This is a genomic window from Janthinobacterium lividum (genome assembly GCF_034424625.1).
Lineage (GTDB): Bacteria > Pseudomonadota > Gammaproteobacteria > Burkholderiales > Burkholderiaceae_D > Janthinobacterium > Janthinobacterium lividum.
The window spans coordinates 5889654-5946700 of record NZ_CP139976.1 but is presented as its reverse complement, the minus strand read 5'-3'; the positions used below and the strand labels follow the sequence as shown (position 1 = coordinate 5946700).

Sequence of the window (57047 nt, the reverse complement as noted above, 5' to 3'; positions counted from 1 at the left end):
TTCCTTCAGCTCGTCGATGCGCACCAGCGACAGGTGCGTGCGCACGCGGGCGCGCACGATGGCGGGACTGAGCGGCTTGGTGATGTAATCGACGGCGCCCGCTTCAAAACCACTGAGTTCGTCGCGCATGTCGTTCAGGGCCGTGACGAAAATGACGGGAATGGCGGCCGTCAGTGGCGCGGCTTTCAGCTGGCGGCAGGCGTCGTGGCCGCTCATTCCCGGCATCATCACGTCGAGCAGGATCAGGGCCGGGCGTTCCTGCTGCGCCAGTTCCAGTGCCCGCGCGCCATCCTTGGCGAACAGCAGCGCGTAGTCGTTCTGCAATATCTGGCGCAGCAATTGCAAATTGGCCGCCTCATCGTCGACGACGAGAATCACGGGCCTGGCTGGTGCATTCATGGGGACTCCGGTGCGAAGGTGTGCAGCAAGTCGTGCAAGAGCGACTGCGCGAGGGGGAAATCGAAATCGTCGATGGCATGCCGCAGCGGCGCCAGCGCGTCCGCTTGCGCGCCCATGGCGTGCTGCAACTGTGTTTGCGCCGCGTCATCGAGTTCGCCGCGCCGCAAGGCGTGCAGCAGGGAACTGGCCGCTTGCTGGGCGGCGGGCGCGTCGAAGGCAGCCGCCGTTGCCGCCGGCAATGCAGTCGGCGCCAGCCGGGCGATGGCGGCCACGGCCGCCGGCCATTGGGTCAGCAGGGCGCCCAAGGTCTCGTCGAGCTGCCTCGCCGTGGCGGAGCCGGGGCTGGCGCAGCACTGCTCCAGCGCCGCCAGGCTGGCGGCCAGCTGTTCCAGGCCGAGGTTCGCCGCCACGCCGCGCAGCTGGTGACTCTGCGGCAAGAGCGCCGCGTGATCGCGCGCCTCGATGGCGGCCAGCAGGGCAGGCGGCAAGCGGGGGTGCTCGCGTGCGAAACGGGCCAGCGCCGCGTGGTAGGCACTGTCGTTGCCGGCCCAGCGCTGCAGGGCGCCCGCATGGTGCAGCACCCGTCCGCCAGCGGGCGCCGCCGGTTCGCCGCCATCGTCGCCCGCTTCTGCCGCCAGGCCCAGCACGCGGGCGATTTCCTGCGACAGCGCCTGCCAATCGACAGGCTTGGTGGCGAAACCGTCCATGCCGGCCGCCCGCGCCGCCTTGCGGTGCGCATCGAGCACGCTGGCCGTCATGGCGATCACGGGCACGCGCGGGCGGCCATCGCGCAGGGCGGCGGCACGGATGGCTTGCGTGGCGGCCAGGCCATCCATGCGCGGCATCTGCAAGTCCAGCAGCAGAATGTCGAAGTCGTCCTGCTGCGCCAGCTGCAAGGCTTGCGCGCCATCGCCGGCCGTCACCACCGTATGGCCGCGCTTGCCCAATAGTAAGCTCAGCAGTTCCAGGTTTTGCGGCACGTCGTCGGCGGCCAGCACGCGCAGGGGCGGCAGGCGCACGCTGCGGCGTTCGCTGGCGGGCAGTGCCGCCTGGCGTGCCGGCAGCAAGGGCAGCATGACGTGGAACACGCTGCCGTGCGGCAAGGCGGCATCGGCCCAGATGCGCCCCTGCATCAGGGTCACCAGTTGCCGGCTGATGGTGGTGCCCAGGCCCGTGCCGCCAAAGCGCCGCGTGGTCGAGGCGTCCGCTTGCACGAACGGTTCAAAGATGGCGTCGCGCCGTTCCGCGGGGATGCCGATGCCGCTGTCCTGCACCAGCAGGTGCAGCTGGCCATCCTCGAAGCGGGCCGCCAGGCTGACGGCGCCGCCGGGCGTGAACTTGATGGCGTTGTCGAGCAGGTTGCCCAGCACTTGCCGCATGCGTAATTCGTCGCCATGCAGCACGGCCGGCAGTTGCGGGTCGTACTGCACCTCCATGCGCAAGCCCTTGGCGCGTGCATGGATGCCATACGTGGATGCCAGTTCATCGACCAGCGCCAGCAGGCTGTAGTCGCGCAATTCCAGCGCCATGGCACCCTTGTCCAGCTTGGCCGTATCGAGCACTTCGTTGAGCAGGCGCAATAGTGAGCGGCCGGACTGGCGCACGGTATCGAGGTGGCGCCGCTGCTCGGGCGCCAGTGGCGAGTCCAGCAGCACATCCGTGAAACCGAGGATGGAATTCATCGGCGTGCGGATTTCATGGCTCATGTTGGCGACAAAGCTGGCCCGCGTGGCGGCCGCCAGCTCCGCTTTTTCCTTGGCCATGCGCAAGTCTTCCTCCATTTGCCGCCGTTCGCTGATGTCGAGGATGACGCCGTCGACCCAGCGCACGGCGCCTGCCGCATCGTGCACCACGGTGCCCCGCTCCCACAGCCAGCGCGCCGTGCCGTCGGCATGCAGCAGCCGGTATTCAAGCAGGTAGGGCTCGCCGCTGGCGACGCTGTGGTTGAAGACATCGATGACGTAGGCGCGCTCTTCGCTGGCGATCAGGCCCGTGATGGTGCGGCGCGGCACGGCGCCGAGAAAGTCGGCGGGCGGATAGCCGGTGATGGCTTCCACGCCATCGCTGATGAACAGCATGGGCTGGTTTTCCGCCGTGGTGCAGCGAAAGGCGATGCCGGGAAGATTGCCGATCAGCGAGCGCAACTGCTGCTCGCTTTCGCGCAGGGCGGCCAGCATGGCGCGCCGTTCGCTGATGTCCGTAATGAACAGCACATATAAATCCTGGTCGGCCAGGCGCGCGCTGGCCATCGAACGCTGCACGGCCACGGGGGCGCCATCCTTGCGCAGGTAGACGATTTCCTCGCTGGCGTGGGAAGCGTCGCCTTCGCCCGTGCGCAGGTAGTACAGCAGGCCGTTCTGTTCCGACTGGCGCACGTCGCTGACCAGCACGCTGACATGGCGGCCGACGATTTCCGCCGACCGCCAGCCGAGGATGCGCTCGGCGGCGCCGTTGAAGTCGACGATGCTGCCGTGGCGGTCGATGGTGATGACGCCGTCGACCGTGCTCGTCAGCAGCGAACGCGTCCAGTGTTCGCTCTGGTTCAGGTGGCGAAACAGTTCGCGGTAGCGCAAGATGCCCACGGCCGAGGCGACCAGGATCGTCAGGGCGATAGTCAGCAGGGTCACGCTGATCACCAGCATGGGCCGGTTGGCATCGGCATCATTGCCTGGGGGAATCGTTCCCACGAAGCGGGCCGCCTGCATGCCCATGTAATGCATCCCGGTAATCGCGCAACCCATGACGCAGGCGCTGATCAGCGTGCGCTGCGCTGCGGCTATGCGGCTGCTCCAGCCGCGCAAGCCGAAGCGTATCCACAGGGCCAGGGTGGCCAGCGCCACGGCAACGACGAGCGACAGCGCGAACAGCAGTGGTTCGTAGCGTAGCGACAAGCCCATGCGCATGGCGTGCATGCCCGTGTAATGCATGGCGCCGATGCCCAGGCCCACCAGCAAGCCGCTGCGCAGCAGCAGCGGCGCCGTGACGGTGCGCCGGCTGATGGTGGCCAGGGCGACGAACGAGGCCGCCACGCTGGGCACGATGGACAGCAAGGTCAGGCCCGGATCGTAGGCGACGCTGGTGCCCAGCTCGAAGGCCAGCATGCCGATGAAATGCATGGCCCACACGCCGCAGCCCAGGGCCAGGCTGCCGGCCAGCAGGCACAGCAGGTGCAAGCGGCGGCTGATGCTCGCCTGCGCGCGGCTGTACGCCGTCATCTGGAAAGCCATCCACGACGTGAAAATGGCGATCACCAGCGACAGCAGCACCAGTCCCGGCGCATGCACGCCGTGATGCAGCTGGGCCGGATCGGCGGGAACGTGGAACAGGTGCTGGACGCTGGCAGGTATCATCGTAGGCAAACAGGTGACGCGTTTGGCGCTGGCGTGTGCGCCTGCCGCCACTGCGGGTGATCGATGCGGATTACCTTACCAGATTTCAGGAAACAAATATCTTAATTGTAATTATTCTCCCTGTCGTGCAAGCCGTGCCCATGCGGGAAAGTAGGCCGCCCACCTTGCCGTGCCCGTGGAATGGTGGTGCTGGCGAGGAAGTTGCGATCAGGAATTATGTGGTTTTTTTGCAAAGTGCGACGTCGTGCCTGGTGTCATGCTACATTCGCGTCCTGCTTTTTTCTGAAAGGATGACGATGCCTTTAGGTAACAACTTCTTGCGGCATAATCAGCAAGCCTGGGATGCCCAGGCTGCACAGAACAGTCCATGGTCGCAGCCCGTCGACAGCGCCACCATCGCGGCGGCACGCGCCGGGCAGTGGCAAATCCACCTGACGCCCGGGCCGCTACCGGCCGGCTGGCTGGACGCCGTGCAAGGCAAGCGCATCCTGTGCCTGGCCGGCGCCGGCGGGCAACAGGCGCCCGTGCTGGCGGCTGCCGGCGCGCAGGTGACCGTCTTCGACCTGTCTGAGCAGCAACTGGCGAAAGACCGCATGGTGGCCGAACGTGACGGCTTGCAGCTGGCCACCGTGCAGGGCGACATGCGCGACCTGGCCTGCTTTGCCGATGCCAGTTTCGATGTCATCATCCATCCCGTGTCGAATCAGTACGTGCCCGATATTGCCCCCGTGTGGCGCGAATGCGCGCGCGTGCTGGCGGACGGCGGCGTGCTCTTGAGCAGCTTTTTCAACCCGGCCGTGTTCATCGGCGACCGCGACCCGCAATGGGCAAAACAGGGCTTGATACGGCCCCGTTTCGTGCTGCCGTATTCGGATGTGGAGGATATGCCGCCGGACGCGCTGGCGGCGCGCATGGAGAGGGGCGAGGCACTGATCTTCGGCCATGGCCTGGATAGCCAGATCGGCGGCCAGCTGGCGGCGGGCTTCGTGCTGGCGGGATACCACGAGGAAATGCATCCCCACCCGCGCTTTGAAATTGAAAAGTATCTGCCCAGCTTTATCGCCACGCGCGCCGTCAGGCAGGCGCGCGCGGGATAGCTTTTAGTTGTAGGGCTGCAAGTCCAGCCAGACGGCGTACGACAAACGCTTGCCATTCCACAGGCCGCCGCCGCGGATGACGGCGTCGCACGAGGTCAGCTGGCCCACCAGGTCCATGCGGCCCAGGTTGCGGCGCAGGCGCAGCGCGTCGTTGTGCGACAGGTAGCCGACCAGCTGGCCATCGATGAAGACGGCGATGGCCTTGTCCTGGAACGGATTGGCATCGTCGCAGACGAGCAGGGCCAGGCATTTTTCTTCCGCATTGCCGGGACCATGCTCGCCGGCCAGTTTGGCGATGGCGGGCTGGTACATCGATTCGTTTTCCACTTCCGACGCAAAGCGCCCCTCATCGGTCCAGTGATGCGCGGGTGCGCCCGCAGGAATCGCCGGCACGTACTGGCGCACCGACATGAGCGGCTTGTGCAGCGGTTTGGCGGGCGTGCGGCCACTGAAGACGTAGTACAGCAGGGCGATGACGATCACGATGGCAAGCAGGTAAAGCATGGTATCTCTCTGATTTCTGATGGGGGAGCCGGGAGCGCGGGCGCATTGCGCGGCGTTGCCGCTACTATAGCAAGTTCGCCGCCTGGTTCCGGGTAAATCTGGCCATCAGATGGCGGCGCCGGCGCAGCGCTAGCGGGTCGTTCAGCACGATGGGCGAGGCGCCCGTCAGTCCCGAATAATACTGGCCGTGCCGGCGCAGGACGAAGGCATAGTCGCGCAGCGCGTGGCCGTGCGCCAGCATGCGCGCGTCGCAATCGACCTCGATGGCAAAGCGCAGCCGGTGCAGCTGCCACCACAGGGGCAGGTTCCACGGCATGAGCACGATCAAGGCGTATGTCATGGCCAGCAGCAGCGGGTCGCGCGCGGCCAGCCGGCATTGTGCGTGCGCCAGCAGCAGGGCCTGCTGTGGCGGCGGAATCAGTTGCAGCCAGACGGGCATCACGATGCGGGGCCGCAGCAGCCCCGCCACGCAGGGACCGATGCCGCCGCTCAGGAAGACGGGCGTGCCCAGCAAGGTGGCTTTTTGCCAGCGCCGCTGGTGCGACAGCAGCCAGACGCTGCGCAGCGCCAACAGCAGCAGCATGCCGCTCGATAGCATGAACCAGCCCAGTTTCAGCTGCGCCTGTTCCGCCGGCATGGCCGCCAGCACGCCGGGCAGCCACGCCAGGGGCAGGAGGACGGACGCGGCGATGGCCGCCAGCCACAGCCAGCGCGTCGTGCGGCCGCGCCGCTGCAGCAGGCGCTCGGCCTGCCAGGCGGCAGCGCTCAACAGCAGCGCGAATGCCATGCTGCATACGAGCCAGGCCGGCATCGGGCGCCTAGCGCTTCAGCGCCATGCCGACCGAGGCGGGCGCCGTGTGCTTGAAACCGAATTGCGCGTACAGGTCTTGCGCCTGGCCGTCGGCGATCAGGCTGACATACGCGCTTTCCGGCACGTCGCTATCGATGAACTGGCGGATTTCGCGCATGATCAGCTTGCCCAAGCCCTTGCCCTGGTGGGCCGGCAGCACGGCGATATCGACCACCTGGAAGAAGCAGCCGCCATCGCCGATGATGCGGCCCATGCCCACCACCTCGTCGCCCAGCAGCACTTGCACGGCAAACAGGGAATTCGGCAAGCCCCTGGCGGCCGCCTCCGTGGTTTTTGCGCTCAGGCCGGCGGCGACGCGCAGGTGCTGGTAGGTGGCGCTGGCGGGAATGGCCAGGCGGATGGTGTAGGGCGATGCTGCGGTCAAGGCGGTCTCCTGTAGAAATAGTTTGGAGCGGTAATTATAGGCGGCGATGGATTTTCGTGACGGCAAGCTTTTTTCGCCGCGCGCTATGTTGCCCATGCCGCTTTTGCGCTATGGTGGCGGCATCCCTTGAATTGTTGAAAGCACGCCATGTCCGCAGGATTTACCGCCACCGAGTTGTCCGTCATCAATGAAGACGACGCCCTGATCACCACCCTGGCCGCGCCAGCCGGCAAAGGCGAGCCCGTCTACCTGATGCTGCAGCGTGCCGACGAGTATGACGAGCAGGACGTGGCCATGGGCATGGACGAGCCGTATATCGAATACTGCGGCCAGGAATTTGCCTGGTATGGCCACATGCACGCCGTGATCCTGCATCCGAACCGCCTGTCCGTGCAGATGGATGCCGAGGCTGCCATGCAGATGGACGACGATGGCCAGATCGACGTGCGTTTCAATTTGACGCCGGAGCGCTACGCCCAGCTCCAGCAGGCGCTGCGGACCACGTTCGAGGGCTGCGACTACTATCGCGAAGAACGTTGATCTGCGCGGAAGGCAGCGGCCATGGCGCCGCGTATGCTGGATAGAGGATATGGACTGGGGAGTGGACGATGACGGTGCTGATACTCGGTTTGTTGCTGTTCCTGGGCTTGCATTCGGTGCGCATCGTCGCCGACGACTGGCGCAGCGCCCAGTTGGCGCGCCTCGGCGAAAAGCGCTGGAAGGGCCTGTATTCGCTCGTGGCGTTTGCCGGGCTGGGCCTGATCATCTGGGGCTATGGCCTGGCGCGCCAGCAACCGCAGGTGCTGTGGACGCCGCCCATGGGCTTGCGCCACATCAGTGCCCTGCTGATGCTGTTCTCGCTGATTTTACTGGCGGCGGCCAATGTGCCGCGCAACCATATCAAGACCTGGGTGCACCATCCCATGCTGCTGGGCACGCAACTGTGGGCCGTCGCGCACCTGCTGGCCAACGGCAATGTGGCCGACGTGCTGCTGTTCGGCGGCTTTCTCGTCTGGTCATCCGTTGATCTGTATGCCGCCGTGCAGCGCGACCGCGCGGCCGGGGTGGCCTATCAGGGCGGCACCATGGCAGGCACCCTGAGCGCCACCGGCGCGGGTTGCGTGTTGTGGCTGCTGCTGGCGTTCTGGTTGCATGGCGTGCTGTTTGGCGTGCGGCCGTTTGGATAGCCGGAAGGAGCAAGCGATGGAGATTGCCCTGCGCGGCCAACTGGTCGAGCTGCTGCCGCTGCAACCGGAACACGCGCCACAGCTGCTGCAGGCGGCCGCCGATGGCGAACTGTGGAACATGACGGTGACCGTGGTGCCCGGCCCCGCCACCATGGCCGCCTACATCGCCACGGCCCTGGAAGGACGGCGCGCCGGCACGGTCATGCCCTTCGTCATCGTGCAAAAGTCCACGGGGGCCATCGTCGGCAGCACGCGCTTCTGGAAGATCGACCGCATCAACCGCAAGATGGAAATCGGCCACACCTGGCTGGCCGCCTCCGTGCAGCGTTCGGGCGTGAACACGGAAGCAAAATTGCTGTTGCTGACGCATGCCTTCGAAGCCATGCAGGCCGTGCGCGTGCAATTCACGACCGACGAGCTGAACGCCAAGTCGCGCGCCGCCATTGTGCGCCTGGGCGCGGTGCAGGAAGGCATCGTGCGCCACGAACGCATCATGCCGGACGGGCGCAAGCGCAACTCCGTGCGTTTCAGCATGATCGATACGGAGTGGGATGGAGTGAAGGCGGGGCTGGAGCGCAGGCTGGGGCGCTGACATAAAAAAACCCGCAGCATCTGGCGATGGGCGGGTTTGATCAGGTACTACCAGTGTGGGAGCCGGAATTGAATTACCTATTAAATTGGTGCCAAAGACGACGAACTCCATCATAAGCCCATTAAAATGTGAATTATTTTTTGGTTTGATTCCAGCATTTCAAAAAATGAACTGCCATAATATGTTAATTTAATAACTTTTTGACTTTTCTGGCATATCGATAACGATGAAGTTGTGGCCGCCAGGTCGTTGATGGGGCGGAGGCCGAATTTCGCCGAGAACAAGAGGTGTCTTGGGCAGAATTATGTCTGCGGAAATTTTAGTCGAAATCGTCATCAATAGTCATCTTGATCGTTGTCATAGTCATAGAATTCCTTGAGATCGTTGTCTAAAGTATCAAGCTGAACGTGCCCTTCTATTAAACCTGTCAAGTAGCGTCTTTCTAGTTTGTCACGAGTTGATATTATTGCCAAAAGATTATCTTTGCATTTTGTGACGTTCTGCTGTTTTTCCATAACATCTGTAATAATGTAGGTAATACTATCTGTCATTCGAGCAAATAGTACAAGTATTGATTTCCACCAAGGAGACGTTAGCAAAGGACCTACGTCGATTCCCCTATTTTGACATAATTCTGTTGCACATAGGTATTCTTGATATCGTAAATGTCCAAATCCAAACTCGCCATCATCCGTCATCGGTACTAATATATTGCACGGATCGATTAACTCTCGAAACGCGGTTCGTAGTTGTTGTTCTTCGACTCCTTCAAATCTTTTCCCTAGAAGCTCCACCGTAGCTGATTCAAGAAAGTCAGGAGATGCCGATCGCATATTCTTTGAATGCAGCAGAAATGCTAATCGTCTCGCGGCGGTCTCAAGTAACGAATGGTGGGAAACAATTCTTTTTGTTTTTTTGTGAATATCATAATGGCCTAACAGAAGTTTTATGCGTTCAGAATACATGCTCAATTCGCCTGCGGGTAACGGAACACGATTTTCCGCCAAAACACATAGAATTGTTGCTAGCAATGGACTGCGCACAATCTCCGCTAGAGAAGGTGTCTGAGATAGATGTGTCGTAACATTTCTTGCAATTATCTTGTCGTTGGAAAACCAACCATTCACGAAATTCAATACTTGGTTATCTGTAAATGGGAGTAATGTTAGACCTAAGTATTTTATATTTTCTAAGTAAGAACCGCTTGACCTGGCGGAAAGTATTATTTGACTATTTTTGTAAGTATTTTCTATTTCTTCAATTGCATTAATAATCCATGGTGCACTTTTAATTACTTCGTCTACGCCATCAAAAATAAAGGTTACTCGTCGTTTTGTTTTAATGAAATCTATAATCTCTGCGTAGTTTTCAGTTTTTTCATTTTTTAAAAATGATGCCAATCCATTTTCGAGCTTTTTAATTGGTGTGATATCCTCGCTGTCGCCAAAATTAATCACCTTTGCAAGTATTCTTGTGAGCGGAAGAAATAATGTGAGTTCATCTTCAGAGTCGGAAGTTGAGGCCATTGACGCGTATTTATGTAAAGTAGTTGATTTTCCAGCGCCTGCTTCACCATAAATTGCGCAGTGCAACCCGGTATTGAAGACCTCTCTAATCGGCATGCTAATTCGCTTGGCCGGGTTTCCAACTGAGAATTTCTTCGTGGAATCTGCGCCGACGGCATCAAGAAATATTTTCTCATTAAGCACTCGTCCCACAGTGCCAAATAGGTCTTGGCACTTTACAAAGAAATCTTTAATCTCTACTTTTTCGCGTTTTTTATTTCCTAGCTTTTCTATTTCATCTGAAACCCATTTTTTTCTATTTGTGAGTTCGTTAGCTAGTTTTTCCCCATTAAGAAAAAATTCATACAATGGTTCATTTGTTTTTCTTTTAAAGTTGCTGTCTAAGCGAATGTATAGGACTTCAGCGCTGTTTAAATCAACGTCTAAAACAGAAACTCTTTTCTCGGCATCTCGTCCTATTGCTTTTAGTTCGGCGGAAATGCTGTTAATATTTATTCTTGCAGCCGATATTAAATATTTTATTTTTTCGAGGATGTTGTTTGAGATGTACGAGTATCCCTTCCATTCTTCAAAGGAAAATATAGTTTTGGAGGTTGTGTCTCTGAGGGAAAATAATCGTGCAATTTCATCCTCCGTTAATTTCCCTCTCATTCCAGCTTTCATATTTTTTCTGGCAAGGTCACTGTCAATTGACAGAACCTCAGTAATCAATTGCTGTGATTCATCAAGAATCCTAGAAAGAAGGACTTCCAGTTCGAAGGAGTTATTAGAGATATCGCGAATAATATCTTGATTTTCCTGAGATCTCCATTTATCTAATATGCCTAAATAGTTTTCTATTACTAATTTTCTTGATGGGAGAAAAATATCAATACCAAGTAAATGTTCTATCTCAACTGCTAGTGACTCTAAATTATTCCATTTTGAAGGATGTATGGAATGTTTTGTGTTCATGGCACAAAATTCCATAGAGAGAAAAAGTTTTGTGGTAACTCTCCCGACGCCGAAATCTAAATCGCAATAGAAATCATTGGTATTTTTCTCGCCAGAATAGTTTAGAGCACTCAGTAAGTCTGAGTTTGAAATATTAGACAGTAATTTATTCTTAAGAACAAACGACTCGCCACAAATTAGATCCGCCAAATCTGGCAATTTTTCAATTAATTGGGAAGCTATAATGCGACCATCTAATACACGTACGTTTCGAGTTGTAAGGGTTGAGTATGTCTCAAACCGGCTCTCTAAAGCCCTGGTATCGATATCGAATGGGGTAATAAAATAGACAAAATTAGGATACTGGGAATGGCCTGATAGTGAAGGGACTTTCTTCTCAGAAGCTTGTTGAATTTGAGTAACAATCCCAGCAAAGCTATTGGAATCCCCGGCAGCGGCGGACGCAGTTGTTTTCTTCACTTGAATTACAGTGAGTTCAACGGATCCAAATCCATTTTCCTTCCAACAAATTAGGTCTTTTCCTCCTTCTAATGGACCACCGTTATAATCAACTCGGTGGCCCATTTCCTTAAAGATTGGAATAAGAATTTCTTTTGTAAACTCTACCTCACTCATTTCTTGCATTTTTAGCAATAATGCATCTTGCTTGGTAATCGATGTGAAAGATTCTATTTTTTTCATTTGCAAATGCTCCTAAATGAAACCACTTTACATCAAATCCTTTGTCTTTTGAGTAATTTATTAGTGACCTCCAACATGTCAATGGCTCGGAGCCGCTCGTCTATTACGCAATAAAATAGTTGGAGTGTTGCTGTAAAGATAATTATCATGTCATTTTTATCAGTAGCGCCGATAGTGCGTGGCGTGATTGGATGCGCATGGATCTGAGATGCTCAGATAGGTTTTTCAATATCCCTGCAAAATAAAATAGTCGTGCTGTTCACCATAAGGCATGTGCGGATTAACCTGAACACATAGCGGATGTGCTCGCCTCAGCTTTCTAATTTCGCTTTCCCAGCCTTTTTCTTCCACGCCTTCGTGCCAGCACGCAGTTCTGCGACCTCTTCAACCTGGACTTTTCGTTGCTCTTCCATCTGATCGATTTCGTACCACTATCAAGAAGCTGCCGCTAGCCCTTCTAGCCACAGCGCCAGCAGTGCAGGCTGCAATAGTTACCAGGCAGTGCCAGGAGAGCCACACCAGGGCTTGATCCAGATTTCCTTTCGCCGTCGCCATTTTTCTCGTGACGATCATTAGCGGAGGTAGCGCAGGCCCTATCGCCACTTTAAACGCGTGTTCAGACATCTGCACGCTCGGCGACTTTACCTTGCAGCATTAAAAGTTTGGATATGCAGTTTATTGGACTGTCGCCATTTTCTTGTTGTAGAAGAAAAATTTCATTCAGATTAAGGTTTTTTCTTGCCTCACTACAGGGAAATTACCTTGCGTTGTACGGGCATTGGTGAGTTTTTGATGAGCGAGCAATTCGAGGAAGACTTCCGGCGAATAGTGCGTGTAGCGAAGTTGAGCTCAATAGTCAGGTGAGGAGATTTTGTACTTCCACCACTGTATGGCGCTGCCATCGGCTTTAATCGGAAGTGATCGGATCAATCAGGCAAGAAAAAGCCACTAAATCCTTGATTTTATTGGATTTAATGGCTTTATCGGTACTTCTTCGATTTGTCTGGTGGTGCCGGGAGCCGGAATCGAACCGGCACGCTGTTTCCAGCGCGGGATTTTGAGTCCCGTGCGTCTACCTATTCCGCCATCCCGGCAACGCGAGACGCATTATCACTGATTTATCGCGATACGGCAAGTTTTTCGCTTGGCATACGGTTTAGCCCATTAATCGGATGCTGGCTTTGCATGAAAAACGCCGTCCGGGGCGCGGGCCCGGGACGGCGTTGTCGGACAGCGGCTGGGCCGGTATCAGTTATGCACGGAGTTCAGCTGGCGCGCGATGATGTCGTGGTTCAGCCAGACGACGGGGGCTTGTGGCTCCGACATGGCGTGGAACATCAGCGGGCCCGTGCCTTCCAGGACCAGCGAGCTCAGGTGGTCGGTGATCAGTTCCTTGCGGTCCTTGTGCAGCTTGGTGATGTCGTCCGAGGTGCCGATCATGACGTCGGCCAGCTCTGGCGTGTTGTCCATCGGCCAGGCGGCGAAGTTGCGGAACTGCACGCTGGTGGCGTCGCCATTGTAGGCGGCGATACGGTCGAGCAAGTCTTGCAGCGAGACGCCGTCTTCCAGCAAGCCCTGGCAGATTTTCCACTGCTCTTCGGCCCAGGCTGCGCCGCCTTCTTTTTTCAGCGCGTTGAGCAGGGGGAACAGGGACAGTTCCACGCCGACGAAAATGTCGGACGAGTTCGTGCGGATTTCCGGGCAGTTGAAGACGGTGGCCTTGATGCCTTTGTCCCACGCGGACTTGGCCACGTTTTCCAGGCGCATCTTGGCCAGGCCCTGGGTGTAGTTGCTGTAGGTTTGCCACTGGTACTTGCCGTCGATCAAGATCTCCGTGCCGTGGTAGCCGTAGGCGCTGTAGCGCACCTGGCCGCCCGTTTGCTCGATGCGGGCGCGGATGGCAGCGCTGCCGTCGATCAGGTGCTGCAGGGTGTTGGCCGTGACTTCGTCGAAGTTCATCAGGATCAATTTACCCAGGTCGCTGTCGAGCAGGGCGCGCGAGGACATGAAGCGCTCGCCGCGGCCTTTGTAGATGCGGTTGGCAATCGCCAGGAAGACTTTGACTTTCGGAATGCCGCCAGCCATGGTGTGGGCGAAATACACATTGCTGCCGTCAGGAATCAGGCTGTCCAGCTCGGCCATGGCTTTCGCCACGGAAGCGCTGAAGCGGGCGATGCCGGCTTCGCGGCAGCGTTCGATCTGCACCCAGTCCAGCTTGTCTTCTTGCCAGCTTTTCAGGGTCATGTCGGCCAGCAGGGCTGTCGGGGTCGGCTCGCCCGCTGGCGCGTCGAGGTCGAAACCGGCCATCAGCGGCACATTGATGATGCGGCCGCCCAGATTGGCTTCGGCTTCCGCCAGCTCTTCCGCGTTCAACGGACGCAGCGCCATGTTTTCATCGCGGCGGCCGACCGTCATGCCGACGATATTCATGCCCGCCTTGCGCGCTTCGTCCAGCAAGCCATTTACATAGCCGCGGCCGAACAGCTCGCCGAACAGCACAAAGGTGTCGCCCTTGCGGAAGATATTTTTTTGCGGGATGTCTCTTAAGGACGTGATCTCGGTCATGGTATCAATTCATTCAAAAATTAGCCGGCGGACGATGGGAAGTCCGGCGTGCTGGTTCAACATAGTGATAAATTATGCGCCCTTTCAGTGGCGACAATCTTCTTGCGAACGATTCTCGTCTGGAGCGGCATCTTCTTCTTGGGTACTGCTCTTATTCTTTCGCCATGGCGTATTTTACGCTGCCGCGGCGCACAGCGCCTGCAAACAGGGGCAGATAAGCCCGGCAGGCGCCGATATTACCTCAGCTTGGTCATGCCGGTCAGTAAAATTGATTTAAAACAAATCCTGCTGGCCCGATACAAGGCGCGAAAAATCGTCGCCCAGGAACGGCAGGATCGCGTCAGCCACCGGCTGCAGCTGGCGCGTCAGGTAATGGTGGTAGTCGATGGGCGAGCGCTGCGTTTCCAGCGGTTCCGGGCCGGCCACCGTGATGACATAGCTGATCCAGCCGCCGTTCTGGTATTGCAGCGGCCGGCCCTGCGCCAGGTTGTAGGCGTCGGCCGTGCGTGCCGCGCGCACATGGGGCGGCACGTTGCGCTGGTAGTCGTCGAGCGGGCGGCGCAGGCGCTTGCGGTAGACCAATAGAGCGTCGAATTCGCCGCGCACGGTGCGCGCCACGTAGTCGCGCACATAGTCCTGGTAGGCGGCGCGCTGGAAGATGCGCAGGTACAAAGCTTGCTGGAATTGCTGCGCCAGCGGCGTCCAGTCGCTGCGCACGGTTTCCAGGCCCTTGTAGACCATCTGTTCGCTGCCGTCGGGCTTGCCCACCAGGCCCGCATAGCGCTTCTTGCTGCCTTCTTCCGAGCCCCTGATGGTGGGCATCAGGAAGCGCCGGTAATGCGTCTCGAATTCCAGTTCCAGCGCATTCTCCAGGCCGAACTCTGCGCGCAGATACTGGTCCCACCACGCATTCACGTGCGCCACCAGGGCGCGGCCGATCTTGCCCGCTTCTTCATCCGTATGCGCCGTTTTCAGCCACACGAAGGTGGAATCCGTGTCGCCATAGATGACCTGATAACCCTGTTCCGTGATCAGCTCGCGCGTGCGGTGCATGATGTCGTGGCCGCGCAAGGTGATCGAGGAGGCCAGGCGCGGGTCGAAAAAGCGGCAGCCGCTCGAGCCCAATACGCCATAGAACGCGTTCATGATGATTTTTAACGCTTGCGACAGGGGCGCGTTGCGCTCGCGCTTGGCCGTCTCGCGCCCTTGCCACACCTGTTGCACGATGGCGGGCAGGCAATGTTTGACCCTTGAAAACTGCGCGCCACGGTAGCCGGGCACGGTATCGGCCTCGTCGCCGCTGGTGCCCACCACCAGGCCCACGGGGTCGATCAGGAACGTGCGGATGATGGATGGGTACAGGCTTTTATAGTCGAGCACCAGCACGGAGTCGTACAGGCCCGACTGCGAATCCATGACGAAGCCGCCCGGACTGTTGTCGCCGGAGACATCGCCCAGGTTGGGTGCCACGTAACCTTGCCGGTGCATCAGCGGCAGGTACAGGTGTTCGAACGCGGCCACGGAGCCGCCGCTGCGGTCGGCCGCCAGGCCCGTCACGCTGGCCCGTTCCAGCAGGAAGGTCAGCAGCTCGGTCTTGGCGAAGATGCGCGTGACCAGCTCGCAATCCTTGAGGTTGTAGCGGGCCAGCGCCGGTTTATCTTCGCGGAAACGCCGGTCGATCTCGGCCATGCGCTGGTAGGGATTGTCGATGGACTTGCCTTCGCCCAGCAGCGTCTGCGCCACGTTTTCCAGGCTGAACGAGGAGAAATTCCACGTCGCCGATTTTAACGCTTCAATGCCGTCGATGATCAGCCGGCCCGCGGCGGCCGCAAAATAGTGCTCCTGCTTGCCGCCATGCTCACGCCATTCCATCACGGCGCCGCCCCGTCCCAGCCTCAACGGTACTTGATAACGCTCGGCATGTTGCTTGAGCACGCGCAAGTCGAACTGCACCAGGTTCCAGCCGATGATGGCGTCCGGATCGTGGCGCTCCATCCATGTGTTCAGGCGCTCGAGTATCTGTGCGCGGCTGTCGCAGTATTCGAGGTCGAAGTCCAAGGCGTCATCGCCGCCGTTTGGCGGCCCCAGCATGTACACCTGGCGCTGGCCGCAGCCTTCCAGGGCCAGCGAATACAGCTCGCCATGGGCCGTCGTCTCGATATCGAGCGATACCAGTTTTAATGTGGGGCGGTAGCCGGGTGCCGGTTTCAGCTGTACTTCCTGCAGTGTTTCTCCGCTGAACGTTACCGGCGCCGTGATGAAGCGTTCCATCAGATAGCGCTCGGGCGGGCGGATATCGGCTTCGTACACGTCGATGCCGTGCGCGCGCAGCTGCTTTTCCAGCTTCAGCAAGTGCCGGTATTGCTTGCAGTACAGCCCCAGCACGGGACGGTGGTGGAAATCGCACAGCGACAGGGGCCGCAGCTCCGCATGGCGCTCGCCGCGCAGCAACTGTTGCGCCTGATCCTGCTGCTCCATGGGAAGGAAGGCGACGGCCGTCTGCACGGGCAGGCGCACATGGCGGGGCCCGGCATCCGTTGCCAGCCAGAAATCGACTTCCGTGCCGGCGCTGGTATCGCGCCAGTGGCGGGTCAGGATGAAGCCCTGTTCGGGCGGGTGCTGCGTATTGCCTGTCATGGTGCCGTGAATGTCTGGTGTGCTGGCCTGCACATTACAGCAAGCTGACGCAGGACGGGGGCGGTTGCGGCTATAATTTTCTGCATCAAAGACGATAACAAGAGCGCGCCGCGCCACACACCCTGGAGACAGCATGCAAGCAATCAGTTATGTACACGGCGCCCACGAGACGCCGTTGATCGGCGAAACGATAGGCGCCTACCTGGACGGCATTGCCGCCCGCCATGGCCAGCAGGATGCCCTGATCGTGGCGCACCAGAACGTACGCTGGACGTATCTGGAATTCCAGCAGCGCGTGCACCGCCTGGCCGCAGGTTTGCTGAAGCTGGGCTTGCAGCCTGGCGACAGGGTCGGCATCTGGTCGCAAAACTGTGCCGAATGGGTGCTGACCCAGTTTGCCACGGCGAAAGCCGGCTTGATCATGGTCAACATCAACCCCGCCTACCGGCGTTCGGAACTCGAATACGTGCTCGACAAGGTGCAATGCAGCGCGCTGATCCTGTCGCCCAGCTTCAAGTCCAGCGACTACCTGGCCATCGTGCAAGACGTGGTACCGGAAATCGCACGTTCGCGCGCCGGCGCCCTGCAGTCGCCGCGCCTGCCGCAATTGCGCCACGTGATCCGCCTGGGCACGGCCGCGACACCCGGAATGCACAACTTCGACGCCCTGATGGAGGGCATTGCCGACGCCGACCTGGCGCACCTGGAAGAAGTGAGCGCTACCTTGCAGTTTGACGATGCCGTGAACATTCAGTTCACGTCCGGCACCACGGGCGCGCCGAAAGGCGCCACCTTGACGCACCACAATATCCTCAACAACGGCTTTTTCATCGGCGAAGCCATGCGCCTCACGCAACAGGACCGCTTGTGCATTCCCGTGCCCCTGTACCACTGCTTCGGCATGGTGCTGGGCAACCTGGCCTGCGTCACGCATGGCGCGGCCATGGTGTTTCCCGGCGAGGGGTTCGATCCGAAAGCCGTGCTGGAAACCGTGCAGGCCGAGCGCTGCACGGGGCTGCATGGCGTGCCGACCATGTTCATCGCCATCCTCGACCATCCTGATTTCAAGCAATACGATCTGTCGAATTTGCGCACCGGCATCATGGCCGGTTCGCCGTGCCCGATGGAAGTCATGACGCGGGTCATCGAGCTGATGCACATGGCGGAGATCACGATTGCGTATGGCATGACGGAAACGTCGCCCGTCAGCTTCCAGACGGCCATCGAGGACCCGCGCGAAATGCGCGTGTCATCCATCGGCAGGGTTCACCCGCACCTGGAAGTGAAAATCATCGATGCGGAAGGGCGCATCGTGCCGCGCGGCGAAAAGGGCGAATTGCTCACGCGCGGCTATTCCGTGATGCAGGGCTACTGGGGCGACCCTGAAAAAACCAGTGAGGCCATCGATGCGGCGCGCTGGATGCACACGGGCGACCTGGCCGTGATCGACGACAACGGCTTTTGCAGCATCGTCGGCCGCTCGAAGGACATGGTCATCCGCGGCGGCGAAAACATCTATCCGCGCGAAGTCGAGGAGTTCCTGTACCGCCACCCGAGCGTGCTCGACGTGCAATGCGTGGGTGTGCCGGACGCCAAGTATGGCGAAGAGTTGTGCGCCTGCATCATCCTGCGTCCGGGCACGCAGGCCACCAGCGAGGATATCCGCGCCTTTTGCGATGGGCAGATCGCCTATTACAAGATTCCCCGCTACGTGCGCTTCGTCGAGGAATTCCCCATGACGGTGACGGGCAAGATCCAGAAATACCTGCTGCGCAAGCAGGTGGCGACGGATCTGGGGCTGAGCGCGGACTAAGTCTTTCGCCAGCCCATAAAAAAACACCGGGACGCTCGCGCGGCCCGGTGTTTTTTATTGATTCAGCGTAAAGCTCAGGCCATCGCTGCTTGTGGTGCGCGCGCTGGCGCGCGGCGGCGCATGAAAGCCAGCAAGCCCAGGCCGGCCAGCAGCATGGCGTAGGTGCCTGGTTCCGGCACGGCCGACACGCTCACCGTGTTGAAGCCGGAGCCGTTCATCGAAACGTGGCCATAATTGATCGAGCTGACCGAATTGGCGACCAGGGTGCCGTTCATGCTGCCCGAACCGGAAAACGCGCTGTTCGGCGCCAGGATGCTGCCGTTGATGCCGACGTTGTTCAGGCTGGTGGTAGTGGCATTGGCGAAGTTCAGCAGCGTGCGGTCGGCGAAGCTGCCGAAATTGTCGAAGCCGCCGCTCAAGGTAATGTTGGTGGCCGTGCCGTTGATGATGATGCTGGCCGTGCTTTTCAGCGAGGACAGGTCCAGGGTCAGGTTATGCAGGTTCGACGCATCGATGTTGAAAATATTCACGTCGGCGTTGATGTCGCCCACCAGCTTGAAGCCATTGTTTTGCGAAAGCACGGTGCCGTTCGATTGCAGCTTGGCCACGTCGCCCGACAGGGTCGTCAGTTGTTGCTTGGTACCCGCGAAGTCCAGGGTGGAAGCGTTGCCTTTGCTGATGCTGCCGGTTGGGAACCATTGTGGCGCTGTCAAGGTGGCGTTGGGATTGCTGACGCCATACACGGCGGAACCACCGATGGTGCCCCAGCCCGTGTTCAGGTTGCCGCCAGCAACGATCGCGTTGGCCGCGCTGCCTGGCTTTTTGTTCGTGCCGACGTTGTAGTTGTCCAGATAGATATTGCCGCCGGCGGCGATGCTGCCACCGACGCTGGTGAAGCCGCTGGCGCCGCTGCTGCCGATGTTGCCGAAGATGAAGGCCGAGTAGCCATTGGCGACGCCGAGGTCAATCACGGTTGCCTGGGCCGAAGCGCTGAAAGAGAAGGCGAACAGGGCGGCGCTGATGAGCGGCAAGGTACGGGCAGTAAATAATTTCATGGACAATCTCATAGTGAATTGGGGGACGAATAGGGCGGGAAAGCAAGACACCGCCATCGCGCAGGCCATCATTATAATCTAAAAAACAATTCTAGTTCAATTTAGGTAATTAACTATATTTAAAAGCAACACTTTTCCTGTCGATAGTGATTGTTTTGCGGACATAAAAAAACCGGGGCTGGCCCGGTTTTTTGCTGCTTACCTGACGCGCTGGTACAGGCGGAAACGTTCCACGTCATCCGTGGGACGGCGCCCCTCCCACAGCTTGATCCAGTCCGCGCCATGGTACTCGGGCAGTTGTTCCTTGCTGTCAGGCACCTTGATGCTGTCTTGCAACAGGAACACATCGCATTGCTGCTGCCCCACGCTGGCAAACGGCAAGTGGCCGAAGTAGGCGAACGAGGCGCGCTGTGCGGCGCCGACGTTGCTGTTGATGCACTTGCTGCCTGGCGGCAGGTGGACGGAAATCTGGTGCGCCACGCTGGCGTAGCTCTTGCTGTAGTTCAACGGCGGCAGGAACAAGGTCATGATCAGCACCCAGATCAGGATCAGGCCACCGGACGACAGGACCACGGCGCGCCACAGCACGGCCGGCTGGCGCGAGATGCGCCAGTGCACCAGCGCCACCCAGCCCGCGCTGGCGCAGGCGGCCACGAAAAAGGCCAGCAAGTCGAGTTCGGGCTTGAAGCCTGGCATGAGTTTCAGCGCATTATGCGACAGTTTCGGCGGCCAGCCCGTCAGGATGGCGAACCAGAACAGCCATAGCGCAAGGGCGCAAATGGTCAGCACCATCACGGAGAACCAGTCGATGGCGTTGATGGCGCCCCGTTTCATGGTCAGCAAGCCGAACGCGGCCATCACGGCCAGCGGCGGCAGCAGCGGCAGCAGCTGGCTCGGGTCGGGATCGGGATGGCACAGGCCCAGGATGGCCAGCATGGCGACAAAGGTCAGTGGCACGACGATGTGCAGCACGTGGTGCTGGCGGCGCCAGGCATACACGGCCCAGGCGGCGAACGGCCATGCTGGCCAGAAGAACCAGATGCCGACACGCAAGAAATACTGCAGGCTTTTCAGGCTCGGGGCGCTGAACTGGCGGCAATTCCATTCCATCCACGCGTGCAGCGGCGAGTGGCCATACGGTTGCAGCCATTCGCCCGGCAGCAGCCAGACGAGGGTCAGCGCGGCGCCGATCAGGATGGCCAGCGCCAGGTGGCGCACGCTGCGCAGCAGCGGCAGGCGCAGGAAGACGGTGCACAGCAGCAGGGCAATGCTCAGCGCTGCCGGCGTGATCCAGCCGCGCGCGAGGGTCAGGCCGCCCATCGCCAGGCCCAGCAGGGCCGCATTGCGCACGGACGGGCCTTCCATGTAGCGCACGGCGCGGTACAGCAAATAGGCCATCAGGGACACGTACAGCGCTTCGGCCGTGATGTCGTGGCTGTGCTGCAGCAGTCCCAGGCAGCCCAGGTAGATGAGCACGGCCGCATCGGCCAGGGTGCGGCCGAAATCGTCCGGCTCGGGCTGGCCGCCGAAGGCCAGGCGCAGCGGCTGGGCATCGTTGCGGCGGCCCAGGTTGAAGGCGGTGTACCAGACGGACAGGGTGCTGACGACGAAGATGCCGATGGTCGACATGCGCGCGCCAAAGACGTCGCCGTCGATCCAGCCGAACAGCTTGATGAAGATGGCGCCCAGCCAGAAGGCCAGCGGGCCTTCGTCGGGCAGCGACAGGCCGGCCACGTTGGGCCACAGCCAGTCGTTCAGGCCGCCATGCGCCATGGTCCACATGATGCCGAAACTGGCGGCGTCATCGTTCTTCCACGGTTCGCGGCCGATCAGGCCAGGCAGGATATACAGCAGGCCGAGCGCAAACAAGGCCCATCGTGGCAGCGCGAGTGTGGCAGCGGCGGGAAGGCGGACTGGCTTCATCGATAGTCGGTATCAGAAAAAAATGGCAAGACGCGACGAATGGCGTCGGGTATGCGCGAGTATAAAGTAAAGCGGCCAAAGACAAAAAAGGCAGCCGTGGCTGCCTTTTTCTTGGTAGCCGAAGCTGCCCTTTTTTGCCGCAGAGCGGCAAAAATTAGCCTGCTGCGACTGCGGTTTTCGAACCAACCGAACCGAACTTCTGACGGAACTTCTCGACGCGACCAGCGGTATCGACGATTTTGTGCTTGCCCGTGAAGAATGGGTGCGATTCAGCCGAAACCTCGATCTTCACCAGTGGGTATTCTTTACCGTCGTGGGTGATTTTTTCGCGGGTTTGGATGGTCGAGCGGGTAACGAATTTGAAATCGCACGACAGATCGTGGAAAACAACTTCGCGGTATTCTGGATGGGTATCGACTTTCATGGTCTTCTCTCTAGTTTGGTAGCCAAACAGCACTTCGTCGGTCGTCCAGCTTCTTGACCCGATTGCCGATCACTTGCCAGGGTTTAAAATAATGCAACCGTCGATTATATAGCGATTTTCGGCCGCAGGCAATAAAAAAGCCGCTCAATGAGCGGCTTGCACCTAAGTGAGAGGCGAGATAAAACCGTAGCGAGCAGGCCACAGTTGCGATTGAGTAGCGGAACTGTACTTTAGTACAGTGAGCAACGGAGATCGAAAATGTGGCCGCGCAGTAGGTTTTAGCCGCCTCTACGCATCATGTCGAAGAACTCGGCGTTATTCTTGGTGGCTTTCATCTTGTCGAGAATGAACTCCATCGCCTCGATCTCGTCCATCGAGTACAGCAACTTGCGCAAAATCCAGATTTTTTGCAGCTCGTTCGGCTTGATCAGCAGTTCTTCGCGGCGGGTACCCGATTTGTTCAGGTTGATTGCCGGGTAGACGCGTTTTTCGGCCAGACGGCGTTCCAGATGCACTTCCATGTTGCCCGTACCCTTGAATTCTTCAAAGATCACGTCATCCATGCGCGAGCCCGTTTCGATCAGCGCCGTGGCGATGATGGTCAGCGAGCCGCCTTCTTCGATATTGCGCGCGGCGCCGAAGAAGCGTTTTGGACGTTGCAGCGCATTCGCGTCGACACCGCCGGTCAGCACCTTGCCCGAGGCAGGGATGACGGTGTTGTAGGCACGTGCCAGACGGGTGATCGAGTCGAGCAGGATGACCACGTCTTTTTTCATTTCGACCAGGCGCTTGGCTTTTTCCAGCACCATCTCGGCCACTTGCACGTGGCGCGTGGCTGGCTCGTCGAAGGTCGAGGCGACGACTTCGCCGCGGACCGAACGTTGCATTTCGGTAACTTCTTCCGGACGTTCGTCAATCAGCAGCACGATCAGGGTGATGTCCGGATGATTTGCCGTGATCGCATGGGCGATGTGCTGCAGGATCACGGATTTACCGGATTTCGGCGATGCCACCAGCAAGCCGCGCTGGCCTTTGCCGATCGGGGCGATCAGGTCGATGATGCGGCCGGTGATGTTTTCCTGGCCATTCATTTCACGTTCCAGGCGCAGCGGCTCGTTCGGGTGCAGCGGCGTCAGGTTTTCAAACAGGATGCGGTGTTTCGACATCTCCGGCGATTCGCCGTTGACCTTGTCGACTTTGACCAATGCGAAATAGCGTTCGCCATCTTTCGGGGTCCGTACCTCGCCTTCGATCGAATCGCCGGTGTGCAGATTGAAGCGGCGGATTTGCGAAGGGGAGATGTAAATGTCGTCGGTGGACGCCATGTAGCTGGCGTCGGGCGAGCGCAGGAAGCCGAAGCCGTCAGGCAGCACTTCCAGGGCGCCGTCGCCAAAAATCTGTTCGCCGGACTTGGCGCGTTTTTTCAGGATAGCGAACATCAGCTCCTGTTTGCGCAAGCGGGCTGCGTTGTCAATGTCAAGACCGATCGCCATCTCAAGCAGGGCGGATACGTGTAGGGCCTTTAGTTCGGATAAATGCATATGTGTTGAGTGTCCCGAGACGGGATGTAAAGGTAGGGGAGGGGACTGCGTGGCGTTGATTAATTATTCGGGAAGGCTGTGCACGAATGAGGCAAAGCCGCTTCCCGGTGGTTCCAGTCAGGCGGCGCTGCGGGCGCAGCGCTGCCCATCATACATTAAATGTTGCTGTCGACGAAAGCGGTCAACTGGCCCTTGGCCATGGCGCCCACTTTTTGAGCAGCTGCAACACCATCCTTGAACAGGATCAGGGTCGGGATGCCGCGGATGCCGAATTTGGCAGGCACTGCCTGGTTGGCGTCCACGTCCATCTTGGCGATCTGGATGCGGCCGGCGTATTCCTTGGCCACTTCTTCCAGGATAGGGGCGATGGCCTTGCAGGGACCGCACCATTCTGCCCAGAAGTCAACCAGTACTGGCAACTCGGATTTCAGGACGTCTGCTTCAAAAGATGCATCGCTAATGTGTTTGATATTTTCGCTCATATTTTCCTCAAATGAGGGTGGGATCAATAATGCCTGGAATTAACCATACGCTGGTTCGCCATCCATGCTTCCTGGAATGCAGTGAGAAGATGGGGACAATGGGCACGACTTCAATGTCTTGGAAGGTGCGACCAGAGGTATGCAGGCGGGGATGGCTGAAATAATAACCCATTTTTTCAAAGCGTGGCGATTATTGCAGAAAAACTTGAGGCATATCGCCAGCATATCCCTCCTGTGCGTGCCCGCAGGGCGGCAAAGCCGCATGCCTGCTGGCCTGCAGCGCCGTGCCTGCCCTCCCGGCCGGCCCCTCGATCAGGCTTGTACGTTGGCCAGACGCGCCGTGTGCTGCAGTTGCAAGTTCACCATGAGCTGCAATTCCGCGCTTTCCATCGGCTTGCGGAAGGTGCCCAGGATATGCAGGCCATTCGCCATGGCCAGGCGCTCGGCCGCCAGGCGTACGGCCGAATGCAGGCCCGACAGCAGGACCACGCCGCCGCGGAAGCCGTTTTCCGCCGCCATGCGCAAGAATTCGATGCCGTCGATGTCGGGCATGGACAGGTCGCAGATCAGCAGGTCGGGCTGGTGCTGCTTGAGGGTGGCCAGCGCCTGATCGCTGTGCGACTCGCAGCGGATGTCGAACTGGCCCATCTGTTCGAGCATGTCGCTGAGCACGTCGAGCATGAAAACGTCGTCGTCCAGCAGCAGCACGCGCAATGGCGCCAGGCCTGCTTCGTTGTTTTCCTGGCTTGCTTGGTTTGATACAGTGTTCATCGTCATGTCTTTCTGTTGATATGCATCGCTGTCGATGCCGATACCTTGCCGCAACCCAATTTGGCGATAGCTAATCGTCATTGGCAAAGCTGGTGTTATTCATGATTTGTTCGGTAATCTGTTCCAGCAGGGGCCACAGGCGCGTAACGATGCGCCGTGCCCGCTCTGCCTCGTCGGCCGGTTCGCCCGGCGCCAGGGTTTCCAGGTTGTGGCACAGTTCGGCCAGCCCCAGGGCGCCCACGGTGCGCGCCGACGACTTGATGCGGTGTCCCAGTTCGCGCACCTGCTGCACGTCGCCGCGCGCCAGGGCCGCATCGATGTCGCCAAAGCCATCCTGCGTGGTCTGCAGGAACTTGAAGGCGAACTTGCGTACCTTTTCCGGGTTGTAGCCCAGCAATTTGGCCAGGATGGACAGGTCGATCACTTGCGGGTCGCCGGCCAGGGTGGTCTTGAAGGCGGGCGCGGCGCGGCTGCGCGCCGGTGGCGGCGGCGTTTCGTGCGCCGGCAGCCAGCTGGCGATGGTCTGGTACATCATGGCCGGCTGGATGGGCTTGGAAATGAAATCGTCCATGCCCGCTTCCAGGCAGCGCACGCGGTCTTCGCTGGTGGCCGTGGCCGTCATGGCCAGCACGCGCAGGTGCGCCAGCTGCGGGTCGGCGCGGATGTGGCGCGTTGCCTGCAAGCCATCCATCAGCGGCATCTGCACGTCCATCAGCACGCAGTCGAACTGTGTCTGGCGCAGCAGGTCGAGCGCCTCTTCGCCATTGTTGGCCAGGCAGACGGAGGCTCCCGCTTCCTCCAGCAATTCCAGCGCCACTTGCTGGTTGAACGTATTGTCTTCCACCAGCAGGATGCGCGCATGCTTGAGCGTGCGCATCACCAGGGCCGCGTCGGCGCTGGCGCGCATGGCGGCCGCCGTCTGCACCATGCTGTCGAGCATGGCGGGCGCGGCCTGATCGGAAATGCCCAGGTTGGCCGTGAACCAGAAGGTGCTGCCGGCGCCGGGACGGCTGTCGACGCCCACGTCGCCACCCATCAGCTGTGCCAGCTGCTTGCAGATGGCCAGGCCCAGGCCCGTGCCGCCATATTCGCGCGTGGTGGAGGTGTCGGCCTGCTGGAAGGACTGGAAGAGCTTGCTCATTTCATCCTGCGACAGGCCGATGCCGTGGTCGCACACTTCAAAGCGCACGAGGCAGTGTTTCGCGTCCGCCACCACCCTGCGCACTTTCACGGTAATGCTGCCCTGTTCGCTGAACTTGATGGCGTTATTGGCGTAGTTGATCAGCACTTGCCCCAGGCGCAGCGGGTCGCCCACGAGCACGGCGGGCAATTGCGGGTCGATCTCGAACAGCAGTTCCAGGTTCTTGCCGGCGGCGCGTGGCGCGACCACCGTCATCAGCGTTTGCACCACATGGTCGAAACTGAAGTTGACGCGCTCGATTTCCAGCTTGCCTGCCTCGATTTTCGAGATGTCGAGGATATCGTCGATGATGCCCAGCAAGTGTTCTCCGGCGAAGCGGATTTTTTCCAGGTAGTCGCGCTGGCGCGGTTCCAGGTCCGTCTTCAGGGCGAGATACGCCATGCCGATCACGCCATTCATCGGCGTGCGGATTTCATGGCTCATGTTGGCCAGGAATTGTCCCTTCGCCAGGCTCGCTTCTTCGGCCACCTGCTTGGCCTGGTCCAGCTGCTCCGTGCGCTGCGCCACGCGCTCTTCCAGATGTTCATTGAGTTCACGCAAGGCACTTTCGCTGCGCTTGTGATACGTGATGTCCGTCAGGCTGGCCACGACCATGCCCACCTTGCCGTATTCATCGCGGATGGCCTCGGTATTCACGGATAGCCACGACAGGCTGCCGTCGGGCTGCTGCACGCCCATCAGCACGTCGCGCATGGCCTCGCCCGTCGACAGGGTGATGTGCACGGGATGGCTGCGCTGGTCGAAGGCGGAACCGTCTTCGCGGATGGCTTGCCACAGGCTGTTGCCGGCCGGACTGGCCGCCAGCATGCGTTCGGCGGCGGCGTTGCTTTCCAATATGTGGCCGTGGCTGTCCTGCACCACCAGGCCATTCGTCACGGCGCCGAACACGGACGCCATGCGCTGGCTCGAGTTCGACAGCGCGATCGATGCCTGGCGCCGTTCCGTGATGTCGGTAATCATCGCCAGGGTGCCGCCCGGTTCGCCATTGTCCGACTGGATGCTGGTACTCGACAGCAAGCCCCACAGGCTGGACTGATCCTTGCGGAAGAAGCGGAAATCGACCTGGTCCGGCTGGCTGGCGAAGCTGCCGTGGCTGGCCAGGCGACGCTGCATCAGCAACTGGCTGTCGCGGTCCATGAAGTCGAGCAGGGGACGGCCCAGCATTTCCTGCACCGTGTAGCCCAGCATGTGCGCCATCTTCGGGTTCACGAACGTGGTCTTGCCGTTCGCATCCGTCATCCAGATGCCTTCGGCGGCCGTCTGCACGATCAGGCGGTAGCGTTCCGAGCTGGCGTGCAGCGCTTCCTCGGCGCGTTGCCGCTGCGTCATGTCGCGCAGCGAGACGATGGAAAACACTTGCCCGGCCATGCGCAGCGGCGACAGGCTGACCTTGGCGGGGAAGTGCGTGCCGTCGCGGCGCCGCGCCATCATCACCCGGCCCGGCAGGCTGTGCCGACCTTGCGGGTCGCCCACGGATTGGCTGGGCGTGCTTTCCGGTACCAATTGCTCCAGCGACATGCCTGTCAATTCGGCCAGCGGATAGCCGAAGCAGCGCGCGCCGATCTGGTTGGCATAATGCACCTTGCCCTCGACGTCGGCCACCAGCATGGCTTCGGGCGCCGCTTCCAGCATCGAGCGCATGCGCGATTGCTCGTCCTGCTTGCGCTCGCTGATATCGCAGACGATGCCGCTGGCCTGCGTGGCGGACCCATCCGAGGCGCGCGACAGGACGGCGCCGCGCGCCAGCAGCCAGCGCCAGTGGCCGTCGCTGTGACGCAAACGGAATTCGCAATTGAAGGTGCCGGGCGTCTGGCCGTCCAGATGCTGGCGAAAGGCCAGGCTCAGGCGCGCGCGGTCATCGCGGTGGACTTCGGCCAGCCAGTCGGCCAGTGCATGCTCGAGCTGGGCATGCTTGTCGCCCAGGATGTCCTGGTATTGGGGCGCGAACTGCAGCCGGTCGGACTGGCGCCGCCAAGTCCAGCCGGCCATGGTGGCGCCGCGCAAGGCTTGCATGGCATCCTGCTCAGCCTGGGCATGCGCGGGCTGGGGCTGGCGGCGCAACTGCTGGCGCAAGCGCCAGGCTTGCCAGCAAGCCAGTCCCGCCAGGGCGGTGGCACTGGCGGCAGCATACGGCCACAGCAATGCCGGCGCCATGCCGGGCGCCGCCGCCTGCACCGGCAGCGAAAGCGCCATGCCTGCCGCCAGCATCGTATGAGCGAGCCGGCGCAGCGCAGGGCGCCGAGGGCGTGGTGCGCTGAAACTCGTGTGGCTGCAATACGACAAATGCATCCCTTTCTGGGGCGTGATTGGACTAGGCTGGCAGTACATGAGGCGCGCTCAAATAAACGCCTGCGGCGCTTTCTGGCGGCAACTATAGCATCGAATATTTACTCGGAGTATTTAAGTTCAGAAACGGCCAAAACGGGATTTTTTTCACCCCGAAATGGCTGTTTTTTTCGCGATTTGGTGAGAATTCGTGAGAAAGTTGGCGCGAAATCGTGCTAATCAATCGAGGCGATAGCCTTAGCTAAAACTGCCGGCGAACTGATAGCGGTGTCCGGGATGCCACATGGTGGCGATCGAGGCGATCTTGCCGCCCGAGCGCGTCTGGCGGCGCAGCACCAGGCAAGGCTGTTTGGTGTCGATGGCCAGCATTTCGGCGATGTCGCGCGGCGCCGACAGCGCTTCGATGCTGTAGGTGGCGCCTTGCAGGGGCGCGGCGGCCATCAGGTATTCGTTCGGCGTGATGCTGGAAAAATCCTGCGTCATGTAGTCGGGCGCGCACTCGGGATTGACCCAGCGGTCTTCCACCTGGATCGGCACGCCGTTTTCAAAATGCACGATCAGCGAATGAAACAGCGGGTGTTCCGGCGGCAATCCAAATTGCTTGGCCAGCAGGTCGGACGCCTTGGTGCGTTCCAGCAATTGCAAGCTGCTGCGGTGGATATGTCCGCGCGCGCGCACTTCATCGGCGATACTCTTGATTTCCAACAAGGTCGCCTGGTACTTTTGCTGCGCCACATAGGTGCCGGATCCCTGGCGCCGCGTCAGCACCTGCTCGCTGGTCAGTTCGCGCACGGCGCGGTTGACCGTCATGCGCGAGACGCCGAATTGCTTCACCAGCGCTTGCTCGGAGGGAATCACGTCGCCTTCCTTCCAGCGTCCGGCAGCGATGCCGGCCAGCAGAAAATCCTTGATGCGCTGGAAAATGGGCGTATTTTCTTGTGTATTGTGGTCGTCCAATGTGGTTTCTCCGGGGCACGGGCAGGGCGCGCCGCCGGCTGGAGGCGCGATGGCCGATTTTAGCACCGAGCACGATGCCTGCCGCCAGCCTTTTTTGAATTCAAAAGCAAGCGCCGGAGTGCGGCGCGCATGGGCGCTGGCTATGCTGGTGACTTACTATTGACCTGCACGGAGTTCGCCATGGAACATGCTTACCTGACTGACGATGAACGCTGGGATGCCCTGCAGCGGCGCGCGCCCGACGCCGATGGCGTCTTTTACTATTCGGTGCGCACGACGGGCGTGTATTGCCGGCCATCTTGCGCGGCGCGCCCTGCCTTGCGCCGCAACGTGGCTTTCCACGCCAGTTGCGAGCAGGCGGAGGCGGCTGGTTTTCGTCCCTGCCTGCGCTGCAAACCCAACCTGCCGCCGCTGGCCCAGCGCCAGGCGGCCATCGTGGCCGATATCTGCCGCCTGATCGACGCCAGCGACGAGCTGCCCGACCTGGACAGCCTGGCACAGGCAGCCGGCATGAGCCGCTTTCACTTTCACCGCGTCTTCAAGGCGCACACGGGCATCACGCCGAAAGCGTATGCGGCGGCGCGGCGCGGCGAGCGCCTGAAGGCCGGCTTGCAGGGCGCGGGCAATGTCACGGAAACGTTATACGCGGCCGGCTTCAATTCCAGCGGCCGCCTGTATGCCGCCACGCCAGGCTTGCTGGGCATGACGCCGGGCGCGTTCCGCGACGGCGGCAGCGGCGCCGTGATCCGTTTCGCCATCGGCGCCTGCTCGCTGGGCGCCATCCTCGTGGCCAGCACGGACAAGGGCATCTGTGCGATTTTGATCGATGACGACCCGGAAGTGCTGCTGCGCGACTTGCAGGACCGCTTTCCCCGCGCCGAGCTGCGCGGCGCCGAGCCCGAGTACGAGCAGACGGTGGCGCAAGTCGTCGGCCTGGTCGAGGCGCCGGGCCTGGGCCTGGACTTGCCGCTCGACGTGCGCGGCACGGTGTTCCAGCAGCGCGTGTGGCAAGCCTTGCGCGAGATTCCCGCCGGCAGCACGGTTAGCTATGCCGAGCTGGCGCGGCGCATCGGCGCCCCGCAAGGCGCGCGCGCCGTGGCCGGTGCCTGCGCCGCGAATGCCCTGGCCGTCGCCATTCCCTGCCACCGCGTGGTGCGCAACGATGGCGCCTTGTCCGGCTACCGCTGGGGCGTGGAGCGCAAGCAGGCGCTGCTCGAGCGCGAGGGTGAACGGTGAGGGCGCTGGACTGGCAGCAGATCGAGGATGAGCTGAATCAATACGGCTGTGTCGTCGTGCCGGCCCTGCTGGCCGCGGATGCCTGCGCGGCGCTGGCTGCCCAGTACGAAGAATCAGCGCGTTTTCGCAACAGGGTGGTGATGCAGCGCCATGGTTTTGGCCAGGGCGAGTACCAGTATTGGGCCTATCCGCTGCCGCAGCCGGTCGCCGAACTGCGTGCTGCCTTGTATCCGCCGCTGGCGGCCATTGCCAACCGCTGGCACGCCAGCATGGGCATCGACAGCCGCTTTCCTGTGGCGCACGGGGATTTCCTGGCGCGCTGTCATGCGGCGGGGCAAACCCGGCCCACACCCTTGCTCTTGCGCTACCGCGAGGGCGATTACAACTGCCTGCACCAGGACTTGTATGGCGAGCACGTGTTTCCGCTGCAACTGGCCGTGCTGCTGTCGCGCCCGCACGAGGATTTCACTGGTGGCGAGTTCGTGCTGACGGAGCAGCGTCCGCGCATGCAGTCGCGTGCCGAAGTGGTGCCGCTGGCGCAGGGCGACGCCGTGCTCTTTCCTGTCGCGCAACGGCCCGTCAACGGCACGCGCGGCAGTTACCGCGTCAACATGCGCCATGGCGTGTCGCGCCTGCGTTCGGGCTTGCGCCACACCTTGGGCATCATTTTCCATGATGCGAGCTGAACGGTAGCAGCGGCGCTTGAGTTTCCAGGATTACATGGCATGATGGCTGCTTCTTGTCACTCTTTCATTTCTGCCATGTCCGCGCTGCTCCGCCTGTTGTGCCTGTTGACCATTTTCCTGCTGCCCGCAGCCCATGCGGACGACGGCGTGCCCGCGCTCGTTGCGGAGGCCGCATCCGTCGTGGCGCCGTCGCAGGCCGCAGCGGCCAGGACGGCGCCGTTGATGTTTGCCAACCGCAAGGTGTTTGTCTTCCGCGCCGCGCTGGCCGGCTATCCGCCCGATGAGCGGGCCACGGGTGCGCAGCGCCGGCTGGAAGGCGTGCTGGCCAAGAATGGCCCCCTGCAGACGAGCACGCGGATGATTCCCGAAGGCACGCAAGTGCTGCTCGATGGCGTGCAGCTGTTCGTCGTCGTGCCTGGCGACGTCAACCAGCTGGCCGGCGACACGACGGAAAGCGTGGCGAAAACGGCCGCCGGCGAGTTGAGCAAGGCCGTGCTCGATTACCGCGAACAGGGCAGCTGGCGCTACCTGTCGATCGCGGCCGCCGTGTGCGCGGCCGCCACCCTCGTGTTCTGGCTGGTGTGGATGGGCTTGACGCGCCTGTATCACTGGGCCAAGCGCCGCAGCGGCATCCTGCTGGCCTCGCGCCTGCGCGACGTGCGCCTGAAGAATGTGCGCGTGCTCGATGCCGAACACTACATCGCCTTCGCGTATCAGCTGCTCAGCGCCGTGCTGTGGGGCTTGCGCCTGATGGCCACGTATCTGTGGGCCGCCTTCGTCCTGGGCCGCCTGCCCTACACGCGTTCGTGGGGCGAAAGCCTGAGCGGCTATTTGTTCGACGTGGCCGCCGACGTCTTCCACGCCATCATCGGCGCCTTGCCGGGGCTGGTGCTGGTCTGCGTGATCTTCGCCATCGCGCGCCTGATCGCCGCCACGGCCGCCTCGCTGTTCAAGCGCGTGGAAAGCGGCGAATTGCAAATCGGCTGGCTGGACAAGGACACGGCCCTGCCGACGCGCCGCATCGCCAGCGTGGTGATCTGGCTGTTCGCGCTGGCCATGGCGTATCCGTATCTGCCCGGCTCGCACACGGCCGCCTTCCAGGGACTGTCCGTGCTGGTGGGCCTGATGGTGTCGATCGGCGCGTCGAGCATCGTGGGCCAGGGCGCCAGCGGCCTGATCCTGATGTACACGCGGGCCCTGCGCAAGGGAGAATATGTGCGCGTGGGCGACAGCGAAGGCACGGTGGTCGACGTGGGCATGTTCGAAACGCGGCTGCGCACGGGCCTCGGGGAAGAGGTGGCCTTGCCAAACGCCTGGGTGATGTCGCAAACGACAAAGAACTATTCGCGCGCCCAGCCCGGCGGCGGCTTCGTGCTCGACTCCACCGTCACCATCGGCTATGCCACGCCATGGCGGCAAGTGCACGCCATGCTGGAACTGGCCGCCTCGCGCACGACGGAGCTGTCCACCACGCCAAAACCGTACGTGATGCAGCTGGCCCTGCAAGATTACTACGTGCAATACCGCCTCGTCGCCTACGCCAGCGCCGAAGTCCCCCGCCAGCGCGCCGAAGTACTGAACCGCTTGCACCAGAACATCATCGACGTTTTCAACGAATTCGACGTGCAGATCACCTCGCCGCACTACATCGATGACCCGAAAGAGTCGCATGTGGTGCCGCCGGAGCAGTGGTTCAGGGCGCCGGCGAAGCGGGGGGAGGAATCGAGTGAGGTGGTTCCGCCCACCCCTTGAGTGTTTTGGCCAATTCCTTGATGCTGCATGCCTTATCGTAACTGTTCTTCGAGGGCACAGGTATTCTTGCCGTTTGTCAGTTGAACGACGTGAAATCCCCCGGAAGGCGCTATGAGCAGGCAAAAATCTGCCGAGTAGCGTGAAGTGGGATCTGACGCGGATGGCGGCCTTCCCAGGAAGGATACGCCATACACTTTCCCCGCAACCAGTGGCGTTGCATCGCTGCTCTCGGCCCCCTCGGGAGCCTTCCCGTAGCGCACGCATCCCCTGTTTGGCAGTTGATAGGAGGGATCGCCAAACGAGGCATTGGGGAACATGACCGTCCATACATCTTTCCAGCCATTCGGCTCAGGTGTGCTGATCGTCAGCATCTTCAGGCTGACAGGACCCCTTGATCTTTCCTCTTCATTGGCAATCTTGAAGCAGGGAAGGCCTGCCTCTGTCATGACGGCGGCGCGGCCCATGCGCGACCACGGCGAGACATCGACACTCGTTAGCGCCGCAAGCAGGAATAGCAGTGTGTGACGCCATGGCATGGCGATTGTTGCATTATGGGACGAGCGAATGTTCTGGGCAATTGTCATGTTTCCACGCTGGCGTGCCGCTGCCAATGGCGATGATTTTTCGTTCATCTGCGGAGGTGGCAGCGATGCAGAATTTTCCTCTATAGCCATAGGTAGGGTCGGAAGGATCATCTGGACGTCCATTCAAGAAGATGCTGTAAACCCGCCCGGTTTGCAGTTCAGGAGCGGGCATGCCATTTGCGCCCTGTGGAATATCGCCATAGAGCAGGCAGCTTTTTGATGAAAGCGGAATTTTTCTTCCTCCGCTCATCACATAGCTCCATACTTTGGTGGCCGGTTTTACTGACAGGTCTGAAATACTGAGTGCCCCCAGGAGTGGCTGACCGTTACGGTTCTCTTCCGTTTGTGAGATTGTGAAGCATGGCGTGCCATTGACTGAATTGATTTCAGCATCGGCGATGCGCGATGTTGCACACGCATCAAGGTATGTCGACGAGAGGAGTGCGCTCGATATTCCCGCCAGGTAAATTCTTTTCACTTTTTCTGTTGATGAAAAAATCATTGAGTACCTCTTCATAAACTGCTTGGTCGTTAGCATATTGCTCTTGGCGCATTGCGGAAGAATCCTTTAAGTATTTCAATGCGTAGTAGTCGGCTAACAAGTCTCCCTGTGCCTCCATGTTGTAGTCGGCTAATTTTCTTTCGGACGACAATACGTACTTGTAGTCCAGTCCTATTCTGAATGCTCCACGCATGGCCACCGGATATTTCAGTTGATATTGCCAAATATGGACCATTTCATGAATGAACCAATGACGCTCGGTGTTATCTGCATTGGAAAAATCGTCCAGAAATCTCGACTCATGGAAATACATTTCCCCATTGGGTGTCATGGCAGTGTTTTTTGGTTGGAGCAGCCATAGATAAGGCCTCTTGTGAATTTTGACTTTGCTATAGTCGACGGCATCTTCAAAGATCATCCATGCCATGTTTATTTCAGCCTGGGTAAGTGGGCGAGCCATGCTATCGATTTTTACCTGTTTGACTGATGTGTCGATATCCTTGTCGGTAGTTTTTACGTCTTGTAGTTCCAGTATGATCGCCGTCGGCGCCACCGGGACAGGTGCAGCGAAGCAGCAGGGAAGGCTATCTTCTTGTGGGAAAAATTCCACCATCGTTATCTGCTCCTCCCGCTTGCTGGCGACGCACCCCGTGCGCCCCTTCGCATCCGTCGTCCCCGTCCACGTTTCACCGTTGCTTAAAGTGAGGTGGTAGTCGGCGTGCGCCAGCGGTGCGTTGGCTTGCGAGACGAATTCCAGCTGCTCGTCATAGCCGCAGCACCAGCATTCGTCGGGCTGGCCGGCCAGGCGGTGCAGTTCGCAGCCACTTTTTGCATCGCGCAGGGCCGCGCCGCGTACAGGCTGGCCGTCGGCGCTGAAGGTGACGGTCATGTTGTCGAAGCGCGCGCCCAGGCTGCTCTTATGGTGCGCCACGAGCTTGAAGAACACGTCGCACGCGGTGGTGCTGATGACATGGTGCCTGGCCATGGGGACTCCGCGATAAAACGCCAGCGTAGGCCCGCGCCGCCATGCGGGTATTGACCGGGCGCAAGGCCTGCGTGCTTGCGTTAAGATGCCGGGCGTTTCATTGAGAAGAAAGAGTCCCCATGTCCAGCCCGTCCAGCATCGCAGTTTCCCACGCCGAAGCTTCCCGCACCGCCCGCAGCCTGGCCGCCGCCCTGGCCGGCGATCCGTTCTACCGCACCGTCACGGTGGCGTGCAGCGACGACGAGGCGGCGCGGCTGGCCATGCTGGAAGCCTACTTCGCGCTGGCGCTGGAAGAAGGCCGCCAGGCGGGGCGCGTCGACCTGGTGGATGACGCGGGCAATGGCGCCGCCATCTGGACGACGGATACGCCGGCAGCCCTGCGTCAGGCGGCGTATGGGCAGCGCGAAGCCGCCTTGCGCGCGCTGCTGGGGGAGCAGGGCTTTGCGCATTTCACGGCCATCGTCGCGAACATGGAGCACGCGCTGGCGCCGCACGGTTTGCAGGATGCCTGGTATCTGTCGATCGCCGGCATCGCCCCGGCCGCGCAAGGGCAGGGACTGGGCGCGTCCGTGCTGGCGCCGGGCCTGGCGGCCGTCGATGCGGCGCGTGCTGCATGCTTCCTGGAGACCTACAACGAGCGCAGCCTGCCGTTCTATGCCCGTCTTGGCTTCGTGGCGGCGGGACGCTACGCGGAAGCCGTCACGGGCTGCGACTACTGGCTGATGGTACGAGCGCCCCGCGCTGCCTGATTGACCATTTTGCCAATTTCTATACACTCGTCTTTTTGCTAACGACTAACAGACCTGGAGATGGAAATGCCGACCTTGCCACTGCGCCGCACCTTGCTCACGCTCGCCTGCCTGGGGGCCCTCGGCCACGCGCATGCCGATACCGTCATCGACAATGCCAACGGCTACACGCTCAACGCAGCCGGGAAGGTGCTGCGTTTCACGGCGCTGGCGTTTGACGACGCGGGCAAGCTGCTCGCCGTCGGCAGCGCCACGCAGGTGAAACGCAAGGCGGCCAAGGGCGCCATCCATGTCGACGTGCAGGGAAAAACCGTGCTGCCAGGCCTGATCGACGCGCATGGTCACGTGTTCGGCCTGGGGACGATCGCCAGCGGCGTGATGCTGTACGGTTCCGCTTCGCTGCCGGCCGCCGTGCAGGCCGTGGGCGACTTCGCCCGTGCACATCCGGAACGCAGCTGGGTCGTCGGCAATGGCTGGAACCAGGAAATCTGGAAGCTGGGGCGCTTTCCCACGGCAGCCGAACTCGATGCGGCCGAAAGCGCGCGGCCCGTGTGGCTGCGCAGGGTCGATGGCCACGCGGGCTGGGCCAACAGCCGCGCGCTGGCGCTGGCCGGCATCACGCGCGCCACACAAGATCCGGCGGGCGGCAAGATCGAACGCGACGCGGACGGCAATGCCACTGGAGTGCTGGTCGACAACGCCATGGACTTGATGGATGCCGTGCTGCCCAAGCCGGGCGACGTGGAAAACCGCGCCGCCCTCGATGGCGCGCTGGCGCAGCTGTCGCAAGCGGGCCTGACCAGCGTGCACGATGCGGGCATCGGCCAGATGCAGGACCGGCTGTTCCGCGATTACGCGGACCACGGCAAGCTGACGGTGCGCGTGTACGGCATGATCGCGGATACGACGGACGACTTCGACGCGCTGGCGAAAAACGGCCCCCTGAACAGCTATGCGCGCGACATGTACGCCTTGCGCGCCGTGAAACTGCTGTCCGACGGCGCCCTGGGCAGCCGCGGCGCGGCCTTGCTGGCGCCGTACAGCGACGATCCTGCTACCAGCGGCCTGCTGTTCTACCCTGACGCTGCCATGCGCGCGAAGATGGAAAAAGCCATGCGCGCCGGCTACCAGGTCAATGTGCACGCCATCGGTGACGCGGGCAACCATCAAATCCTCGACGCCTACCAGGCCTTGATCGCACAATACCGCAGCGTGGGCCTGCGCCACCGCATGGAGCACGCTCAGGTGGTGCAGTTGTCCGACATCCCCCGTTTCAAGGCGCTGGGCATCGTGCCGTCGATGCAGCCGACGCACGCCACCTCGGACCAGAACATGGCGGAGCAGCGCGTGGGTCACGAGCGCATCAAGGGCGCGTATGCGTGGCGCACCTTCCTCAAGCAGGGCTCGCGCATCGCCTGCGGTTCCGATTTCCCCATCGAGTCGCCGAACCCGTTCGAGGGCATCCACGCGGCCGTGACGCGGCAGAATAGCGAAGGCTTCCCTGCCGGTGGCTGGTACCCGCAGCAAGCCATGACGGTGACGGAAGCACTGCGCTGCTTCACCCTCGACGCGGCTTGGGCGGCGCACCAGGAAAAGGTCATCGGCACCCTGGAAGCGGGAAAGTGGGCGGACTTCGTCGTCGTCGACCAGGACCTGTTCAAGGTCGAACCCAAGGCCATCGGCAAGACGCAGGTGCTGCAAACGTGGGTGGCGGGCAAGCGCGTGTTCGAGAAAAAATAGCGACTTTGGGCCTGCAAAAATCTGTTGACTTGGTTGTATAGACAACCTATGCTGGTAGCACCAGAGCGGGCCAAGTATGCCCGCTCGCACCCTACGAGGAGACAGCATGAACAGCACAATGGACACCGATCCACGCTTTGATGCCAGCCGTACCATCCGCGCTCCGCGCGGCACGGTCATGGCTTGCAAGAGTTGGCAGGCCGAGGCGGCCTACCGCATGTTGCAAAACAACCTGGACCCGGAAGTGGCGGAAAATCCGCAGCACCTGGTCGTCTATGGCGGCATCGGCCGCGCGGCCCGCAACTGGGCCTATTTCGACCAGATCCTCGCCTCCTTGCGCGAGCTGGAAGACGACCAGACCTTGCTGATCCAGTCCGGCAAGCCGGTGGGCGTGTTCCAGACCCACGCGGATGCGCCGCGCGTACTCATCGCCAATTCCAACCTGGTGCCGAAATGGGCCAATTGGGAACACTTCAACGAACTCGATCGCCAGGGCCTGTTCATGTACGGCCAGATGACGGCCGGCAGCTGGATCTATATCGGCACGCAGGGCATCGTGCAGGGCACGTATGAAACCTTCGCCGAAGCGGGCCGCCAGCATTTCGGCGGCGACTGGGGCGGGCGCTGGATCCTGACGGCGGGCCTGGGCGGCATGGGCGGCGCGCAGCCGCTGGCCGCCACCATGGCGGGCGCCGTGTCGCTCAATATCGAATGCCAGCAAAGCAGCATCGATTTCCGTTTGCGCACGCGCTACCTGGACAAGCAGGCGGCCAGCCTGGACGAAGCCCTGGAACTGGTCAAGTACCATACGGAGCGCAAGGAAGCCATCTCCATCGGCTTGCTGGGCAACGCGGCCGAAGTGCTGCCGGAACTGGTGCGCCGCGCGAAAGCGGGCGGCCTGGTGCCGGACCTGGTGACGGACCAGACGTCCGCGCATGACCTGGTCAACGGCTATCTGCCGCGCGGCTGGAGCGTGTCGGACTGGAAGGCGGCACAGCAGGACCCGCAGCGCCACGCGCGCCTGACGGTGGCCGCCGCCGATTCCTGCGCCGCCCACGTACAAGCCATGCTCGATTTCCACGCCATGGGCGTGCACACCGTCGACTATGGCAACAATATCCGCCAGGTGGCGTTCGACCAGGGCGTGCAGAACGCGTTTGATTTCCCCGGCTTCGTGCCGGCGTATATCCGCCCGCAGTTCTGCGAGGGCCGCGGCCCATTCCGCTGGGTTGCCCTGTCGGGCGACCCGGAAGACATCTACAAAACGGATGCGAAGATCAAGGAGCTGTTCCCGCACCATAAACAGGTGCACCACTGGCTGGACATGGCGCGCGAGCGCATCGCCTTCCAGGGCCTGCCGGCGCGCATCTGCTGGCTGGGACTGGGCGAGCGCCACATCGCCGGCCTGGCCTTCAACGAGATGGTGCGCACGGGCGAGCTGAAGGCGCCCATCGTCATCGGCCGCGACCACCTGGACACGGGTTCCGTCGCCAGCCCGAACCGCGAGACGGAAAGCATGAAGGACGGCACGGACGCCGTTTCCGACTGGCCGCTGCTGAACGCCATGCTGAACACGGCCGGCGGCGCCACCTGGGTTTCGCTGCACCATGGCGGCGGCGTGGGAATGGGGTATTCTCAGCATGCGGGCATGGTCATCGTGGCCGACGGCAGCGAAGCGGCGGCGAAACGCCTGGCCAGGGTACTGGTCAACGACAGCGGTTCTGGCGTGATGCGCCATGCCGATGCCGGCTACGAAACAGCGGCCGCCTGCGCCAAGCGCAACGGCCTGATTCTTCCCATGCTTCCTTGAGACTTAGACGCGAATGACTATGACACAGCACTCCAAAAGTTGGACGTTAAAACCCGGCGCGATGACCCTGGCCGACCTGCGCGCCATCTGGGCCGCGCCGGCAAAATTGACCCTCGCTGCCGAGGCCTATCCCGTCATCGAAGCGTCGGCCGCCGCCGTGCAAGCCATCGTCGCCAAGGGCGATGCGGCGTATGGCATCAACACGGGTTTCGGCCTGCTCGCCAAGACGCGCATCCCCGATGAAAAGCTCGAGCAATTGCAGCGCAACCTGATCCTGTCGCACTCCGTCGGCACGGGAGAACTGCTGTCGGACGCCGTCGTGCGCCTGATCATGCTGATGAAGATCGGCAGCCTGGCGCGTGGTTTTTCCGGCGTGCGCCCGCTGATCGTCGATACCCTGATCGCCCTGTACAACGCGGGCATCATGCCGGCCATTCCCGCCAAGGGTTCCGTCGGCGCCTCGGGCGACCTGGCGCCGCTGTCGCACATGACGCTGGCCATGCTGGGCGTGGGCGACGTGCGCGTCAACGGTGAATTGATGGCGGCTCCCGAAGCGCTGGCGCAGGCGGGCATCGCGCCCGTGGTGCTGGCGGCAAAAGAGGGCCTGGCGCTGATCAACGGCACGCAAGTGTCGAACGCGCTGGCGCTGCATGGCCTGTTCATGGCCGAGCGCCTGCTGGAAGCGGCCATGGTCACGGGCGCGCTGTCGCTCGACGCGGCCAAGGGCAGCGATGCGCCGTTCGACGCGCGCGTGCACGCCGTGCGCGGGCAGCCGGGCCAGATCCTGGCCGCGCAGATGTACCGCCAGCTGGTGGCGCGCAGCGCGATCCGCGCCTCGCACCTGGAAGGCGACGAGCGCGTGCAGGATCCGTATAGCCTGCGCTGCCAGCCGCAAGTCATGGGCGCCTGCCTCGATTTGATCGTCAACGTCGGCCGCACCCTGCTGATCGAAGCCAATGCCGTCACGGACAATCCGCTGATCTTCCAGGATGGTCCCAACGGACAGGCGGAAATCGTCTCGGGCGGGAACTTCCACGCCGAGCCGGTGGCCTTTGCCGCCGACACCCTGGCGCTGGCGATTTCCGAAATCGGCGCGCTGGCCGAGCGCCGCATCGCGCTGCTGATCGACGCCACCTTGTCCGGCCTGCCGCCCTTCCTCGTGCGCGACCCGGGCGTCAATTCCGGCTTCATGATCGCCCACGTGACGGCTGCCGCGCTGGCATCGGAAAACAAGTCGCTTGCCCATCCGGCCAGCGTCGACAGCCTGCCGACTTCCGCCAACCAGGAAGACCATGTGAGCATGGCCACGTTCGCCGGGCGCCGCCTGGACGACATGGCGCACAACACGGCCGTCATCGTCGGCATCGAGCTGCTGGCCGCCGCGCAGGGCATCGATTTCCACCGTCCGCTGAAAACCTCGCCGCACCTCGAACATGTCCACCAGCAGCTGCGCCAGAAGGTGCCGTTCTTCGACGCCGACCGTTTCTTCGCGCCCGATATCGAAGCGGCCAAGCAGATGGTGCTGCAGGGTGAGTTGAGCAGCACGTGCAAGAATTTGTTCGCCCCGCTGTACGCCTGAGCGGGAGCAAGGAGACAAGCATGGATTTTCGCTTCAACGAAGGCAGCATCCCGCTGCTCGTGTCGATGCCCCACGTGGGCACCGACATACCGGACGATATCGCCGCGCGCATGACGCCGCAGGCCTTGATCAAGGCCGACACGGACTGGCATCTGCGTGAGCTGTATGGCTTTTTGCAGGAGATGGATGCATCCGTGCTGTCGGCGCGCTGGTCGCGCTACACCATCGACTTGAACCGCCCGCAGGAAGACACGAATCTGTATCCGGGCCAGGATACGACGGGCTTGCTGCCCAATGATACCTTTCACCGCGAGCCGCTGTACCTGGCTGGCCGCGAACCCGATGCGCAGGATGTGCGGCAGCGCTTGCAGCGCTACTGGGCGCCGTATCATGCGCAGCTGCGCGCGGAACTGGACCGTCTGCTGCGCGTGCATGGCGCCGTGGTGCTGTGGGATGCCCATTCCATCGCCTCGCGCGTGCCGCGCTTCTTTGACGGCAAACTGCCCGACCTGAACTTCGGCACGGCCGATGGCGCCAGCTGCGATGTGGGCCTGACCTCCGCCGTGGTCGATGTCGCGCGCGCGCAGGAGGCATTTACCGTGGCGCTGAACGGCCGCTTCAAGGGCGGCCATATCACGCGCCATTACGGCCAGCCGGCAAGCCGCGTGCATGCGATCCAGCTGGAGATGTGCCAGTGCCTGTACATGGATGAGGCAGCGCCATTTGGCTACCGGCCCGACCTGGCGGCGCAAGTGCAGCCGCTGCTGCGCCAGATGATGGAAGCGGCCGTGGCATGGGTGGCGCGTTGAGCGGCTGGCTGTTCGCGCGCCACGCGCTGCTGCCGCAGGGCTGGCGCCGCGACGTGCTGCTGGAGTGGGACGCGGCCGGCGATTTGACGGCGGTGGCGGAAAACGCCGCGTCGCCTGCCGGCGCCGAAGTGGCCGAATATGTCTTGCCCGGCATGGTCAACCTGCATTCGCATGCCTTCCAGCGGGCGCTGGGCGGCATGACGGAAGTCGCGGGGGATGGGCCGGATAGTTTCTGGACCTGGCGCGACCTGATGTACCGTTTCGCGCGCCACATCACGCCGGAGCAGATGGAAAGCATCGCCGCGCAGCTGTTTGCCGAATGCCTGCGCCATGGCTACACGGCGGTGTGCGAATTCCACTACCTGCAGCGCGATATGGCCGGTGCGCTGTATGCGCGTCCCGCCGAAACGGCCGAACGGGTGTTGGCCGCGGCGCGCATCAGCGGCATCGGCCTGACCATGCTGCCCGTGCTGTACAGCCATGCTGGCTTCGGCGAGCAGGCGTTGAACGCGGAGCAGGCGCGCTTCCGCACCGATGCGCAAGATGTGCTGCGCATCGTCGAGGCGCTGGCGCCGCAGCGCTGTGGGCAAGTGGAGGTGGGCTTTGCGCCGCACTCGCTGCGGGCCGCTGGCGTGGCGCAGATCCGCGAAGTGGCGCAAGCGCTGCCCGCGGATCGCCCCATCCACATCCACATCGCCGAACAGCAGGGCGAAGTGCGCCAGAGTCTCGATTACAGCGGCCGGCGTCCGGTGCAGTACTTGTACGACCAGGTCGACGTCGATGCGCGCTGGTGCCTCGTGCATGCCACGCATGTGCAGCCCGATGAAGTGGCGCTGATGGCTACGAGCGGCGCCGTGGCGGGCCTGTGCCCGACGACGGAGGCAAACCTGGGCGACGGCCTGTTCCCGCTGGCCGAATTCATCGCCGCCGGCGGGCGTTTCGGCGTTGGCAGCGACAGCCATGTATCGCAGTCGCCCGTCGAGGAATTGCGCTGGCTCGAATATGGCCAGCGCTTGCAGCGCCAGCAGCGCAATGTGGCCGCCACGCCGTACCAGCGCCATGTGGGCGACTACCTGTGGCAGGCGGCCTTGCAGGGCGGCGCGCAGGCGGCCGGGCGCAAGCTCGGTGCCCTGGCGCCGGGCTGCCGCGCCGACCTGCTGGTGCTCGACGAGACGCATGTGAACCTGTGCGGCGTGGCCATCGAAAATGTGCTGGGCAGCGTGCTTTTCTGCGGCAACGACAACCTGGTGCGCGACGTGCTGTGCGGCGGCCAGTGGCAGGTGCGCGATGGGCGCCATGTGGCGCAGGACGCCATCGCGGCCGGCTACAAGCGCACCCTGGCGCAACTGAGGGCGCTCTGATGGCGACCTTCATCCCGCAGGAATGCCTGCGCGCCGCGCCGTGGAAAAATGGCGGCGGCAGCACGATGGAAATCGCCATTTCTCCGCCCGGTGCCGGCCTGATGGAATTTGACTGGCGTATCAGCCTGGCGACGATCACGGCCAGCGGGCCGTTTTCCAGCTTTCCCGGCATCGACCGCAGCCTGATGCTGGTCGATGGCGACAGCGTGCAGCTGACGCTCGATGGCACGCGCAAGGTGACCTTGAGCGCGGCGCAACCGATGCTGTGGTTTCCCGGCGAAGCGGCCGTGCTTGCGCAGGTCAGGGGGACGACGACGGATTTCAATGTGATGACGCGGCGCGACCGCTGCCGTCACCAGCTGGAAAAGATCACGGCGCCGGGCAAGCTGGCGCGGCGCAGCGCGGCGACCCTGCTGTTTGTCGCCGGCGAAGGCCACGTGCTGGCGCGCGGTGGCGAGCAGCAGTTCGCGCTGGCCCGCCATGACGCGCTGCTGCTGGACGCCGACGATGCGCAGGAATGGCGGCTCGACGCCTTGCAGCGTTCGGCCGTCTTGTGCGTCGACCTGTTTACCTAGGGAGGGAAGCGATGCAAGACTGGGATCTGGTCATCCACAACGTCCATTTGGCCACCATGGAGCAGGGCTATGGCGAGCTGCTGGACGCGGCCATCGCCGTCAAGGATGGCCGTATCGCGTGGTTCGGCCCCGGCGACGAGCTGCCGGCCAGCGGCGCCGTGCTGCACGACGGCCAGGGCTGCTGGCTCACGCCCGGCCTGATCGACTGCCATACGCACATCGTCCACGCGGGCAACCGCAGCGACGAATTCGAGGCGCGCCTGAATGGCGCCAGCTATGAAGACATCAGCCGTGCCGGCGGCGGCATCATGTCCACCGTGCGCGCCACGCGCGCGGCCAGCGACGATGAATTGCTGCGGCAAAGCCTGCCCCGCGTGCTGGCGCTGCTGGCCGAGGGCGTGACCACCCTGGAGATCAAGTCCGGCTACGGTCTCGACGCGGACAGCGAGGCGAAGATGCTGCGCGTGGCGCGCAGAATAGGGGAGCAGCTGCCCGTGTCCGTGCGCACCACCTTCCTCGGCGCGCACGCGCTGCCGCCCGAATATGCGGGCCAGGCCGACGCCTACATCGAGCTGCTGTGCGCGCAGATGCTGCCCCAGTTGGCTGGCGATGGACTGGTCGACGCCGTCGATGCGTTCTGCGAGCGCATCGGCTTTACGCCGGCGCAAACGCAGCGCATGTTTGACGCGGCGAGGGCACTGGGCGTGCCCGTCAAGCTGCATGCGGAGCAGCTGTCGGATCTGGGCGGTGCGGCGCTGGTGGCGCGCTACGGCGGCCTGTCGGCCGACCACCTGGAATTCCTGTCGGACGAGGGCATTGCCGCCATGGCGCAACATGGCACGGTGGCCGTGCTGCTGCCTGGCGCGTACTACTTTTTGCGCGAGACGCAGCCGCCGCCTGTTGCGGCATTGCGCGCGGCTGGCGTGCCGATGGCCGTGTCCACCGATTGCAATCCGGGCACGTCGCCCATGACGTCAATACTGCTGGCGATGAACATGGCGTGCACCCTGTGGCGTCTCACGCCGCAGGAAGCGCTGGCTGGTGCTACCTGCCACGCGGCGCGCGCGCTGGGCCTGCAGAATGACACGGGCAGCCTGGCGGTGGGTAAGCGCGCCGATTTCGCCCTGTGGCGCATCGCGCGTCCGGCCGACCTGGCGTATGCGCTGGGCCTGAACCCGTGCGCGGGCGTGGTGCATGGCGGTGTCTGGCGCGCGCCGGTGGTAAGCTTGCCGGATTGATCATCCGTCCTGGAGCGCCGCGTGCGTGCTGCTTGTTTGCTGTTTTATCTGCTGTTGTCGCTCCTCTTCGCCGCCGCGCCTGCGCATGCCATGGATGGGGGCACCTTGAAGGTGGGCTCGAAGCGCTTCACGGAATCGTATATTCTCGGCGAAATCCTCCAGCAGAGCGCCGCGCCGCACGCCAAGGCGCAGCACCGCCAGGGCCTGGGCAACACGGCCATCGTGCTCGCTGCGCTGCAGGCGGGCAGCATCGACGTATATGCCGAATACATGGGCACCATCGCCAGCGAAATCCTCAAGCACGACAAGGCCATCGATCTGGCGCAGATGCGGCGCGAGCTGGCGGCGCTGGGGCTGGGCGTGGCCGTGCCGCTGGGCTTCAACAATACGTATGCGCTGGCCGTGCGCGCTGATGAAAAATCCATCACCAGCCTGGATCAGCTGGCGCAGCATCCTGCCCTGACATTCGGCCTGTCGCATGAATTCATCGGCCGGGTCGATGGCTGGCCGGGCCTGGCCGCGCGCTATGGCTTGCCGCAGCGCCCGCGCGGCCTCGATCACGGCATTGCCTATGAAGCGCTGGCGCAGCGCCAGGTGGACGTGATCGACATCTATTCGACGGACGCGAAGATCCGCCAGTACGGCTTGCGCGTGCTGGCCGACACGCAGCAGTATTTTCCCCGCTACGACGCCATGCTCCTGTACCGGCTCGACGTGCCGCAGCGTTTTCCCTCCGCCTGGCAGGCTTTGCTGCGGCTGCAGGGACGCATCAGCGAGGGCGACATGATTGCCATGAATGCGGCCGTGGAAATCGATGGCAAGACTTTCTCTGACGTGGCGCGGCAGTGGCTGGCGTCCGGCATGCAGGCGAACAAACCGGCCGCCGCGCGCAGCAATCTGCTCGATAAAGTCATCGGCGACGACTTGTGGACCCTGACGCGCCAGCATCTGACCCTGGTACTGCTGTCGGTGGCACTGGCGTGCGTGATCGGCATTCCGCTGGGCGTGCTGGCGGCGTTTTCGGCGCCGCTGCGGCAAACGGTGCTGGCCTTCGTCGGCGTGCTGCAGACGGTGCCGTCGCTGGCCCTGCTGGCGATATTGATCCCCGTGCTGGGCATGATCGGCACCGTACCTGCGCTGGTGGCCCTATTCGTGTATGCCTTGCTGCCCATCGTGCGCAACACGTGCACGGGCATCCTGCAGGTGCCGCAAGGCTTGCGCATGGCGGCGCTGGCGCTGGGTTTGAACAAGCGCGACCGCCTGCTGCACGTGGACTTGCCGCTGGCCTTGCCGGTGATGCTGGCGGGCGTGAAAACGGCGGCCGTGATGAGCGTGGGCACGGCTACCATCGCCGCCTTCATCGGCGCCGGCGGTTATGGCGAGCGCATCACCATCGGCCTGGCGCTGAATGACAACGACATGCTGCTGGCCGGCGCGATCCCCGCAGCCGTGCTGGCCCTGCTGACGCAAGGCTTGTTCGAGCTGGTGGAGCGCTGGGCCGTGGCCGGCCGGCAGCACTGACGGCATCACGGTTACAGCGAGTGCAGTTTGGAGCGCACCGAGACGACGGCCTGGTGCAGGATGCGTTCAGCCTGGAAATCGTTCTCGCGCTGTTCGGCGATGGCTTGCAAGTCGCGCGTATAGCGTTCCAGGCGGGAGCGCAGGTAGGCGCGGTAGATTTTCATGACGAGCGGTTTGGCAGAGACATTCATGATGTGGCTCCCAGGTGCGTAATGATGCGTTCATTTTGTGTGAGCGGAATGCCGCCACTTTGCGCCATATCAAATGCCATGACCTCGTCAAATTGGCGCGTTTGACATTGCACAATGCCCCCCAGACCTAAGATGCCACACTGAATCTTCCCTGCTGGCCTGGTCATCATCAGTCGTCGCAGGCCCTGATTCCCTCAAGCATACTCAAGGAGCGTCGCATGGTCATTTTTGCCGTGGTTGCTGGCTGCATCGCCTGTTTGACAGTGTACCAAATCTATAAAAATGCGCAGGGTGGCAGTGGGGTTGCGCAACAACATATCGGTTTGCACGGCACATTGATTGAACCACGGAAATAATCAGTGTCTTTCAAGCGACACTCGGTGACACTTGGTTGGCAGATTTAAGTCAAATGTAAGGCCCGGTAAGCAAATGTAAAGGTCGGCGTGTTGGCAAGCGGCAGCGTTTATATTGATAACCGTTGATTGCATTCTCCCCCCTCCCACTTGACAATGGGTTCACCCCGCGGTGCCGCTAGCCCGCGGGGATTTTTTTGGAACTTACTGCGCGGCGCGCCTTGCGGCCTGCGATGCTCCCTGTACCTCGCGTACAGTTCCGCTTCTCGGCCACAAATCGCATCCGCTCGCTACAGTTCCCCTCCTTACAGTTCCCCCTCCTTGCAATTCCCCTTCCTTGCAGTTCCCGCTCCAATCAGGCCGGCTTTGGCGTACCTGCCGACAATTGCGTCAAGGCATCGCCAGCGACCCGGCAGATGCGCCAGTCCGGCATCACGTCCGCGCCCATGCCCTTGTAGAAGTTGATCGCGTTTTCATTCCAGTCCAGCACCGACCATTCGAAGCGGCCGCAGTCGCGTTCGACGGCCAGTTGCGCCAGCGCCACCAGCATCTGCTTGCCATAGCCCTTGCCGCGCACCGATTGCTTCACATACAGGTCTTCCAGGTACAGGCCCTTGCGGCACAGGAAGGTGGAAAAATTATGGAAGAACAGGGCGAAGGTCACCACTTCACCATGTTCTTCGCCGACCAGCGCTTCGCATGCGGGATGGGCACCGAACAGGCTGTCGTGCAGCATGGATTCCCTGGCGATCATCATGTGTTCGAGTTTTTCAAACACGGCCAGTTCATGGATCATGCCAAAGATGGCAGCCACGTCGGATGCGGTCGCGGGACGAATGGCGAGGGAGGAAGAGGTGCTCATGTTGCCTTTGTTGGTGAAGTGGTGGAAAGGGATGCAATGGTACTTGTCTTGCGCGCGCCCGACGTCAGGGCCCAGGCCACGCTGGACAGGCACAGCACCATGCCCGCCCATTCGATGGCGGCGGGCCGGTAGTGTTCGAACTGCACCGACAGCAGTACGGAAATGACGGGCGTGACGACGCCGATGTACACGGTCTTTTGCGTGCCGATGCGGGCGATTAACGTGAAATAGGCGCTGAAGGCGATCACCGAGCCGAAGATGGCCAGGTACAACAATCCCATCCAGTAACTGGGGCGCGCGGGCAACTGCCAGGACTGCCCCGTGGCGATGGCCCAGACGGCCACCATCAAGGTGCCCCACAGCATGGTCCAGGCCATGGTCAGCATCACGTTGCCGGAATGTTCGCGCACTTTCATGACGAGGGCATTGCCCACCGTGCTAGACACGGTGGCCACCAGGGCCAGCATGAAACCGAGCAGGAAATGGCCATTCCCGCCGCCCAGAATATCGTGCAGTGCCGCGCCGATGGACTGGTAAAACAGCAGCACGATGCCGCAGATGGCGACAAACGCCGCGCAGCAGGTACTCCAGGTGATGGGCGTGCCGAAGGCGATGCGGTTGAGCAATGGCGTCCAGAACACCATCAGGGCAAACAGCACGCTGACGAGGGCCGACACCAGATATTGCTCCGAGCTGTACGTGCACACATAACTGAGGGCAAACGAGGCCAGTCCCTGCAGCAGCATCCATTGCTGCGCGCGCCAGGGCAGGCGCAAGCGGTCGCCGCGCAAGGCGCACCAGGCAAACAGGGTGGCGGACGCGAGGCCGAAGCGGTAGACCACGGAAACGGCGGGGGCGACATCGCCCAGCTGCAAGGTGATGGCCCAGAAGGTGGAGCCCCAGATCAGGCAGGCAATGATGAACAGGAGAGGAGAGGACATCGCGCAAGTATACGGATATCGCGCGGGGATGGCGAGTCCCGGCCGGGCTTGCCCAAGGAGACACCAGGATTGAGCCAGCGCAGTGCTTCTGGAAAATATTGAATTTATGAAAATATTTACATTAATATCAAGTAAATATTTTCTGAATTGCATCTTTGAAGGGGAGACGCCATGCCAGCCTCACTGCAGATCAAAGTATGGAGCGTGCTTGTGTATGTCGTCGTGACGGCTGTGCTTGCCATCTGGCTGCACCCTTCCGCCTTGCTCGCTGCCGGCGCATTCGGCTGAGCGCATGCGCCGGCAAGCAGATCAATGCGTGACGCGGGTCTTGCGGCCATCGGACAGCAGGCGCACGCGCTCGCCCGGGCGGAACAGTTCGTCGGCATCTTGCACGATGGCGCGCATGTCGCCATTGTCCAGGCGCACGGTGATTTCCAGGCCGGGTTTGTTCGAGGCATTCGCTTCGATGCTCTTGCCGGCCATGCCGCCCGCGACGGCGCCGAGGATGCTGGCCGCGATGGCGCCCTTGCCGCCACCGACGGTCGAGCCGGCCACGCCGCCCAGCGCCGCGCCGGCCAGTACGCCCGTGCCCGTTTCACCCTTGTCGATGGTTACCTGGCGCACGGATTCAACCGTGCCCATGCGAACCGATTGTTCATTCTGCGCCTGGCGCGCATTGTAGACATTTGCCGAGTTCGGTTGTACGGCGCAGCCGGCCAGGGTGGCGAGCAATGCCACTGCAATAATTGGTGCTTTCATATGGGACTCCCTTGGACAAAAGTTGGTTGCCGATTGCGTCGACCGGCAGATGATGACTTATCATAAGGACACTTGCCTCAGATAACTAGTTGCGAATAGTAAAAATCTGTTACCGGCCCAGCGTAACCACATGACTACGTAACCACATGACTACATGAGCACTTGCCGCTCAATACGCCAGCCGCAGGCGCCGGTACAAAAAACCCAGCACGAACAGCGGCCCCACCAGCAAAAAGCGCAAGTCGTCCAGAAACGACGGTTTCTTGCCTTCGATCTGGTGGCCGATGAACTGGCCTATCCAGGCCAGCACGAACAGCGCCAGCGACACGGGCAGGATGGTCAGCGCCGGCATGAGCAGCAGCAGGCCCAGCATGGCGGCCAGCATCGCCAGCATGCCGGCAGCAAACGGACGTGACAGCTTGTAATAATAGTATAAGGCCAGAATACTGCCGAGCAGCGCCACGCTGGGATGTATGCTCCACAGCAGCCCCAGCAGGCTGAAAACGATCAGCGGCACGCACACGATGTGCACCCATTCATTGACATGGTTGCGGTGGCTTTCGCCATACTGGGCCAGCAGGGTGTCGATGGTGCGCATGGGCGGTCTCTTGTATAGGGATGGTTGTCCGGGAATTCTACACCGTCGCGTGGCCGGGTAAAATGGCCCTTCATTTCCCCTTCCGGACCGCTCATTTGAATAGCCCAGCCTTCTTGCCAGACGTGGCCGCCGACCCGCGCAAGCGCTGTTTCGATCCCGTCGTCGATGCCGATACGCGCTTGCTGATACTGGGCAGCCTGCCCGGAGAAAAATCGCTGGCGCGCAGCCAATACTATGCGCATCCGCAAAACAGGTTCTGGAGGTTGCTGGGCGAGGTGCTGGGTGTGGATCTGACCAGCCTGCCCTATGAGGCGCGGTTGAGTACCTTGCTGGCGCACGGCGTGGGCCTGTGGGACGTGGTGGCGCAGGCGCAGCGCACGGGCAGCCTGGACAGCAATATCCGCGCCCGCGACGACAACGACCTGGTGGCACTGGCCGCCAGCCTGCCGCAATTGGATACGATCGCCTTCAACGGCGGCACGGCAGCCAAGCTGGGCATCAAGGTGCTGGGCGAGCACGCGCAGCGCTACCGCATCGTCAGCTTGCCGTCGAGCAGCCCCGCCTACACCTTGGCGTATGCGCAGAAATTGCAGGCGTGGCTGGCTTTGCGCCGGTGAGATGGCATGTCAGGCGGCAAGCCTGTGCATGAGGCGCTGCGCCTGTTCCTGCCGGTACTGGCGCCGCCAGAACCAGGCGATGCAGATCAAACCCAGCAGGGATGGCGCCAGCTGCGTCCAGGGCTGGCCCATGCGCAGCAGGTTGCCCGCGGCGGCCGAAAGCATGGCGAACAGCGAGGCGAGCAGCTTGTAGATATGTTCATAGCGCCATAACACGCCATGCCAGCGGCGGGGAAAAGCCCAGCGCGCGCTGTCGTAGACGAGGATGGCGGCCAGGCCGCCCAGCGAGGACAGCACGACGATGGCTTGCTGTCCGGAAGCATCGTGCTGCAGGCGCAACAGGATCATCCCGCCCGCCGCCAGCGCGGTGGCCGTCATCGCGCCATCGACGGCTTGCGGACCGGTCTCGCGCGTGTAGACGGCACGCCAGCCGCTCAGCAGCTGGTACAGCACCAGCACCGTCAGCACGGCAAAGACGGGGCGATAGTCAAACAGCAGATTGCCGACGGCGGCCGTAGCGCAGACCAGCAAGGTCAGCCACGCGAACAGCCTGCCGCGGCGGCGGTGCTGCGGCGTGCCCTTGGCCGTGGCCAGCAGGAACAGGCCCAGGCCGATGGCGGCGCTGCCGGCCAGCACATGGGTGGCAATATTGATCAAGTGCGGCTGGGGCATGCGCATCTCCGGAAGGTGCGCCAGGCTGGCGCGCGCTCGCGGAGATAGTATCTTGATAATTGCCGCTTGCCAAGATGGCAGGCGACGGGGGAGGCGACGGGACTTACGCCGGCGCGTACGGCTGCGCTTCCAGCGGCTGTCCCTTGGCGTCGAATTTCAGCGCCACGGACAAGCGGGTCACGCCGATGGTGGCCAGCGCATCGCAGATGTCGTCGACTTCCTCCTGCAGGTCGGCGGCCAGGACCAGCGGCTTGTCGGCGCTGTGCAGCAGCTGGCCGCCCGCCGTGCTGACGTTGACGCGCAACAGCATTTCGCCGTGTTCATCGGCCGGGCCGACGACCACCGAGACGTCGCCGGCATCGACGTTGTTTTCCGCCAATGCATGGTTGATGCCGGACATCATTTGCAGCATCGCATACTCGCTCATGCCTTGTTCCTTGCCGCCGTGGAACAGATCCTGATAGAGGAAACTCACTTCCAGGGCGTTGCCGGCCGGCGCCAGGCAGCGTTTCACCAGATCACCCACTTCCGTCGTCCATTGCTGGTAGCGGGCCATGCGCGCATCGAACCAGGCATCGAGCGCCGCTTCGTCCTTCGGTTCCGCATAGAACGGGTCGTCCACGCGTTTCAAGGCAAAGCCCAGCAGGAAGCGCAGCTCGACGGCCGTGTCCTGCGGGCCGAAGGCCGTCTCGCTCCAGCCGACGATGCTGCTTTCCAGGCCCGGCGTGGCGACGATCTTCTTGTCTGTCATCGACGCGTAGGCGTCGCGCACCATCTCGTGCAAATGGCTATAGGTGATGCGGTCGATTTCATCGAGGTCGTAGGCATGGCTCATCAAGACGACCTTGGCCTTGGCGCTTTCCAGTTCTGCCTGCTGGAAACTCTTCACCAGCGCTTCGAAAGCGTCCTGGTCCTGGAAGCTGTCCGCTTCCTTCAAACCGCCCGTGCTTTGCACCAGCAGGGGCACGACAAAGGCGTTGATTTCCATGGCCGGCGCGTTTTCGCGGCGGATCACGGAAATGGACGCCGCTTCCTCGATATGGCTGCGCAAATACTGGTAGGCGCCCACGTCTTCGTACTTGGCGCGCTCGATGGCGTCATACAGGATTTCATCCTTCTTTTGATTCAAGGCCTTGCGGATCAGGCGGCCGAACTCGACGGCTTGCTCGGCCAGCACCGTGCCTTGCGATTCGCTGTCTTCCTGCTCCGCCAGGTTCAGGGCCATCGTGCACAGCATGCGCGTGACGGACTCGTCCTTGTCTTCAGGCGTGTTGGCGGATTTACGGGGGACAGGGCGCTTATTTTTGGGCATGGCGATCAACAGGTTAAGAAATACGGGTCAGGCAAACGGAAACGGGCGCCAGGGCTATGCCGGGCGCCGGAGCAGATCATACAGGCGGCCGCGGCCGCCCGATACATCAATGGTCGGTATCGAACATCTCGTGCAACTCGTCGAGCAGGTCGGCAGCTTCTTCCTGCGACAGGCCGAGATGCTGGCAGGCAAGTTCTCCGCCCTTGTCCCACTCCAGCGAGGTACTGTTGCCATGGTAGCGCTGAATGCCCTTTTCGGCCAGCAGCGACAGGGCGACGAGCGAGCGGATGGCGTCGTCCGTGGACGGGTCGGCCAGCACCGTGTAGTCGTGGTGGTGCAGGATGGCCCACGAGACGTCCGAGGACAGGCCCCAGTTGCGTGCCAGCAAGCAGCCGATGGCCGCGTGGTTGGTCTGGTGGCGCGCGTCTTCCAGTGTCGTAAAACAATTGTGCGCATCGTTGGCCGCCGCCGCGTAGGTATTGACGTAGTCGGGAAAACGGTTCATCAGCAGGGGCACGCCGATATCGCAGAACAGGCCGAAGGTGTGGGCGATGTCGGGCGGGGCGATGCGCAGCTTGCGCGAAGTAAACACCAGGGCGCGCGCGCGCTTGGCCGACACATCCCAGAAGTTGGTCAGTTCCACGCCTTCCGCTTCCAGCGCCTGGCGTGCCAGCAAGCCCGTCATCATGGCGCTGCACTGGTTGATGCCGAGAAAGTTGATACCTTGCTCGACGGATTTGGCCTTGCGCGCGGCGCCATAGAACGGCGAATTGGCCAGTTTCAGCAGGGCGCCGGACATGCCGACATCGTCGGCGATGATGCGCGCGATGCGGCGAGGCGAGGGGTCTTGCTCCGCCAGTTCGCGCTGCAAGTCGACCAGCAGGCTGGGACGCGGCGGGATGCGGATGGAACGCATCAAGGCGTCAACCGGATCTTCCTGCACTACCTGCTTTTGCGCTGCCGCTCTCATCATCACGCTTTCATCATCATTTTTGTGCCCGGTGCTTATTCTGTCGCTCACTGCCGCTGCCCGCTTCATGAGCGTCTGGCGCAGTGCCCGACGATTATCGCTGTTTATGCATGGCAATAGTTCATATCTGCAATATATTGTCGCAAAAATTCCCATTTTGGCCTGGACTCGCCGCCATTTTCGTCATTTTACGACGCTGCCCATCCTGATATTCATGATGAAAAGATCAAGTTGTATTTGTTTTCAAGACGGGGCAAGGCGTGCGGCGGGATGTGCGGCAGTACAATTGCCGGATGAAAAAAATCCTTGCGGGTATCGATTTTGCGGACGATTCCAGCAGCGTGGCGCGCCAGCTGATCGGCGTGACTGTGCTGGTCGATGGCGTCGGCGGGCGTATCGTGGAAACGGAAGCGTATGACCGGCTGGATCCCGCTTCGCACACGTATGGCGGCATGACGCCGCGCAATGCGGCCATGTTCGGCCCGCCCGCGCACGCCTATGTCTACCGCTCGTACGGCATCCACTGGTGCCTGAATTTCGTGTGCCGCGAAGCGGGGCATGGGGCGGGTGTGCTGATACGCGCGATTGAACCCGTGGCGGGACTCGATGCCATGCGCGAGCGGCGCGGCGTCGAGGATGCGCGGCTGTTGTGCTCGGGGCCGGGCAAGGTGTGCCAGGCGCTCGGCGTGAGCCATCTGCATAACCGGCTGGCGCTCGATGCCCCGCCGTTCATGCTGCTGGCCCGCGAAGAAGAGGTGACGGTGCAGGCGGGCTCGCGCATCGGCATTTCCAAGGCGATGGAGACGCCGTGGCGTTTCGTGCTGGCCGGTTCGCCCTACCTGAGTAAGCCGATGCGCGCGCCTGCCATCTAGCTGCGCTGGCGCCGCGATGCATCCTTGGCGGCACGTAGGCCGGGCATGCCGCGTAGCGGGCTATGCAGTGCGCGCCGCTCCTGTTGCGCACTGGCCGGGTGCCGGAACGCTTCTTCGTCGGTATGGCCGCTCGGCGCGGCCGGGCGCTCGTCCAGGGTGAACACGGCCACGGCCGCCGACAATTTGACGGCCTGGTCCTGCAAACTGGCCGCCGCCGCTGCCGCCTGCTCCACCAGGGCCGCATTTTGCTGGGTGACGTCATCCATTTGCGTGACGGCCTGATTCACTTCCGTGATACCCGAGGCCTGCTCGGCGCTGGCCTGTTTCACGCGCTGGATGATCTCGTTGACTTGCTGCACCGAGGCCACGATGGCGTCCATGCTGTCGCCCGCCTGCTGCACGGCTACGCTGCCGCCATCGATGGTAGTGACCGAGGTGGCGATCAGGGTCTTGATTTCCTTGGCCGCCTGGGCCGAGCGCTGCGCCAGGGTGCGCACTTCGGACGCCACCACGGCAAAGCCGCGGCCCTGTTCGCCCGCGCGCGCCGCTTCCACCGCCGCATTCAGCGCGAGGATATTGGTCTGGAAGGAAATACCATCGATCACGCCGATAATGTCCACGATCTGGCGCGAATTGGCCCGTATCGTCGCCATCGTCGTCACGGCTTGCTGCATCGACGCGCCCCCTTGCACGGCCAGGGTCGATGCTTGCCCCGCCAGCTCGCAGGCCAGCTGGGCATTGTCTGCGTTGTCATTCACGGCTTGCGTCAGCGTTTCCATGGCGCTCGACGTTTCTTCCAGCGAACTGGCCTGCATTTCCGTGCGCGCCGACAGATCCAGATTGCCGGTGGCAATTTCGCGCGAGGCCGTGTCGATCGATTGCACGGCGTCCATGATGGTGCGCAAGGTCTGGTTCAGGTGGGCGATGGTCTGGTCCAGCACGCGCGACGTGGCGGCGATTTCATCATTGCCCTGCTTGGGGGCGCCGGCCATCAGCTTGCCCGCCGCCAAGTTTTGCACGGCGTCGGCAATGCCGCGGATTTCCACCAGCATGGCGCGCCGCACCAGCATGGTCACCACGATGGAGACGAGGATCGACAGCAGCACCGTCAACAGCAGGCTCCAGCCCAAGGTGCGAAACTCGGCGCTGGCCGTCGCATGGGCCTGGCTGCTGAGCGTCGTTTCCAAGGCGGACAGTTGTGTCAGCTGCGTATTGAACTGGACGAATTGGGTTTCCGCCTTGAGCATGGAATTGGTGGCGATCGATTGGTCCATCTGCGCCATTTCCATGGTTTCCAGCACCGCCTTGCGATAGCCGGCCAGGGCCGTGATGGCCGCATCGACCAGGGTGCGTTCGGCGCCCGTGGCCGTGGCGCGCAGCGTGCCCAGCTGGGTGCCGATGGCCGCATGGCGCGCCTTGATCTGTTGCTCCAGCGTATCGAGGCGGGCCTTGGCGAAGCTGCCATTCGTCCACGACAGCAACTGGTACATATTGCCGTGCACATGCCTGGCCTCGCCTAGTACGTCGGCGGCCGCCTTCAAATGCGTGATGCGCACCCGTACCATGTTTTCCAGCGAGGCATTTTGCCGCACCATGCCATACCAGGCGCCGGTCGAGCTGAGTATCAGCAGCAGCAGGACCAGGGTGGGCGCCAGCAATAATTTTGGTCCGATGCGTAATCGATTGAGCATGCTTGACTCCTGGCTATGGCTGTTCCAACCGCAGGCGGCGCGCGGCGTTCGTGCGCGCCGCCCTTGCCCTATTTCTTGTAGATCCCCGCTTCCAGCACCACGTCGTTGACGCGCAGGATGTACGTGGTCTTCGGTTCGATCTTGCCGCTGGTTGGGTTCTTGTACTGGTAATCGACCCAGCCCTTGCCCTGCTTTTGCGCCAGCTCGATGATTTCACGGCGATATTTCTTGCCATTCGCGTCAGGGACATCCGTCAAATCCTTGCCCACGATGGAAGGATTGATGGGGTGGGCCAGCACGATGCCCGTCTTGATGTCGCGCATGTCCACATACAGCGAGCCCTGCACGAAGTCCGGGTCTTTCGCCGTGATTTTCTTCATCATTTCTTCCTTGCCATGCGCCTTCATGAAGGCGGCGCCCCGTTCGGCCATGGCGATGGCGTCTTTTTCCGTTGGTTCAACCGCGGCGCTGACGCTGCCGCCGGCAAATGCCAGGCACAGCAGGCTACCCGTGAATAAGCGTTTCATGAAAGCTCCTTGTGATATCGAGGGATGTGTTGCCAAGTCGTAATTTACGTCGCCGGCGGTTCCATCAAATTGCGATGGAACAAACTAAGGTGTTGCTTGTAGGCAGCGTGCAACGTATCGACGGTATGTTGATATGTAGCAATTTGGTTCCAAGCAGCAAGAACTATGATGACTTTCACAGCATGCCGAGTTGGCCGGGCATGGGGGAGGAAGAAGCTGGAATTGGCCGATATGGGGCTGGTTTCATGAAAGTTATCGCTATTTACAGGCAAGGAGCAGATCGTGTCCGCACCCATTACCGAGCCGTTTTCACCCAAGTTCAAGCCGTACACGCGGCACACCATTCAACAGGCGCGGCAGTGGGAATGGCTGCCG

General features: G+C 61.7%; 49 protein-coding genes, 1 tRNA gene and 2 pseudogenes (2 of these 52 cut by a window edge). 21 read left to right on the top strand and 31 right to left on the bottom strand.

The genetic code is table 11. The features are described from left to right. Positions 1 to 399 carry the start of a response regulator gene (locus tag U0004_RS26840; protein WP_070254626.1) on the bottom strand. 615 nt of this gene lie to the left of the window's left edge, so the window shows 399 of its 1014 coding nt (coding positions 1-399); its start codon is at positions 397 to 399; its stop codon lies beyond the left edge, outside the window. Then, a complete protein-coding gene (locus U0004_RS26835; RefSeq protein WP_070254625.1) occupies positions 396 to 3749 on the bottom strand; it encodes an MHYT domain-containing protein in 3354 nt (1117 codons plus the stop codon). The genes U0004_RS26840 and U0004_RS26835 overlap by 4 nt, the downstream gene beginning before the upstream one ends. A 290-nt stretch (positions 3750 to 4039) precedes the next feature. On the opposite strand from U0004_RS26835, the gene U0004_RS26830 reads away from it, so the two are divergent. Further along, positions 4040 to 4846 carry a class I SAM-dependent methyltransferase gene (locus U0004_RS26830; protein WP_115057588.1) on the top strand — a complete coding sequence of 269 codons (807 nt, stop codon included), beginning with the start codon at positions 4040 to 4042 and terminating at the stop codon, positions 4844 to 4846. 3 nt (positions 4847 to 4849) lie between these two features. On the opposite strand, the gene U0004_RS26825 is transcribed toward U0004_RS26830, so the two are convergent. The 3 genes from U0004_RS26825 to U0004_RS26815 form a co-directional block, all read right to left on the bottom strand. Further along, positions 4850 to 5350, bottom strand: a complete 501-nt coding sequence (locus U0004_RS26825; protein WP_034780522.1) for a hypothetical protein — start codon at positions 5348 to 5350, stop codon at positions 4850 to 4852. Positions 5351 to 5414: 64 nt separating this feature from the next. After that, the gene (locus tag U0004_RS26820) at positions 5415 to 6137 is read right to left on the bottom strand and encodes a M56 family metallopeptidase (protein WP_147284986.1); all 723 of its coding nucleotides are present in this window, start codon (positions 6135 to 6137) and stop codon (positions 5415 to 5417) included. Positions 6138 to 6168: 31 nt separating this feature from the next. After that, complete coding sequence (locus tag U0004_RS26815) at positions 6169 to 6585, bottom strand: GNAT family N-acetyltransferase (RefSeq protein WP_070254836.1); 417 nt, start codon at positions 6583 to 6585, stop codon at positions 6169 to 6171. Positions 6586 to 6732: 147 nt separating this feature from the next. Between U0004_RS26815 and U0004_RS26810 the strand changes: the two genes are divergently transcribed. The 3 genes from U0004_RS26810 (at position 6733) to U0004_RS26800 (ending at position 8364) form a co-directional block, all read left to right on the top strand. Next, entirely contained in the window at positions 6733 to 7125 is a 393-nt protein-coding gene (locus U0004_RS26810; RefSeq protein WP_052140012.1) for an Imm10 family immunity protein, read from the top strand. Positions 7126 to 7193: 68 nt separating this feature from the next. Beyond that, on the top strand, positions 7194 to 7772 hold the full coding sequence (locus U0004_RS26805; protein ID WP_070254623.1) for an NnrU family protein: 579 nt from the start codon (positions 7194 to 7196) through the stop codon (positions 7770 to 7772). Between the two features lie 16 nt (positions 7773 to 7788). Continuing rightward, positions 7789 to 8364: a GNAT family N-acetyltransferase gene (locus tag U0004_RS26800; RefSeq protein ID WP_070254622.1), complete on the top strand. Its 576-nt coding sequence runs from the start codon at positions 7789 to 7791 to the stop codon at positions 8362 to 8364. 335 nt (positions 8365 to 8699) lie between these two features. On the opposite strand, the gene U0004_RS26795 is transcribed toward U0004_RS26800, so the two are convergent. From U0004_RS26795 to U0004_RS26780, 4 genes are all read right to left on the bottom strand, one after another. Next, entirely contained in the window at positions 8700 to 11525 is a 2826-nt protein-coding gene (locus U0004_RS26795; protein WP_081345522.1) for an NACHT domain-containing protein, read from the bottom strand. A 1007-nt stretch (positions 11526 to 12532) separates the two neighbouring features. Then, a tRNA-Leu gene (locus U0004_RS26790) sits at positions 12533 to 12619 on the bottom strand. A gap of 154 nt (positions 12620 to 12773) precedes the next feature. Next, the gene (locus U0004_RS26785; protein ID WP_070254620.1) at positions 12774 to 14090 is read right to left on the bottom strand and encodes an enoyl ACP reductase FabMG family protein; all 1317 of its coding nucleotides are present in this window, start codon (positions 14088 to 14090) and stop codon (positions 12774 to 12776) included. 273 nt (positions 14091 to 14363) lie between these two features. Continuing rightward, a complete protein-coding gene (locus U0004_RS26780; RefSeq protein ID WP_070254619.1) occupies positions 14364 to 16727 on the bottom strand; it encodes a DNA polymerase II in 2364 nt (787 codons plus the stop codon). Between the two features lie 133 nt (positions 16728 to 16860). Here U0004_RS26780 and U0004_RS26775 point away from each other — a divergent pair, with 133 nt between their 5' ends. After that, complete coding sequence (locus U0004_RS26775) at positions 16861 to 18540, top strand: AMP-binding protein (RefSeq protein WP_070254618.1); 1680 nt, start codon at positions 16861 to 16863, stop codon at positions 18538 to 18540. Between the two features lie 74 nt (positions 18541 to 18614). On the opposite strand, the pseudogene U0004_RS30125 reads toward U0004_RS26775, so the two are convergent. The 9 genes and pseudogenes from U0004_RS30125 to hutC all read right to left on the bottom strand — a co-directional run. Continuing rightward, positions 18615 to 18737, bottom strand: a pseudogene (locus U0004_RS30125) (PEP-CTERM sorting domain-containing protein); the annotation flags it as partial. A 48-nt stretch (positions 18738 to 18785) separates the two neighbouring features. Then, a pseudogene (locus tag U0004_RS26770) lies at positions 18786 to 19595 on the bottom strand (choice-of-anchor A family protein); the annotation flags it as partial. 198 nt (positions 19596 to 19793) lie between these two features. After that, positions 19794 to 21518 (bottom strand): ArnT family glycosyltransferase, encoded by a 1725-nt coding sequence (locus U0004_RS26765; RefSeq protein WP_070254616.1) that lies wholly within the window; start codon positions 21516 to 21518, stop codon positions 19794 to 19796. 154 nt (positions 21519 to 21672) lie between these two features. Continuing rightward, entirely contained in the window at positions 21673 to 21942 is a 270-nt protein-coding gene (locus U0004_RS26760) for a type B 50S ribosomal protein L31 (protein WP_034746247.1), read from the bottom strand. Between the two features lie 278 nt (positions 21943 to 22220). Beyond that, a complete protein-coding gene (gene rho, locus U0004_RS26755) occupies positions 22221 to 23483 on the bottom strand; it encodes a transcription termination factor Rho (protein ID WP_034746249.1) in 1263 nt (420 codons plus the stop codon). 155 nt (positions 23484 to 23638) lie between these two features. Further along, complete coding sequence (trxA, locus tag U0004_RS26750) at positions 23639 to 23965, bottom strand: thioredoxin TrxA (RefSeq protein WP_034780502.1); 327 nt, start codon at positions 23963 to 23965, stop codon at positions 23639 to 23641. Between the two features lie 312 nt (positions 23966 to 24277). Next, positions 24278 to 24736 carry a response regulator gene (locus tag U0004_RS26745; protein ID WP_070254834.1) on the bottom strand — a complete coding sequence of 153 codons (459 nt, stop codon included), beginning with the start codon at positions 24734 to 24736 and terminating at the stop codon, positions 24278 to 24280. Between the two features lie 70 nt (positions 24737 to 24806). Then, positions 24807 to 28130, bottom strand: coding sequence for a PAS domain-containing hybrid sensor histidine kinase/response regulator (locus U0004_RS26740; protein WP_070254832.1), 3324 nt, complete (start codon positions 28128 to 28130; stop codon positions 24807 to 24809). Positions 28131 to 28460: 330 nt separating this feature from the next. Beyond that, positions 28461 to 29180 carry a histidine utilization repressor gene (gene hutC, locus U0004_RS26735; RefSeq protein WP_070254615.1) on the bottom strand — a complete coding sequence of 240 codons (720 nt, stop codon included), beginning with the start codon at positions 29178 to 29180 and terminating at the stop codon, positions 28461 to 28463. Between the two features lie 180 nt (positions 29181 to 29360). Between hutC and ada the strand changes: the two genes are divergently transcribed. From ada to U0004_RS26720, 3 genes are all read left to right on the top strand, one after another. After that, entirely contained in the window at positions 29361 to 30416 is a 1056-nt protein-coding gene (ada, locus tag U0004_RS26730; RefSeq protein WP_070254614.1) for a bifunctional DNA-binding transcriptional regulator/O6-methylguanine-DNA methyltransferase Ada, read from the top strand. Beyond that, positions 30413 to 31102: a 2OG-Fe(II) oxygenase gene (locus U0004_RS26725; protein ID WP_070254613.1), complete on the top strand. Its 690-nt coding sequence runs from the start codon at positions 30413 to 30415 to the stop codon at positions 31100 to 31102. Before ada ends, U0004_RS26725 begins: the two co-directional genes overlap by 4 nt. A gap of 75 nt (positions 31103 to 31177) precedes the next feature. Further along, complete coding sequence (locus tag U0004_RS26720) at positions 31178 to 32854, top strand: mechanosensitive ion channel family protein (protein WP_070254612.1); 1677 nt, start codon at positions 31178 to 31180, stop codon at positions 32852 to 32854. A gap of 32 nt (positions 32855 to 32886) precedes the next feature. Here U0004_RS26720 and U0004_RS26715 read toward each other — a convergent pair whose 3' ends face one another. From U0004_RS26715 to U0004_RS26705, 3 genes are read right to left on the bottom strand one after another with little or no spacing between them, the layout of a single operon-like run. Continuing rightward, a complete protein-coding gene (locus U0004_RS26715) occupies positions 32887 to 33438 on the bottom strand; it encodes a hypothetical protein (protein WP_139144107.1) in 552 nt (183 codons plus the stop codon). Then, complete coding sequence (locus U0004_RS26710) at positions 33404 to 33940, bottom strand: hypothetical protein (RefSeq protein ID WP_139144106.1); 537 nt, start codon at positions 33938 to 33940, stop codon at positions 33404 to 33406. Before U0004_RS26710 ends, U0004_RS26715 begins: the two co-directional genes overlap by 35 nt. Then, on the bottom strand, positions 33858 to 34925 hold the full coding sequence (locus U0004_RS26705) for a hypothetical protein (RefSeq protein ID WP_115057587.1): 1068 nt from the start codon (positions 34923 to 34925) through the stop codon (positions 33858 to 33860). The genes U0004_RS26710 and U0004_RS26705 overlap by 83 nt, the downstream gene beginning before the upstream one ends. A gap of 119 nt (positions 34926 to 35044) precedes the next feature. On the opposite strand from U0004_RS26705, the gene U0004_RS26700 reads away from it, so the two are divergent. The 9 genes from U0004_RS26700 (at position 35045) to U0004_RS26660 (ending at position 46307) form a co-directional block, all read left to right on the top strand. Continuing rightward, entirely contained in the window at positions 35045 to 35674 is a 630-nt protein-coding gene (locus U0004_RS26700; protein WP_070254609.1) for an N-acetyltransferase, read from the top strand. Between the two features lie 66 nt (positions 35675 to 35740). Next, entirely contained in the window at positions 35741 to 37414 is a 1674-nt protein-coding gene (locus U0004_RS26695; protein WP_070254828.1) for an amidohydrolase, read from the top strand. A gap of 106 nt (positions 37415 to 37520) precedes the next feature. After that, positions 37521 to 39224 carry a urocanate hydratase gene (gene hutU / locus U0004_RS26690; RefSeq protein WP_327076247.1) on the top strand — a complete coding sequence of 568 codons (1704 nt, stop codon included), beginning with the start codon at positions 37521 to 37523 and terminating at the stop codon, positions 39222 to 39224. A gap of 19 nt (positions 39225 to 39243) precedes the next feature. Next, entirely contained in the window at positions 39244 to 40803 is a 1560-nt protein-coding gene (gene hutH, locus U0004_RS26685; protein ID WP_070254608.1) for a histidine ammonia-lyase, read from the top strand. A 20-nt stretch (positions 40804 to 40823) separates the two neighbouring features. Next, on the top strand, positions 40824 to 41612 hold the full coding sequence (gene hutG / locus U0004_RS26680; RefSeq protein ID WP_070254607.1) for an N-formylglutamate deformylase: 789 nt from the start codon (positions 40824 to 40826) through the stop codon (positions 41610 to 41612). Further along, complete coding sequence (locus tag U0004_RS26675) at positions 41597 to 42973, top strand: formimidoylglutamate deiminase (protein ID WP_070254606.1); 1377 nt, start codon at positions 41597 to 41599, stop codon at positions 42971 to 42973. Before hutG ends, U0004_RS26675 begins: the two co-directional genes overlap by 16 nt. Continuing rightward, positions 42973 to 43548 carry a HutD/Ves family protein gene (locus tag U0004_RS26670; RefSeq protein ID WP_070254605.1) on the top strand — a complete coding sequence of 192 codons (576 nt, stop codon included), beginning with the start codon at positions 42973 to 42975 and terminating at the stop codon, positions 43546 to 43548. Before U0004_RS26675 ends, U0004_RS26670 begins: the two co-directional genes overlap by 1 nt. Before the next feature lie 11 nt (positions 43549 to 43559). After that, entirely contained in the window at positions 43560 to 44786 is a 1227-nt protein-coding gene (gene hutI, locus U0004_RS26665) for an imidazolonepropionase (RefSeq protein WP_070254604.1), read from the top strand. Between the two features lie 90 nt (positions 44787 to 44876). After that, complete coding sequence (locus U0004_RS26660; protein WP_071653653.1) at positions 44877 to 46307, top strand: glycine betaine ABC transporter substrate-binding protein; 1431 nt, start codon at positions 44877 to 44879, stop codon at positions 46305 to 46307. Between the two features lie 11 nt (positions 46308 to 46318). Here the strand turns inward: U0004_RS26660 and U0004_RS26655 are convergent, their stop codons facing one another. After that, positions 46319 to 46498, bottom strand: coding sequence for a hypothetical protein (locus U0004_RS26655; protein ID WP_034746290.1), 180 nt, complete (start codon positions 46496 to 46498; stop codon positions 46319 to 46321). A gap of 218 nt (positions 46499 to 46716) precedes the next feature. On the opposite strand from U0004_RS26655, the gene U0004_RS26650 reads away from it, so the two are divergent. Next, entirely contained in the window at positions 46717 to 46854 is a 138-nt protein-coding gene (locus U0004_RS26650) for a hypothetical protein (RefSeq protein WP_157751284.1), read from the top strand. Between the two features lie 352 nt (positions 46855 to 47206). Here the strand turns inward: U0004_RS26650 and U0004_RS26645 are convergent, their stop codons facing one another. The 4 genes from U0004_RS26645 to U0004_RS26630 form a co-directional block, all read right to left on the bottom strand. Then, on the bottom strand, positions 47207 to 47713 hold the full coding sequence (locus U0004_RS26645) for a GNAT family N-acetyltransferase (RefSeq protein WP_070254603.1): 507 nt from the start codon (positions 47711 to 47713) through the stop codon (positions 47207 to 47209). Further along, positions 47710 to 48654 (bottom strand): DMT family transporter, encoded by a 945-nt coding sequence (locus tag U0004_RS26640; RefSeq protein ID WP_070254602.1) that lies wholly within the window; start codon positions 48652 to 48654, stop codon positions 47710 to 47712. Before U0004_RS26640 ends, U0004_RS26645 begins: the two co-directional genes overlap by 4 nt. 309 nt (positions 48655 to 48963) lie before the next feature. Beyond that, positions 48964 to 49413: an outer membrane lipoprotein gene (locus U0004_RS26635; RefSeq protein ID WP_034780449.1), complete on the bottom strand. Its 450-nt coding sequence runs from the start codon at positions 49411 to 49413 to the stop codon at positions 48964 to 48966. A 169-nt stretch (positions 49414 to 49582) separates the two neighbouring features. Beyond that, positions 49583 to 50011: an Mpo1 family 2-hydroxy fatty acid dioxygenase gene (locus tag U0004_RS26630; protein WP_034780447.1), complete on the bottom strand. Its 429-nt coding sequence runs from the start codon at positions 50009 to 50011 to the stop codon at positions 49583 to 49585. A gap of 95 nt (positions 50012 to 50106) precedes the next feature. Between U0004_RS26630 and U0004_RS26625 the strand changes: the two genes are divergently transcribed. Then, entirely contained in the window at positions 50107 to 50628 is a 522-nt protein-coding gene (locus U0004_RS26625; RefSeq protein ID WP_070254601.1) for a DNA-deoxyinosine glycosylase, read from the top strand. Positions 50629 to 50637: 9 nt separating this feature from the next. Here U0004_RS26625 and U0004_RS26620 read toward each other — a convergent pair whose 3' ends face one another. The 3 genes from U0004_RS26620 to U0004_RS26610 all read right to left on the bottom strand — a co-directional run bounded on the left by U0004_RS26620 (position 50638) and on the right by U0004_RS26610 (position 53585). Next, positions 50638 to 51300, bottom strand: coding sequence for a DUF2306 domain-containing protein (locus tag U0004_RS26620; protein ID WP_139144105.1), 663 nt, complete (start codon positions 51298 to 51300; stop codon positions 50638 to 50640). Positions 51301 to 51403: 103 nt separating this feature from the next. Continuing rightward, positions 51404 to 52612 (bottom strand): hypothetical protein, encoded by a 1209-nt coding sequence (locus U0004_RS26615; protein ID WP_070254824.1) that lies wholly within the window; start codon positions 52610 to 52612, stop codon positions 51404 to 51406. Between the two features lie 106 nt (positions 52613 to 52718). Next, positions 52719 to 53585, bottom strand: coding sequence for an HDOD domain-containing protein (locus tag U0004_RS26610; RefSeq protein WP_070254599.1), 867 nt, complete (start codon positions 53583 to 53585; stop codon positions 52719 to 52721). Between the two features lie 290 nt (positions 53586 to 53875). Between U0004_RS26610 and U0004_RS26605 the strand changes: the two genes are divergently transcribed. Continuing rightward, entirely contained in the window at positions 53876 to 54454 is a 579-nt protein-coding gene (locus tag U0004_RS26605; protein WP_070254598.1) for a DNA-3-methyladenine glycosylase, read from the top strand. Here the strand turns inward: U0004_RS26605 and U0004_RS26600 are convergent. Together U0004_RS26600 and U0004_RS26595 are read right to left on the bottom strand one after the other, a co-directional pair. Then, the gene (locus tag U0004_RS26600) at positions 54451 to 56145 is read right to left on the bottom strand and encodes a methyl-accepting chemotaxis protein (protein WP_070254597.1); all 1695 of its coding nucleotides are present in this window, start codon (positions 56143 to 56145) and stop codon (positions 54451 to 54453) included. The genes U0004_RS26605 and U0004_RS26600 overlap by 4 nt on opposite strands. Positions 56146 to 56213: 68 nt before the next feature. Next, positions 56214 to 56672, bottom strand: a complete 459-nt coding sequence (locus tag U0004_RS26595) for a cache domain-containing protein (RefSeq protein ID WP_034780434.1) — start codon at positions 56670 to 56672, stop codon at positions 56214 to 56216. Positions 56673 to 56954: 282 nt separating this feature from the next. Here U0004_RS26595 and U0004_RS26590 point away from each other — a divergent pair, with 282 nt between their 5' ends. Further along, positions 56955 to 57047, top strand: the 5' end (the start) of a protein-coding gene (locus tag U0004_RS26590; RefSeq protein WP_070254595.1) for a KamA family radical SAM protein. It continues 1272 nt past the right edge of the window; 93 of the gene's 1365 nt are visible here — the first part of the coding sequence; the start codon lies at positions 56955 to 56957; the stop codon falls past the right edge of the window.

Bases quoted from the DNA above. Each gene is read 5' to 3' on its own strand.
- U0004_RS26835 (WP_070254625.1), bottom strand. From the start codon at position 3,749: ATGATACCTGCCAGCGTCCAGCACCTGTTCCACGTTCCCGCCGATCCG.
- U0004_RS26830 (WP_115057588.1), top strand. From the start codon at position 4,040: ATGACGATGCCTTTAGGTAACAACTTCTTGCGGCATAATCAGCAAGCC.
- U0004_RS26825 (WP_034780522.1), bottom strand. From the start codon at position 5,350: ATGCTTTACCTGCTTGCCATCGTGATCGTCATCGCCCTGCTGTACTAC.
- U0004_RS26820 (WP_147284986.1), bottom strand. From the start codon at position 6,137: ATGGCATTCGCGCTGCTGTTGAGCGCTGCCGCCTGGCAGGCCGAGCGC.
- U0004_RS26810 (WP_052140012.1), top strand. From the start codon at position 6,733: ATGTCCGCAGGATTTACCGCCACCGAGTTGTCCGTCATCAATGAAGAC.
- U0004_RS26805 (WP_070254623.1), top strand. From the start codon at position 7,194: ATGACGGTGCTGATACTCGGTTTGTTGCTGTTCCTGGGCTTGCATTCG.
- U0004_RS26800 (WP_070254622.1), top strand. From the start codon at position 7,789: ATGGAGATTGCCCTGCGCGGCCAACTGGTCGAGCTGCTGCCGCTGCAA.
- U0004_RS26795 (WP_081345522.1), bottom strand. From the start codon at position 11,525: ATGAAAAAAATAGAATCTTTCACATCGATTACCAAGCAAGATGCATTA.
- U0004_RS26785 (WP_070254620.1), bottom strand. From the start codon at position 14,090: ATGACCGAGATCACGTCCTTAAGAGACATCCCGCAAAAAAATATCTTC.
- U0004_RS26780 (WP_070254619.1), bottom strand. From the start codon at position 16,727: ATGACAGGCAATACGCAGCACCCGCCCGAACAGGGCTTCATCCTGACC.
- U0004_RS26775 (WP_070254618.1), top strand. From the start codon at position 16,861: ATGCAAGCAATCAGTTATGTACACGGCGCCCACGAGACGCCGTTGATC.
- U0004_RS26765 (WP_070254616.1), bottom strand. From the start codon at position 21,518: ATGAAGCCAGTCCGCCTTCCCGCCGCTGCCACACTCGCGCTGCCACGA.
- U0004_RS26760 (WP_034746247.1), bottom strand. From the start codon at position 21,942: ATGAAAGTCGATACCCATCCAGAATACCGCGAAGTTGTTTTCCACGAT.
- rho (WP_034746249.1), bottom strand. From the start codon at position 23,483: ATGCATTTATCCGAACTAAAGGCCCTACACGTATCCGCCCTGCTTGAG.
- trxA (WP_034780502.1), bottom strand. From the start codon at position 23,965: ATGAGCGAAAATATCAAACACATTAGCGATGCATCTTTTGAAGCAGAC.
- U0004_RS26745 (WP_070254834.1), bottom strand. From the start codon at position 24,736: ATGAACACTGTATCAAACCAAGCAAGCCAGGAAAACAACGAAGCAGGC.
- U0004_RS26740 (WP_070254832.1), bottom strand. From the start codon at position 28,130: ATGGCGCTTTCGCTGCCGGTGCAGGCGGCGGCGCCCGGCATGGCGCCG.
- ada (WP_070254614.1), top strand. From the start codon at position 29,361: ATGGAACATGCTTACCTGACTGACGATGAACGCTGGGATGCCCTGCAG.
- U0004_RS26720 (WP_070254612.1), top strand. From the start codon at position 31,178: ATGTCCGCGCTGCTCCGCCTGTTGTGCCTGTTGACCATTTTCCTGCTG.
- U0004_RS26715 (WP_139144107.1), bottom strand. From the start codon at position 33,438: ATGACAATTGCCCAGAACATTCGCTCGTCCCATAATGCAACAATCGCC.
- U0004_RS26710 (WP_139144106.1), bottom strand. From the start codon at position 33,940: ATGATTTTTTCATCAACAGAAAAAGTGAAAAGAATTTACCTGGCGGGA.
- U0004_RS26705 (WP_115057587.1), bottom strand. From the start codon at position 34,925: ATGGCCAGGCACCATGTCATCAGCACCACCGCGTGCGACGTGTTCTTC.
- U0004_RS26700 (WP_070254609.1), top strand. From the start codon at position 35,045: ATGTCCAGCCCGTCCAGCATCGCAGTTTCCCACGCCGAAGCTTCCCGC.
- U0004_RS26695 (WP_070254828.1), top strand. From the start codon at position 35,741: ATGCCGACCTTGCCACTGCGCCGCACCTTGCTCACGCTCGCCTGCCTG.
- hutU (WP_327076247.1), top strand. From the start codon at position 37,521: ATGAACAGCACAATGGACACCGATCCACGCTTTGATGCCAGCCGTACC.
- hutH (WP_070254608.1), top strand. From the start codon at position 39,244: ATGACACAGCACTCCAAAAGTTGGACGTTAAAACCCGGCGCGATGACC.
- hutG (WP_070254607.1), top strand. From the start codon at position 40,824: ATGGATTTTCGCTTCAACGAAGGCAGCATCCCGCTGCTCGTGTCGATG.
- U0004_RS26675 (WP_070254606.1), top strand. From the start codon at position 41,597: ATGGGTGGCGCGTTGAGCGGCTGGCTGTTCGCGCGCCACGCGCTGCTG.
- U0004_RS26670 (WP_070254605.1), top strand. From the start codon at position 42,973: ATGGCGACCTTCATCCCGCAGGAATGCCTGCGCGCCGCGCCGTGGAAA.
- hutI (WP_070254604.1), top strand. From the start codon at position 43,560: ATGCAAGACTGGGATCTGGTCATCCACAACGTCCATTTGGCCACCATG.
- U0004_RS26660 (WP_071653653.1), top strand. From the start codon at position 44,877: ATGGATGGGGGCACCTTGAAGGTGGGCTCGAAGCGCTTCACGGAATCG.
- U0004_RS26655 (WP_034746290.1), bottom strand. From the start codon at position 46,498: ATGAATGTCTCTGCCAAACCGCTCGTCATGAAAATCTACCGCGCCTAC.
- U0004_RS26650 (WP_157751284.1), top strand. From the start codon at position 46,717: ATGGTCATTTTTGCCGTGGTTGCTGGCTGCATCGCCTGTTTGACAGTG.
- U0004_RS26645 (WP_070254603.1), bottom strand. From the start codon at position 47,713: ATGAGCACCTCTTCCTCCCTCGCCATTCGTCCCGCGACCGCATCCGAC.
- U0004_RS26640 (WP_070254602.1), bottom strand. From the start codon at position 48,654: ATGTCCTCTCCTCTCCTGTTCATCATTGCCTGCCTGATCTGGGGCTCC.
- U0004_RS26635 (WP_034780449.1), bottom strand. From the start codon at position 49,413: ATGAAAGCACCAATTATTGCAGTGGCATTGCTCGCCACCCTGGCCGGC.
- U0004_RS26630 (WP_034780447.1), bottom strand. From the start codon at position 50,011: ATGCGCACCATCGACACCCTGCTGGCCCAGTATGGCGAAAGCCACCGC.
- U0004_RS26620 (WP_139144105.1), bottom strand. From the start codon at position 51,300: ATGCCCCAGCCGCACTTGATCAATATTGCCACCCATGTGCTGGCCGGC.
- U0004_RS26615 (WP_070254824.1), bottom strand. From the start codon at position 52,612: ATGCCCAAAAATAAGCGCCCTGTCCCCCGTAAATCCGCCAACACGCCT.
- U0004_RS26610 (WP_070254599.1), bottom strand. From the start codon at position 53,585: ATGATGAGAGCGGCAGCGCAAAAGCAGGTAGTGCAGGAAGATCCGGTT.
- U0004_RS26605 (WP_070254598.1), top strand. From the start codon at position 53,876: ATGAAAAAAATCCTTGCGGGTATCGATTTTGCGGACGATTCCAGCAGC.
- U0004_RS26600 (WP_070254597.1), bottom strand. From the start codon at position 56,145: ATGCTCAATCGATTACGCATCGGACCAAAATTATTGCTGGCGCCCACC.
- U0004_RS26595 (WP_034780434.1), bottom strand. From the start codon at position 56,672: ATGAAACGCTTATTCACGGGTAGCCTGCTGTGCCTGGCATTTGCCGGC.